Here is a 55,301-nt window from a genome sequence, read left to right as displayed (position 1 = left end):
GGTGTGGGTGTTCACCGTTGGACTCGTGCCGGCGGCGTTGCTGCTCGCCGCTGGACGCTCACGCCAGGTCGCACTGGCCTCGGTCGCCGGGTTCGTCGTCGGCGCTGGGCTCATGGCGGTGCTCGGACCCGTCGCAGGTGTCGCGGGTGGAACCACGGGGTTCTTGGTGGGGAGTGCGGTAAATCTCGTTGCGGTGGTGGGGGTCGGGGTGCGGCGGCGCTGACCGCGACGCGCACGGGCGGCGTGTGCGCGGTGTGACGTTTGGCGCCCCGGAAAGAGAGTCGTTCTCGACCAGGTACCCGAGAATGCGCTGATCAGGATGCAGGAGCCTGACGTTTGAATAGGACCACCGAAAACGACTGGCCAGTGAGCAGGCGTCGCCTTACCCGCCTGGGAACTGAACATCAGCGCGAACCAGCGACCATGTGGCCAAGACGTACGAACCGCGGAGGAGCTAGAGGGCGACAAAGCACTTCATCATCTCGTGCTGAATGACGCGACCGTTCGTCGACTCAACCGAACGAAGGAGACGACCCTGAGGTGATATGGCCCCGAAAGGGAACTCATGGCGCATCAGTGTCGGCGTGGATGTCAGTCCGCTTGTACATCCGTCGAACGTGTTCCAAAACATCGTCGCTGCTGGTATGCGACATCGCGCCGCGAAGCAGCGTTGTCCAGCGGCTCGGTTTGACATCGTAGGGACGACGGGCTTTCGAGATGAAGGAACGTGCGCCTGTGACGATGACGCCGTGGCGTGCTCGCGAAATGACTACGAGGAGGATCCGCAGTTCCTCGGCCAGGTCGGCGGGTCGCTGCGCGAGGAAGCTTGGCATGTTTCCTTCGTCGAATCCAGGCACGAAGACCCAGTCGAATTGTTGGCCTTTCCCCAAATGTGCGTTCAGCAGATGGATCCCAGGAGAGATAGCGTCCGTGGCATCCTCGAGGGCTCGTAGCCGCGCAAGTGCGGCTCCGAGGGACCCGGATTCCGCGACAAGTTCGTCGACCTGCGTTAGCACCTCGGTGATGTCTGCGATTGTCTCTGAGTCAGCGATGTTGACACTTTCGAGCAAGTGTGTGCGCAGTTGCTCCATGCTCGCGTTAGCTCCGATGCGAGCAACAGCATCGTGGATTCGTTTGACCACAGCCGGATCGTCAATCGCGAGGTCCCACCTGGTCACTGGCGTGTCCGACGACGCAAAGGCCGCATCGACGGGTTTCCGCCGCCAGCCCGACCTGCAGATCACGCCGATTGTGGTCTCAGGCGCAAGACGCTGAATTTCTGCGGAAGCCGACCGGACAAACTCGGCTTCATCGGACCCGGTGCCGAACATGAACCCGGCCGCAACGCCACCTTCGAACCAGTGTTCGGGATCTACAGGTACGAGAGTTCTACCGCCGACCTCGGACGCCACAGCACCGAGGAGTCCGAGCACGTTTGGGGAAGAGCGATAGGAGGTTCCGAGGGTTAGCGGTTCGCCGCTGATCCGACGGAGCAACCGCTCGTTTTCGACGGGCCGCGCACCTGCCCAGCTGTAGATGCCCTGCAGTGGGTCTCCGACAATCGTGCGGTTGCAGTCAGCGGAACGGAGCACCAGGTCGAGTTGCTGTGGCGAAAGGTCTTGGAACTCGTCAACCATCACCGTTTGGAAGTGTGTTCGATACATACGCGCGACCTGCGGCACCCGGAGCAGTCGTTGAGCGTGACGCAGCAGGTCGTCGTAGAACAGCTGGCCCGATCGTTGCCGATGCTCTTCCACGAGCAAGCTTCGCTCATCGCCTCCGTCTCGAAGTCGTTCGAGGACTTCGGCGTCGCTGTACGGCCCGCGTTTTGCTTCGCCGAGCTCCCCATTGATCCGAGCCCGGACGTCGTTCGCCTCACGCTCGGTAAGCCCCTCGAGGTAGACGTCAACAACATCGTCCTGGGTCCGGTCGTTCGGAGGGTCGAAGTCGATCGGGATGCCGAGCGTGCGTCCATGGCAGCGGATGATCTCTGCACTATGTCCATGGAAGTTGTGCACAACGACGAAGCGTCGCTTTCGCTCGACTCCGAGGATTTCGATAAGTCGCCCGTTGAGATTCGCCTTGGCTTTGTTTGAGAACGTCAGCGCGAGAATTTGACGTCCCGCCTCGAGATCTGCGACATTTCGATGCGCACGGTGGGCGAGTAACTCGGTCTTCCCGCAGCCTGGCGGTGCGATCACGAGTAGATTGCGTCTGTCGCATCGAACTGCCCGTTCGAAGGCCTCGTTCCGCTTTATCATTCGACGGCTCGTCTTGCAAGCTCTGCGAGTAGCGCGTTCACGCTGTCCATCCGCGAGACCTCATCCCGATTCAGACGCTTGGCCACGGCCAAAGCAGCAGGAACCTTTCGATTGATTCGAGGTTGTCCACCACTCGTCCGGCAGTACTTCGCGATGCTGCTCGGTGTCAACGCCGCATCGTCGGCAACCCCGCACGCGGCTAGAAGCGTCTGCACATCCCGGGCCACTCCCGCGTCAATGAGCCGAGCGGTCATCGCCTCCGCGCCGAGGGCCCGGCAATACTCATCTTCGAGGTCGGCCTTCGAGACGAACACCGTGCGCTCAAGGACGTCGCGCGGACGACCGCCGACCGCACCGACCCATTTCCCCTTTTCAGCGTCATCGACCAGGCCCAGGACATCGATCCCGAAGCCCGATGGGCCGAGCAGCTTGTGAACGACCGGGAAGTTCTCAGCACCTCCCAGCTCGAACACCGTCGCCCCGATGCGATCCAGTGAGATCCCGAGGGCACGAGCTGCAGCTTCGACAATTAGGCGGTCCGCGACCCCCTCGACCGCGATGACGAACCGCGCTGTGAGTGCTTCGAGCATCCGAGGCGACCACCAGTGCGCTTGGACGCGTTCTTCGATCCTCGTTCGAGTCGGATCGAGGTAGTGCGACTCCCCGTTCGGATCGACGGCGATGACTTCCGTCGGGTCGAACTTTTGGACGATGTAGGGCGAATGGGTGACGATGACCTTCTGGTTTCGGTCCGAGGCAAGCAAGTCCGCTACCGTCCGCTGGCTAGATGGATGGAGGTGGATTTCCGGTTCGTCAATCGCGATAACGTTCGCTGCGCCCTCGGCCAAGTCGAACAGTGTCATGGCTATAAGTTGGCGGATACCGTCGGATTGCTCGGATATCGGGGAAAATCCGGATTCCGAACGGGTGAACAGTGACACTCCGTCGAGTACCGAGTCGGTTGGGTCCGCGACAGTGCGTACAGCGAGGTCCTCCGACGCAATGGTTCGCGGCATTGCATCAGACAGCCTCTCAGCCACCCCGGAGAGCAGCTCACCCAAGGGAACGCTCGTCGCCAGCATCGAATTGAACGAACTGAGAATCTCTCCAAGCGCCGACTTCTCGTCGCCGAGCTCGGGCTCGAGTGCGCGCAGCAACGTCTTTACCGCCCCCGCAGGGCTCTCCAACTGAGCTGCGGAGGCCTGACGGGCGGCTGGCAGATATCGCCATCCGATCGCGGCTAGCTGCTCCCGCGTGATGGGCCGCACCTCGCCACGTCCGGGGCTCCACCTCGTGATCAGAATCGATTCGGGGTCGTCGGGGTCCACCCGGACTTCGAGTCTGACCTCGAGCGCTTCCGCTTTGCTCGTGGCGTCGATGTCAATTTCTCGATAGAAGACCGCGCGCTCTGCCTCGCTAAATGCTACGAAATGAGCGCTGACAATCATCGGTTGCTCCGCATCCGCGAGGTCCTGCACCGATAGCGACTGGTACAACTGGGCAGCCGCACCGAGCGCCAGATTTAGTGCACGCAGAATGGATGTCTTCCCGACGTCGTTGGCTCCGACAACGACAAGATGGTTCCCAACAGGAACGTCGAGGTCGGCGACGCGCGAGTAGTTCTTGATGGTGATGCGCGACAGGCGCACGGTGCTCCTCGATCTCGGATAGGGGGACCGAGTCGTTGCTGACGGTCCTTCACTTCCTGCGTATGGTCGCATGCTCTCGAGCACTGGACGTGAAGGACACGACCGTTATCTCGCGCAAAGGAGGGTCTCGTGTTGGGAAGCTCTGCCGCGCCAGCGCCCCTCCCGCCTGAGGGACCTGACCCCGCAGCGCTGGCAGCGGCGCCGCCGAGCGCGAGCGCCGGCGCCACGAACAGCCATGCGGGGACGATGTCCGCTCGCGATGTAATCAGGTGATCTGCGCTACCCGTAAGGTCTAGCTGTGGAGCCGGTCATGAGTGCGAGTCAGGTAAACGACGTTCTTGGCTCGCTCGGCGGTGCGACGAGCGGTCTACTGGCGTGTGTCGCGGCCGCGGTCGGGGTCCTGGGCTTGGTTCGGGCAGTGCTTTCGGTTCGCAGCACTAAGTCGGAGCTTCAAGAGCTAGATGCGCGACTCAGGCAGGTTCGGAACTCGGAAACCATCGCCATGACCAAGCGGCGGGCGATCGAGATACCGGAGCTTCTAGAGCGCCCCGAGGGTGAGCCAGGAGGCAGTGTCCCCCAAAGCAGCTCGAAGCTCGAATCGGTTGGTCCCGAACCTACGGATCTTTCACTCGCAGCACTCTGGCCGGTCACGCAGGAGCGGATCGACACCTACCACAGCATTGTCACCAAGCAGGCCAGGAGGAGCTTCGTCTCCACCCAGGTCACTGCTGGGGCAGGGTTCGCAATCGTCCTGGGCCTTGGGGTTCTTGCTGCGACCGCCCCATCGTTCGCGGCCTCCGTGACCACGGCATCAGTAGGCGTGATTGGCGGGGCGCTTAGCACGTACCTGGGAGCTACATTCATGAAAGCCTCGGCCCAGGCCAACGCTCAGTTGCGAAGATTCTTCGCGCAGCCGATGGAGAACACGCGTCTTCTTGGCATCGAGCGCCTCATCGAGACGCTGCCCCCTGCTGAACGGTCCAAAGCGATTTTGAAAGTGATCGATAAAATGAACTTCACGATCGACGAACAGACCAGCGCGCAAGCAGACAGATGATGAGCCCCCGCCTGGTCCGTTGCGAACGCAGACCTACACGACTCAGACAGGCTCACCGCCGGAACGAGCTGTTCCAGCTCGACCGCACGGAACCTGTTCAGCACGCGACGGGTTCTCGGTATGCGGGATTCGGACGACGTGGGATCAGCGCGAAGGCGGCGGCCCCGTCGTGTCCCCCACCCGCAACTCCGACGTGAACGACGCCGGCTGTGGCTCCGCCCCCTCGAGCATGGCCAGGGCGGCACGTGCGGCGGCCTGGCCCTTCTGCACGAAGGGCTGCACCAGGGTGGTCAGGTGCCGGATCGGGGTGCGGTGGAGCAGGCTGTCGTCGACCGTGATGCCGTCGAAGCCGACGACGCTGACGTCCTCGGGGACACGGAGTCCGGCATCGAGGGCGGCCGAGATCACCCCGACGGCGATCAGGTCGCTCTGCGCGATGACGGCGGTGGGGCGGGGGCCGTCCGGAGCGAAGAGCTCCGTGCCGGCGAGACGCCCCTCCTCCACCGAGCTGCCGGCGGTCTCGATCGCGACGGCGTCCGGGTAGACCTGGCGCACACCACGCAGGCGTTCCAGCGTGGTGAAGGCGATGCCCTCGGCCTGCCGGGCTACGTCGATCGGTCCACGGCGGCGCGCGGCATCGAGGGGCAGGGTGACGACGGTGACGTCCCGGTGGCCGAGCCCCTGCAGGTACTCCGCAGCACGGCGTGAGGCATCGCGGTTGTCGAGCTGGACGGGGACGGCACCCTCGATCTCGTCCGCCTCGATCGCGACGACGGGGATCTGCCGACGCCGCAGCACCGCGACGGCCGGGTCGATCCGGACGTTGCACCCGACGAGCACGACGGCGTCCATCGGGGCGTCGACCAACGGGCCGGCACCCTGCTCGTCGTCGAGCGGACTCCGGACGAGCAACAGCGAGGCACCGGCAGCGCCGGCGACCTCGGCGATGCCGTCGAGCGTCAGGACGTTGACCGGATCACGGAACGCGTCACTCAGACGCTCGTCCATCACGACGCCGATGACACCGGAACGACCGCGGCGCAGGGATCGAGCGCGGGGATCGGGGCCGCCGTAACCGAGGTCGGCGGCAGCGGCGAGCACGCGGGCCTTGGCGTCCTCGGACACCGGGCCGAGACCACTGAAGGCGAGCGAGGCCGTCGACGGCGCGACCCCGGCAGCACGGGCGACCGCTGCCAGCGTCGGGCGCGACGAACGGGTGACGCCGCCGCGGGAAGGCGACGCGCCGGGTCCTGTTGCCGGTTCGTCCATCGCCCGTTAGCGTAGCCGGAACGAGCAGTCGAATCGATTCGACAGCCGCAAGACCAGCACCGACACGCACCAGAACGCGCAGCACCGAGCGCGCCGCAGCACGATGGGAACCACCATGACGACGCCGTCCACCCGCACCGTCCCGACCACCAAGGCCTGGATCATCGCGGTGTTCGTGGTGTTCACCCTGTCCGGGCTCGACATCGCGACGTGGCTGGGCCGGATCCCGAGCGTCCGCGACTCCCTCGGGGCGAGCACGTTCGAGATGGGCCTGCTCGTGCTCGGCATGGCCGTCGGCTCGATCGGCGGTCTGACCTTCGCCGGGCACATCGTCGCGAAGCTCGGTGCCCGTCGGGGCGTGCAGGTGGCTGCGGCGTGCCTGGCGGTCGGGATGATCTTCGCGGGGGTCGCGGTCACGCTCGGGTGGGGCTTCGCCGCCATCTGGATCGCGCTCATCGCGTTCGGCTTCGGCAACGGCCTGTGCGACGTGTCGATGAACGTCTCCGGCGCCGCCGCCGAGAAGGCCGGCGGGCGCACGATCATGCCGCTGTTCCACGCCGCGTTCAGCCTCGGCACGCTCGCCGGTGCAGGCCTCGGTGCGCTGGCCGAGCGGTTCGCGATCCCGGTGTCGTGGCACTTCATCGTGCTCGTGGTCATCACGAGCGCCGCCATGCTCGTCGCGGTCACGAAGTTCCAGGACGAGCACCGCTTCGAGCAGCCGGTGTCGACCGACACCAGCCCGGTCGCGACCCCGCTCACCCGCTGGCAGGTCTGGGCACAGCCCTCCACGCTGCTCATCGGCGTGATCGTGCTCGGCATGGCGCTGGCCGAGGGGTCCGCGAACGACTGGCTGCCCCTCGCGATGATCGACGGCCACGGGCTCGACAACGCCGGCGGTGCCGCCGTGCTGACGGTGTTCCTCGCGGCGATGACCGCCGGCCGCGTCGCCGGCAGCCCGCTGATCGACAAGTTCGGTCGCGTGCCGATCCTGCGCATCAGCGCCGCCGTCGCGGTGGTCGGCCTCGGCATGCTCATCTTCATCGACAACGTGCCGCTCGCGATCGTGGGCGTCGTGCTCTGGGGCCTCGGCGCCAGCCTCGGCTTCCCGATGGGCATGTCCGCTGCGGCCGACGACCCCCGCACCGCGGCCGCCAAGGTCAGCGCCGTCGCGACGATCGGCTACGTGGCGTTCCTGGCCGGACCGCCCCTGATCGGGTTCCTCGGCGAGGAGATCGGCCTGCTCGGTGCGCTGCTGATCGTCTTCGTGTTCATCATCGCGGCCGGACTCGCGTCGGGTGCCGCTCGTGAGACCGGCGCCGCCGCCCGCCCGACCCGCCGTTCAGGCGACGTGGACGGCGGAGGCGAGCCGCGCCTCCAGGCCGACAGCGCAGCCAGCGCTGCCAGCGCAGCCAGCGCTGCCAGCGCCCGCGACAGCAGCGACGACGTCGACGGTGGCGGTGCCCGCACCGACGTGCCGTCGGCCCGGAGCCACGACGCCGGTTAGGCTTCCGGGGTGCGTCTCGTCATCGCCCGGTGCTCCGTCGACTACGCGGGCCGGCTCTCAGCCCACCTGCCGCTCGCGACCCGCCTGCTCATGCTCAAGGCGGACGGCTCCCTGCTCGTGCACTCCGACGGCGGCAGCTACAAGCCGCTGAACTGGATGAGCCCGCCCTGCTCGATCGAGATCACCGAGCCGGACGAGGAGCAGTCGGTCGCCGGCATCACGCAGGTGTGGACGGTGACGCAGAAGAAGACGCAGGACAAGCTCATCGTCTCCCTGTACGAGGTGGTGTCCGACGAGACCCACGACCTGGGCGTCGACCCGGGCCTGGTGAAGGACGGGGTCGAGGCGCACCTGCAGCAGCTCCTGGCCGAGCAGATCGAGCTCCTCGGTGACGGCCACACCCTGGTCCGCCGCGAGTACATGACGGCGATCGGGCCGGTCGACATCCTGGCCCGCGACGACGCAGGGGCGAGCGTCGCGGTCGAGATGAAGCGCAACGCCAACATCGACGCGGTCGAGCAGCTCACCCGGTACCTCGAGCTCATGAACCGCGATCCGCACCTGCGCCCGGTGCAGGGCGTGCTGGCGGCGCAGACGGTGGCACCGCAGGCACGCACCCTCGCCGAGGACCGCGGCATCCGCGTCCTCGTGCTCGACTACGACGCGATGCGCGGCATCGAGGGCGGCCACACCCGCCTGTTCTGACCCGCGTCGGGCCGTCCGGCCTGGAGGCACGGCGCACCCCCGCCCCGCCGCCGACGGATCCCGGATGGTCGCCGCCACGGCCCGGCTAGGGTGGACAGGACATGACCAGCCCGTTCTCCGCCATCCTGTTCGACCTCGACGGCACCATCAGCGACTCCGCGCCGGGCATCCTCGAGAGCCTGACGCACACCTTCCGCACCGTCGGCGTCCCGGTGCCGGACCACGACACCCTGATGTCGTTCGTGGGCCCGCCGATCATGGACACGTTCCGGAGCGCGATGGGCATGGACGACGAACTGGCCGACCGCACCCTCGCCGTCTACCGCGAGCACTACTTCTCGCACGGGGCGCTCGACTCCGAGATGTTCCCGGACATCGACGTCGTGCTGCGCACCCTGCACCAGGCGGGGCTGCCGATCTCGACGGCGACGAGCAAGCCAGAGACGCCGGCGACCTACATCCTCGAGCACTACGGGCTCACCGGGGACATCGACATCATCACGGGCGCGAGCGACGACGAGGTGCGGTCGAGCAAGGCCGACGTCGTCGAAGAGGCACTGCGACGCCTCGAGGCCCACGGCTTCGACACCAGCCGCCCGGTGCTGATCGGCGACCGGAAGCACGACGTCGAGGGCGCCACCGTGCACGGCGTCCCGGTCGTCTTCGCCGAGTGGGGCTACGGCTCCCCCGACGAGGCCGAGGGCACCATCGCCCGCGCCGCCACCCCGCTCGACCTGCTGCCGATCCTGCTGCCGTCCGCGACGCCGTCCGCGACGCCGTCCGCATGAGCGGCGACGTCGCACGCCGGGGCCTCCGCGGTGCCGCCTGGCTGCTGCCGGCGGCAATCGTCCTCATCGCACTGAACTTCCGCGGTCCGATCGTCGCGACCGCCCCGGTCATCGGGGACGTCCGCGCCGACCTCGGCCTGACCGCGACGATCGCCGGGCTGCTGACGACGATCCCGGTGCTGTGCTTCGCCCTCGCGACGCCGTTCGCCAGCTGGGTCATCGCGAAGGCGGACCCCGAGCGCGCGGTCTCGCTGTCGCTCGTCATCGTGCTCGCCGGCACCGTCGTGCGCTCGATGCCCTCGTCGGCGGCGCTGCTGATCGGCACCGCGGTCATCGGCATCGGCATCACGATCGGCAACGTGGTGATCCCGGTGGTCATCCGGCGGGACACCTCGCCGGAGCGCGTCGGACTGGTCACCGGCGTGTACACGTCGGCGCTCAACGTCGGGTCGATGATCACGTCGCTCGGCACCGCTCCCCTGGCCGCCCTGTGGGGGTGGCCGGTCGCCATCGCGATCTGGGCGGTCTTCGCACTCATCGCCGCCGCGGCCTGGACCTACGCGGTCGGTGCTCGCGCCGCATGGCGACGCCCGCTGCCCTCCGAGCGGGACGAACCACTGCCCGTCACGGGCCCGATCGACCAGGTGCTCGACACCGGGGCGATCCGGACCGCCCGTGCCGCTGAGGCCGCACGGGTCGCCGCCGCCGAGCCCATCCGACCGGCACGACGGCTCATCACCTGGGGCCTGACGCTCGCGTTCGGTGGCCAGGCGTTCTCGTACTACGCCCTCACCGCGTGGATCCCGACGCTGCTGCACGACGAGATCGGGTTCTCGAAGGCGTCGTCGGGCGCGAGCTCGTCGGTGTTCCAGATCCTGGCCGTCGTCGGGGCGCTCGGTGTCCCGCTGCTCGCGACCCGGTGGCGTCCGGCGGCGATCATCGCCCTGGTCGGCACGCTGTGGCTGGCGATGCCGCTCGGGCTGCTGTTCGCCCCGCAGCTCTGGTTGCTGTGGTCGGTGCTCGGCGGCGCAGCCCAGGGCGGTGGCATCACCGTGATCTTCATCGTCATCGTGCGGATCGTCTCGAGCGACGCCGACGCCCGACGGATGTCCGCGTTCGTGCAGGGCGGCGGGTACCTGCTCGGGTCGGCCGGGCCGCTCGTCGCCGGTGCCCTGCACGGTGCGACGGGGAACTGGACGGCGCCGCTGCTCGTCGTGCTCGTCGCGGTGCTCACCCTCGGTGTCGTCGGGACGTTCGCCGCGCGACGGGTGTCCTGACCGAGGACGTCGGCACGTGCGCCGCTTCGTGAGCAGGAACGGTCGGGTGCCCGGGGCCGACCCGACACCTTCTGCTCACCAAGCACGGCCTGCTCACCAAGCACGGCGCCGGGTCAGCTCGTGGCGAGCACCTCGCGCAGGGACATCGGCGGACGCCCGGTGATGCGCTCGACGTCGCCGGACACGTGCGCGAGCGCCCCCTCGGCGATGGCCGTGTAGGTGCTCACCCAGGCGTCGGCCTGCCACGGCTCCGGGTTCCACTGCGCACGTGATGCGTACGCCTCGTCGAGGGTCTCCGGGTGGTAGCTGACCGTCCGGCCGCGGACCTCGGACACGATCGCCGCCGCCTGGGCCAGGGTGATCGCCTCGGGGCCGGTCAGCTCGTACGTCTGGTCGCGGTGCGCGTCCGGGTCGTGCAGCACCGCGGTCGCGACGCGGGCGACGTCGGCACGGGCCACCGCGGCCATGGCGCCGTCGCCGGCCGGGCCGCGGATCACGCCGTCCTCACCGACCAGGTCCTCGACGAAGTCCAGGTAGAAGCTGTCGCGCAGGGACGTGAAGGCCATCCCGCTCTCGCGGATCGCCTGCTCCGTCGCCCAGTGGTCGCGTCCGAGCGTGAAGGTCGCGTCGGGAGCCGCGCCGAGGAACGACGTGTAGACGACGTGCCGCACGCCTGCGTCGGCGGCCGCGGCGACGAACGCCCGGTGCTGGTCGAGGCGGTCCTGGGCCTCTGCCGCCGAGACCATGAGCAGCACCTCGACGCCCTCGAGCGCCACTCGGCTCGCGTCGGCGTCGGCGAAGGTCGCGACGGCGACCTCCGTGCCGGGCAGCTCCGGCGCACGCGAGGCATCGCGCACGAGCATCCGGAACGGCACGGCGTCCGCGGCGAGCGCCGCGCTCACGGCGCCCCCGATGTTGCCGGTCGCTCCGGTGATGGCGATGGTCATGGTCGCTCCTCGTGTCGGTGTCGGTGTCGGTTTCGGTGTCGGTTTCGCGTCGCGTCGCGTCGCGTCGGTGGTCACGTCCACACCGTCCTGGAGGCCCGGATCACCGTGGGCGCGACCCTCGCGGCGTTCACGCCGTCCACCTCCACCGCCCACGCGCGCGCAGCGTCGTGGTCGCGGCCGTGCCGCATGTGCCGGCCGACCAGGCGGTCGAGCCGCACGTCGTCGGCGACGGCGCAGAACCAGGTCTCGGTGAAGAGCGTCGGCAGCGCCGACCACGGTGCGGTGTCGTCGAGCAGGTAGTTGCCCTCGGACACCACGAGTCGGGCGGCGCGGGGCACCGCGATGCTGCCGGCGACGGGTTCGTCCACGCAACGGTCGAAGTCCGGCGCCCACACCACGTCCTCGTCGGCGGCGACGAGTCGGCGGACGAGCGCGACGTAGCCGTCGGCGTCGAAGGTGTCCGCCGCGCCCTTGCGGTCGTGCCGGCCGAGGGCGTCGAGCGCCGCGTTCGACAGGTGGAAGCCGTCCATCGGGACCTGCACCGCCGTGCCTGCACCGAGGCGTTCGTCGACTGCGGTGACGATACGGCGGGCGAGCGTGGACTTGCCGGCGCCCGGTGCTCCGGCGATCCCGAGCACCGTGCGCTCGCTCGAACGGGCCAGTTCGACGGCGCGCTCGACGGCCTGGTCGACGGTCGTGCCGGAGTCGCTCACGGCTTCATCCTCGCAGAGCGCACCGACGCCGGGCCGCGGTGGTTCACTTGCCGCATGGTCGATGCGACGAGGGCGTTCAGCGGGTTCTCGGTGCGCGACGTGCCCGAGGCGAAGGCGTTCTACGAGGACGTCCTGGGGGTCGAGGTCACCGAGGACCACGGCATGCTCTTCCTGCAGCTCGGCGGCGGACACCAGGTGCTCGTCTACCCGAAGGACCCGGGTCACGAACCGGCGGCCTTCACGGTGCTGAACTTCCCGGTGCCGGACATCGACGCCGCGGTCGACGAGCTCACCGCGAAGGGTGTCGTGTTCCTGCAGTACGAGGGGATGACCGACGACCGGGGTGTGAACCGGAAGGGCGGCCCGCTCATCGCCTGGTTCACCGACCCGTCGGGCAACGTCCTCAGCGTCATCGAGGAGTGAACATGTTGTATTCCGAAAGCTCGCTTCGGCGCTGCTGATCGTCCTACCGTCCTCTCACCGACGAGAGGACGGCCATGACGAAGGTGCTGGGACGGCATTGGACCCGCGAGGGGCTCCTCGCCGAGCGCGAACGAGTCCGCGCAGAGTGGAACCTGGACGAGCGGGAGTTCGCGCCGACCGAGCAGTGGCGCGACCTGTTCACCGACGAGTACCTCGCACAGGACTGGCTGGACAGCATCTCGTTCCTGCTCGGTGAGCGATGACCGAGCAGGCCGCGTCGGCAGCGCAGCAACCGGCTCACGTCCCGCCGCAGTTCGCCGTCCTGACCGCTGGGTGATGCGGTCAGCGGGAGAGGGCACCCGCCCAGCCGAGGGCGATCGGCACGAGCAGGCCGTGGCGGTGGTGCGGGAGCTCGGCGACGGGGATCCACCGCGACTCGTCGGTCGAGCCGTCGAGCTCGTGCCGCAGGGCTCCCCCGGTGATGGTCGCCCGGAACACGACCTGCACGGCCTTCATCGGGCGACCGTTGGCGTGGATGCGGCGCTCTGCGGGGACGATGTGGTGTCGGACCCCGAGCAGGGCACCGGCCTGGGACTCGTACCCGGTCTCCTCGCGGATCTCGCGCACGACGGCCTGCTCGACGGTCTCGTCGAACTCGACCCCGCCGCCCGGCAGTGTCCACGTGCCCGCGTCGGGGTGACGCAGCTTCGCCAGGAGCACGCGGTCACCGTCCGTGATCACGCCGTAGGCGGCGAGCCGGGTGTCGTAGTCCGTGTACTCCATGGGCCGACCATGCCAGGTGGGTGCACCGACGTCTGCCAGCCGCGCCGGGCCTCCAGGCCGTGGACCGGGGTGGGGCGGAGGCTCCACCAGCCCGCCACCGGTCACGACCCCCCGCGTCCCGCACGCCGAGCGGTCACAGACCGTCGGCCCCGCCGCCCGCAAACGACGGAACGTGACCACGCGACGCTGCACGCGCGGGGAGTCGTGACCGCTCGCCGCTCGGGGCCCCGGGCCCGCATGCTGCCGACCGGCCCGACGTGCGCGCCCGACCCGGATCAGGCGTCGACGCGCGCCGCCGCCCAGCCCACGCGCATCCGGGCGACCGCCCGGTCGAAGGCGCTGAGCGGTTCCCCGTCGTCCCGGATGACGGACTGCAGCTGGAGCCCCTCGTACAGGGCCATGAGCTGCTCGGCGGCGTGCCGGGGCGAGGCGCCGCGGGGCTCCCGGCCGGCGACGACGTCACGGACCAGGGCGAGCGTGACGTCCTCGAACGCCCGTGTGTACTGGGTGCGGAACCATCCGGCGGCGGGGTGGTCGGGGTTCGAGGCGGCGCTGAGCACGGCGACCCGGAGGCGCACGAGGGCTGGGTCCTCGACACCCGCGGCGAGCCGGGCACGCAGGTAGGCGACCGTGCCGTCCCGCTCCGCGATCGGCCAGAGCTGGCGCCGGCTGCCGTTGTTCCACTTGTCCATGACCGCGACGACCAGGAGTTCCCACATCGGGTACGCCCGGCGGAACTCGTCTGTCGTGACCCCGGCACGCTCGGCGACCTCGTCGGGCCCGACACGGTGGAAGTCCCCGGCTCGGTAGGCACTGATCGCCCCGGCGACGATGCGTGCGCGGAGGTCGACATCGGTCGTGGGCATGCTGACGATTGTGCGGGGCCGGTCAGCGGCCCGCGACCGCCAGTTCAGGGGGCGCGGCCACCGTCGCCGGCTCCCGGTCAGCCGCGGTCGAACGTCAGCGTCTCGTCGTCGGGGGCCCGGACCTCGCCGGTGCGGGCGAAGTCGGCCCAGATCGCCCGGAAGGCCCGGCCGCGGCGTTCGACCTCGGGCCAGTCGTGTTCGGGGACGAACCGGGTGCCGGCCCAGGCCTCGCGGCCTCCCAACAGCAGCGGCAGGTCGCTCATGTGCACGGCTCCGGTCGGGGCGCTCGTGACACCGCGGTGCAGTCGGTACGAGGTCGCCCGACCGCCAGCGCACCGGTGCCGCTCGGTGAACCGTCGGGCGTCGCGCCCGTAGATGACGTCGGACAGCGGACGCACGACCCACCACCGCAGGGCCGACCGCAGCACCCGCGACCGGGTGACCCGACGCAGGCCGGGCACGAGCGGCACGTACATGCCGGCCTCGTCCGAACCGGACCCGATCAGGACGTCGACGTCGGGCGCGACCCGGCTCCACGCGGCGTCGAGGTCGCGCTCGGCGGGCAGCGGCGCGAACCCGTACTGGGTGCCGAACGGCATGCCGGCGGCGAGTCCGTACGGCGCGGCGGCCCGGGTGCCGAGCGCCTGACGGTCGAGCAGGTCTTCGAGCGGGGTGTCGGCGTGCACGGTGCCGACCGCCCGGACCATCGCGCGGTTCATCCGTGCCCGACGGCGGGACAGCCCGAGCGGAGCGCTCTGGATGATCGCGCGGCGGAAGAGCCCTCCGGCGCCGGCGCTGATCATCAGGTGCGCGGCCGCGTCCCCGCCGGCCGACTGCCCGAAGACGGTGACGAGGTCGGGGTCGCCGCCGAACGAAGCGATGTTCGCGCGCACCCAGCGGAGCGACTCGACCAAGTCGAGGAGCCCGAGGTTGGCCGGGATCGTCTCGCCGTCACCGAGGAACCCGAGCACGCCGAGCCGGAACGTGACCGACACCACGATCACGCGCTGCTCGGTCACCAGGTCGCGGGCGTCGTAGATCGGCAGATCGCCGCCGCCGATGACGTACGAGCCACCGTGGATCCAGACCATCACCGGCAGCTGCTCCCCCGGACGTGCGTCCGCCGGCAGTGTGATCGAGAGCCGCTGGCAGTGCTCGTCGACGACGACGTCCCCGACGTCGCCGAGCAGCTGGTCGACGAACTGCGCGTGCGGCTGGGGTGCCACGGGCGAGGGCGTCGAGGCGTGCAGCTCGCCCTCGAACGGTGGCATCGGCTGCGGCGGGGCGAACCGTTCGGCCTGCGCGTATGGGATCCCGAGCACCCGCACCACGTCGCCGTCGACCGTCCCGACGATGCGGCCGGCGGGGGTGTCGAACGGGGCGGGCGTGGCGTCGAGCATGGGGTTCACGGTATCGGTGCGGCGACGACACGAGCGGACGTGACGGAGGCCGCCCCGATGCGATCGGGACGGCCTCGCTCCGGCTCGGGGAGCCGGGTGCACGTGGTGCTCGGCGTCAGTTCGAACGACCGTTGACGTCGCGTCGGTCGTCGTCGTTCCAGTCGGGCTTGCGCACGCCGGACTTCGCGATGCCGCGGCTGACGACGTAGGCGGCCGTCACGATCGCGACGTACAGCCAGGCCTGGTCGGCGCCGAAGCCGGTGTGGCCCTCGTCTGCGTTGTCCACGACGGCCGACGCGACGAGGATCGCGATGGACACGACCAGCCAGGCGTAGAACTCCGTGGTCTTCAGCGCGGACTTGGTCTCGTTCCACGTGGCACGCACGACCGAGTCGTTCCGTGCGGGACGTCCTGCAGTGTTCGACATGGTCACTCCTTCTGATCTCCGCCACCGGGCTTCGGTGGCGCCGTGTGCAGAGATTTGTCTCGCTCGGCTGATTACTCGCCCAGTTTGGGTTCTCAGGAAGGGGGTGGAACATGGCGTTTGTCCACAGAACGCCAGGACCGGACGGGGCGACGATGCACGACGAGGACCACCCGCAGCGCGGATTCGATGTGTTCGAGCGGCAGCCGCGCACCACGGAGGGTGCCGCCGCCATCGCCAGCCTGCAGGCGCTCAGCGACAGCGTCCACGAGGCCGACGAGCAGGCGCTCCGCACCCTGGGGATGTTGCCCGTCGATGCGCTCGCGCTGCGGCACCTCGTGCTCGCGGACCGGGACGGACGGCTGGTGAACCCGACGCAGCTCGCGCGGGTGTTGCGGCTCTCCACCGCCGGGATCACGAAGCTCATCGACCGCCTGGTGCGTGACGGGCGGGCGGAGCGGCGGGCGAACCCCGAGGACCGCCGTGGCGTCATCATCACGGCGACCGGCTCCGCCGAGCAGGACCTCGCACGTGCCTACGGGCACATCCACGCTCCGCTGATCGAGACCATCGACGCGCTGAGCGTGGACGAGGCGACGGCGGTCCGCCGGTTCGCCTCCCGCCTCGCCGAGGCGCTCCGGCAGGAGCTGCCCTCCCCCGGCACCCCCTGACGCCGGCCCGGCGCGGTGGGTCGGTGGCAGCGACGGACTGGAGGCCCGTGGCGGCATCGCCACGGGCCTCCAGTCTTCTTTTTGTCGCGTTGCGCGACGGGCGCTACCGCACCCGCTTGATGGGGATGACGACGAGTGCGCCGATGATGGCGATCGCGCCGGCGGCCCAGCACATGAGCGTGTAGTTGTCGGCGGCGTCCCCGGACCCGATCTTCAGGAAGAACAGGGCGACGGCCGGGGCGAGCGACTGCGGCAGGGCGTTGGCGATGTTGATGACGCCGAGGTCCTTGCCGGGACGGTCCGCGTTCGGCAGGACGTCGACGACGAGTGCGGTGTCGATCGCGGAGTAGATGCCGTACGCGAAGCCCATGATGACCTCGGCGACGTAGAAGCCGTTGACCGTGTCGGCGTGCGCCAGCACGATGAGTCCGACCGCGAACATCGCCGTGGAACCACCGACGAACACCTTGCGGCGACCGAGCTTGTCCGAGGCCCAGCCGGACAGCGCCGCACTGACCAGCAGCGCGATCGTGTAGAGCAGCACACCGAAGGCGACGGCGGCCGTCGCCTCCTTCGCGCTCTCGATGCCGAGGTGCTGCTCCATGTAGAGCAGGCGGTACGTCGTGAACATGAAGGTCGCGAAGATGATGAGGAAGCGCGACCACCACGCGAACGCGAAGTCCGGGTTCTTGACCGGGTTCGTCCAGAACGACGCGATGAGGTTCAGGAACGTGAACTTCTTGAGCTTGTAGGTCGGCAGGTCGTCCCGCGCGACGACGGCGTACACGGCGACCAGGATGATCGCCAGGATGCCGGGCGCGATGAACAGCACGGGCAGGTTCGCGACGAAGAAGACCGACAGGTAGGTGCCGGCGAGCACGGCGATGTTCTGCGCGAGCGCGATGATGCTCGAGGACCGGCCGCGCTGCAGCTGCGGCACGTTGTCGGCGAAGCTCGCGAGCAGGGTGGCGAGCGTGGCGTTCGCGGCGAGCTGGGCGAGCAGCCAGGCCAGCGTCAGGTTGAGGACGTCCGGCGAGTAGGCGATCCACGCGAGGGCGATCGCGAAGACCACGACACCGCTGAGCAGCCAGGGCCGACGACGGCCCCAGCGCGTTCGGGTGCGGTCGGACAGGGCACCCGCGAGGGGGTTCATGATGAGCGCACCGAACGCGCCGATCGGCAGCACCGAGCCGATGACGTTCGCGGCGTCGTCGCCGACCAGGGCCTGCGCCTTGAGCTGCATGCTCACGTAGACGGGCGCCATGAGCGCGACGAAGAGGCCGAACTGCCCGAGGAACAGGGCGATCTGGTAGCCGATGCCCACCTTGACCGTGCTGACGGGCTGGGTGATGCCCTCTTCCGGGTTGAGCAGTGCCGGGCTGCCGGGTTCGGGTGTGCTCATGACGCCTCCTTGAGTCGATGAAAACCTTGCCTGACAAGGTTTTTCCGACGCGAGCATACATCGACACGTGTTGTCCGCAACACCGGGGTCGTCACATGGGGCAGCAAAAACTACACACCGGGTGGTTTTTGGGGTAGCGTCGTCATCGATCTCGCCGCGGAGCATCGCTCCTCGACGGGCCGCGACACCCAGACAGGATCGAAGGAGCCTCTGCAATGCCCACCACTTCTGTGCAGCTGTACTCGCTGCGCGACGCCATCGCCGAAGACCTCGACAAGGCCATCGCCCGTGTCGCCGAGATCGGGTACGAGAACGTCGAACCCTACGCGTTCGTCGAGCGCGCCACTGACCTCGAGCGTGCGTTCGCGGCCACCGGCCTCAAGGCTCCGTCCGGCCACGTCGCCGTGATCGACGCCGAGGACACCGCGCCGATCTGGGACGCCGCCGAGCGCCTCGGCATCCGCACCGTCATCGACCCGTTCATCCCGACCGACCGCTGGCAGACCGCCGACGACGTCGCGAAGATCGCCGAGCGCGTCAACGAGCTGACCGCCGAGGCCGCCGGCCGTGGCCTGCAGTTCGGCTACCACAACCACCAGTGGGAGTTCACGAACAAGGTCGACGGCCGCACCGTCTACGACCTGTTCGTGTCGCAGCTGTCGCCGGAGACCGTCCTCGAGGTCGACACCTTCTGGGCGACCGTCGGTGGCGCCGACGCCCCCGCCGTGCTCAAGGGCCTGGGCGACCGCGTCGTCGCCATCCACGTCAAGGACGGCAAGGTCGACGGAGACATCCGCACCGCGCTGCCCTCGTCCGAGAGCGCCCTCATCGTGCCCGAGGCACTGCAGCGCGCCTTCGAGAACCAGACGCCGGCCGGTCAGGGCGACGTCGACGTGACCGCGATCCTCGCCGCCGCACCGCAGGCCATCCGCGTGGTCGAGTTCGACGCGTACAAGGGCGACGTCTTCGAGGGCATCACCGAGTCCCTCACCTGGCTCAAGGACAACGACAAGTGAGCCGTGTCGGGATCGGCATCATCGGTGCCGGCAACATCTCCACCCAGTACCTCGAGAACCTGACCGAGTTCGCCGACGTCGAGGTCCGCTTCGTCGCCGACGTGCTGCTCGAGCGTGCCGCTGAGCAGGCGGCTGCGTACGGCGTCGCCTCGTCGGGATCGGTCGAGGAACTCCTCGCCCGCGACGACATCTCGATCGTGATCAACCTGACGATCCCGGCCGCGCACGCCGAGGTCGACCAGCAGATCATCGACGCCGGCAAGCACGTCTGGAGCGAGAAGCCGATCGCGACCGACCACGCGTCGGCCGCCGCGGTGCTCGAGTCGGCGAAGGCCAAGGGCCTGCGCGTCGCGACCGCTCCGGACACCGTGCTCGGCGCGGGCATCCAGACGGCGCTCCGGGCCATCGCCCGCGGTGACATCGGCGAGCCGCTCTCCGCGACGACGCTGTTCCACGTCCCCGGACCCGAGGCGTGGCACCCGAACCCGGACTTCCTGTTCGCCACCGGTGCCGGCCCCCTGTTCGACATGGGCCCGTACTACGTGACGACCCTGGTGCACGCGTTCGGCACCGCCTCGCGCGTGCAGGCCGTCTCGTCGAAGTCGCTCGACCGTCGCACGATCGCGTCCGGCCCCCGCGCCGGCGAGACGTTCCCGGTCGAGGTCCCGACGCACCACGCGGCCCTGATCGAGTTCGCCGGCGGGCAGTCCGCCCAGTCGACGTTCTCGTTCCAGCACGCCCTGCCCCGCATGGGCTTCGTCGAGATCAACGGCACGCTCGGCACGATCTCGCTGCCGGACCCGAACACGTTCGAGGGCTCGTCGCAGCTCTGGCGCTACGGCCAGGAAAAGCCCGAGACGCTCGAGGCGGTCGGCTCCACCTGGGGCCGTGGCACCGGTGTCGTCGAGCTCGCCCGCGCCATCGCCGAGGACCGCCCCGAGCGTGCCTCCGGCGCCGTCGCGCTGCACGTGCTCGACGTGCTGCTCGGCATCCGTGACGCGGCCGAGTCGGGCTCCGCCGTCGACATCACGTCGACCGTGGACGCGATCCCGCCGCTCCCCGAGGACTTCGACCCCGCGGCAGCCGTGCTGACCGCGGGCGCGAACGCCTAGGAGCGCCCAGGAGCGCCGCGCGCACCACTTCGTGAGCAGCAATGGTCGGGTCCCCAACGGGGACCCGACCATTGCTGCTCACCAGGGTGTGTGATCGCTCGACCCTGCGCTCCGTGGACCGGACCGCGCGGTTCGGCCAACGGATCCGCGCTCGGCGGCCATCTGGAGCGGCCCGGAGTCGGGGGCTTCTTCACTCGGGTGATGAGAACCATGGGTGTGGAGGAGGAGCTGCTCCTCATCGACCGGTCGACGGGCGTGCCCGTGCCGGTCGCCGACGGTGTGCTGGCCGGTGCGAGGGCGACGCGGGTGCGCGACCCCGGCGGCGTCGTGGGCGAGATGCAGCGCGAGATGATCGAGGTCACCACCCGCCCGCACACCTCGCTCGCCGCGCTCGGCGGGCAGGTGCTCGACAACCGGGCACTCGTCGAACAGGTCGCGAACGGCTTCGGTGCGCACGCCGCCCCGCTCGCGACGTCGCCGACTCCGGTGACCCCGCACGTGAGCGACGGCGCCCGGTACCACCGGATGATGCAGCGCTACGGGTCCATCCCCCGGCAGGGGCTGACCTGCGGCCTGCACGTCCACGTCGCGATCGACTCCCCCGCCGAGGGTGTCGCGGTGCTCGACCGGATCCGGACGTGGACGCCGGTCCTCATCGCCCTGAGCGCGAACTCCCCCTTCCACGCCGGGGTGGACACCGGTCATGCGAGTTTTCGGACGATCGCCTGGAGTCAGTGGCAGTCGGCCGGCCCGATGGAACGGTTCGGGTCGGAGGAGCGCTACCGCGCCGTCACCGAGGGCATGCTCCGGACCGGCGCCCTGCTCGACGAGGGGATGCTCTACCTCGACGCGCGCCTGTCCCACGCACACCCGACCGTCGAGGTCCGCGTCGCCGACGTCCCCCTCGACCCCGGCGTCACCGTGACGATCGCAGGACTCGTCCGAGCGATGGTCGACACCGCTGCCGAGGAGTGGCGTTCGGGGTCGCTCGAGCGCGACACCCCCGCCTGCACCGTCCGGCTCGCGAACTGGCGCGCTGCGCTCGAGGGCCTGGACGGTGAACTGGTCGACCCGTTGACGGGCCGCGCCGCACCCGCACGCGAGGTCGTCACGCTCCTGCTCGCCCACGTGCTGCCGGCGCTCGTCGCGAACGGCGACGACCAGCTCGTCGAACGCGGCCTGGCCGACCTGTTCGCGCGTGGCACCGGCGCGTCGAGGCAACGTGCGGCCTACGCGGCGACCGGTGACCTCGGGCAGGTCGCACTCGCTGCCGCGATGTCTAACGTGCACGCACGGACCGGCCGCGCCGCGCCCGGTCTGTGGCCCGGTGCGGACACCGGTTCCGTCATCGGGGGCCACCCGGCGAGCTCGGGCCTCAGCGGTGCGGTCGGCTGATGGGCTCCAGGTGGCAACCGTGCCCCCGGATCGCTCGTCGACACCGGGGCGTCATCGCACTCGTGAACTCGATCTCGAACGCCTCGGCCCAGCCGGTGCTCGACGATTCGACGTCGAGCAGGAACTCGACCGGGGTCCACTCCGGGTCGTCGCAGCCAGCCGGTCGGACGGGCAGGACCCGGGTCGAGAAGCCGACCACCCAGGCACGACGGAGGACCCCCGGCAGGCTCCGGGCCAGGACCTCGCGGGGCAACACGACCCGTATCCACATCTTGCTGCCCTCCGCCCGTTCCTTCGGACACTCTGCGCACCCGATGGACAGAATCAACGCGACCGCACATCACGGTCAGATCAGCCTCGCGCTTTCCGAACGATCCGATGGGAGCACCCCGTGACCGACCTCGAGAACCCGCCCGTCCTGGGCGAACACCCGGCGGACGTCGGCCCGGGGCGTCCGGTGAAGCTCGGCGCGCGGTTCGTGCACTGGCACACCACCACCGACCACAAGACGATCGGCAACCTGTACCTGGTGACGTCGTTCGGGTACTTCTGCCTTGCCGGGGTGATGGCGGTGGTGATGCGGACGGAGCTCTTCACCCCGGGACTCGACGTGCTCGAGACCCGCGAGGAGTACAACCAGCTGCTCACGATGCACGGCACCGTCATGCTGCTGCTGTTCGCGACCCCGCTGTTCTCCGGGTTCGCCAACGCGATCATGCCGCTGCAGATCGGTGCCCCCGACGTCGCGTTCCCCCGGCTCAACGCGTTCTCGTACTGGCTCTACGCGATGGGCAGCCTGGTGACGATGGGCGGGTTCCTGACACCGGGCGGAGCGGCCGCGTTCGGGTGGACGGCCTACGCACCGCTGTCGGACACCACCTTCGAACCGGGCATCGGCGGGCACCTCTGGGTCGCCGGCCTGAGCATGACCGGCTTCAGCACGATCCTCGGCGCCGTGAACTTCATCACGACCGTCATCACCATGCGCGCCCCTGGGATGACGATGTTCCGGATGCCGATCTTCACGTGGAACGTGCTGATCACGTCGATCCTCGTGCTGATGGCGTTCCCGGTGCTGGCGGTGGCGCTGTTCGGCCTGCTGCTCGACCGGGTCTTCGACGCGCAGGTCTTCAACCCGGCCAACGGTGGCCCCCTGCTGTGGCAGCACCTGTTCTGGTTCTTCGGCCACCCCGAGGTCTACGTGATCGCCCTGCCGTTCTTCGGCATCGTGTCCGAGGTGTTCCCGGCCTTCAGCCGGAAGCCGATCTTCGGCTACAAGACGCTCGTGTACGCCACGATCTCGATCGCGGCGCTGTCCGTCTCGGTGTGGGCGCACCACATGTTCGCGACGGGTGGGGTCCTGCTGCCGTGGTTCTCACTCATGACGATGCTGATCGCCGTACCCACGGGCGTGAAGATCTTCAACTGGGTCGGCACGATGTGGCGGGGCTCGGTGACCTTCGAGACGCCGATCCTGTGGGCGATCGGCTTCCTCGTGACCTTCACGTTCGGCGGGCTGACCGGCGTGATCCTGGCGTCGCCGCCACTCGACTTCCACGTCCACGACACCTACTTCGTCGTGGCGCACTTCCACTACGTGGTCTTCGGAACCGTCGTCTTCGCGATGTTCTCGGGCTTCTACTTCTGGTGGCCGAAGTTCACCGGCAAGATGCTCGGCGAACGGCTCGGCAAGGTGCACTTCTGGATGCTGTTCATCGGGTTCCACATGACGTTCCTGATCCAGCACTGGCTCGGCGTCATCGCGATGCCCCGCCGGTACGCGAGCTACCTGCCCGAGGACGACATCACCTGGCTGCACCAGGTCTCCACGGTCGGAGCGGTCCTGACGGCGGCGTCGATGATCCCGTTCTTCCTGAACATCGTGCAGACGATGCGGAAGGGCCGCAAGGTGCTCGTCAACGACCCGTGGGGCTACGGCCGGTCGCTCGAGTGGGCGACCAGCTGCCCGCCGCCCCGGCACAACTTCACGTCGGTGCCACGGATTCGGTCGGAGTCGCCGGCGTTCGACCTGAACCACCCCGAGGCAGGGGTCCCGGTCGGGGTGGGTCCGGCGATGGACCGCCCGGATGCGGCCACCCACGACCAGGCGACGGGCAAGACCCGGCACCCGAAGGAGACCGACCAGAAGTTCTGACGCGCCGCGGAGCCCCCGCGCGTCAGACCAGCGCGGTGAAGGACGCGTCGCGCACGAGCAGCGTCGCAGCGTCGCCCACCACGGCCTGGTCGGGGTCGCTCGACAGCCCGAGGGACCAGCTGCCCCCACCCGGACGCTCCGGCAGCGTGAACTCCACCGTGGTGTCCGACGCGTTCAGCAGCACGGCCACGGTGTCGTCGCCCTGGTGCAGCACGAGCGTCACGGCCCGGTTGCCGCCGTCCGCCCAGTCGCCGTCCTCGAACCCGGCGGCGTCGGCACGGAGCACGGTCACCGTCGACTCCGAGTCACCCGGTGCGGTGCGGAACCACTCCGGACGCAGCGCCTGGTGCTGCCGACGGAACGCGATGGCCGCCGTGGTGAAGGCGAGCAGGTCCTGGTCGGCGGCGGCCCAGTCGAACCACGAGATCTCGTCGTCCTGGCAGTACGCGTTGTTGTTGCCGCCCTGGGACCGGGCGAGTTCGTCGCCACCCAGGATCATCGGGACGCCGGCGGAGAGCAGCAGGGTGCCGAGGAAGTTGCGGCGCTGCCGGTCACGGTAGTCGTTCACCGCGCCGTCGTCGGTCGGGCCCTCGATGCCGCCGTTGAACGAGGTGTTGTCGCTCTCGCCGTCGTTGTTGTCCTCGCCGTTCGCCTCGTTGTGCTTGTCGGCGTACATCGTCAGGTCGGCCAGGGTGAAACCGTCGTGGGCGGTCACGAAGTCGATCGAGCACAGCGGGGAGCGCCGCGAGCCCTCGTAGACGTCGGGGCTGCCCAGGACCCGCTGCACGGCGTCGCCGAGCGCGCCCTCGTCGCCGCGCCAGAAGGCACGCAGGTCGTCGCGGTACTTGCCGTTCCACTCGGACCAGTCGGCCGGGAACCCCCCGACCTGGTAGCCGGCGGTGTCCCACGGCTCGGCGATCATCTTGACCTCGCGCAGCACGGGGTCCTGGTGGATGATGTCGAGGAACGCGGAGTGCTTCTCGGCCTCACCGTCCTGGCGGGTGAGCGTCGTGGCCAGGTCGAAGCGGAAGCCGTCGACGTGCATCTCCTCGACCCAGTAGCGGAGCGAGTCCATGATGAGTCCGAGGGCCGCCGGGTGCCCGACGTTCAGGCTGTTGCCGGTGCCCGTGGTGTCGAAGTAGTTCGCCTCGTCACCCTCGACCAGCCGGTAGTACGACTGGTTGTCGATCCCCTTGAACGACAGCGTCGGGCCCATGTGGTTGCCCTCGGCGGTGTGGTTGTAGACGACGTCCATGATGACCTCGAGCCCCGCGGCGTGCAGGGCCTTCACCATCGCCTTGAACTCGGCGACCTGCTGCCCGGCGGTGCCGGAGGACGAGTACTCGTCGTGCGGCGCGAAGAAGCCGATGCTGTTGTAGCCCCAGTAGTTGCGGAGGCCCTTGTCCAGGAGCGTCGAGTCCTGCACGAACTGGTGCGTCGGCAGCAGCTCCACCGCGGTGACGCCGAGGTCGGTGAGGTGCTTGATCGCCGCCGGGTGGGCCATGCCGGCGTAGGTGCCGCGGATCTCCTCGGGGACGTCCGGGTGCTGCTTCGTGAAGCCCTTGACGTGCACCTCGTACACGACGGTGTCGGCGAGCGGCGTCCGCAGCAGGGTGTCACCGTCCCAGTCGAAGGACCGGTCGGCGACGACCGACTTGGGCATCGCGCTGGCGGAGTCGGTGTCGTCGAGGCGCTCGGGGTCGTCCATGTCGTGGCCGAACAGGGCCTGGCCCCACTCGTAGGTGCCGTCGACGGCGGTGGCGTAGGGGTCGAGCAGGAGCTTCGCGCCGTTGTGGCGCAGGCCGTTCGCCGGGTCCCACGCACCGTGCACGCGGAAGCCGTAGCGGGTGCCGACGGTCACGCCGGGAACGACGTCGTGGAAGGTGTAGCCGGTGCGGTTGCGGAGCTCGGTGCGGTGCTCGGAGCCGTCGTCGTCGAAGGTGCAGAACTCGACCCGCTCTGCGGTGCTCGAGAACAGGGCGACGTTGGCGCCCCCGTCGACGAGCGTGACGCCGAGCGGGGTGCGCGTGGAGATGGTCATGGTGCCGTTCTACCGGCCGGTGGCTGTGCCGGAGGCAGCGTCACGTACCCCGTGGCCGCTCAGCGCACCGGCGGGACGAGCTGCTCGAGCAGCCGCAGCACCCGCTCGCCGTCGACGGCGCCCGGGTCGAGCAGCCACTGGACCTGCAGCCCGTCGGATGCCGCGATGCTCAGGCTCGCCAGGTCGACCGGGTCCAGGTCGGCGCGGATCCGGCCACTCGCCTGGTCCGCCTCGATCAGTTCGGCGAGTTCGGCGCGCAGCCGGGCGAAGCGTTCGCGCATGAAGTCGCGTGTGGCCGGGTGGCCCTCCTGCACGGCGTCGGCCGCGAGGGTCGTGTACAGCTGCACCAGTCCCGGCACGGCCCGGTTGCGCGACGCGCTCTCGCGCATGTCGCCGATCGCCGACTTCATCCGGTCGGGCGCGCCCTGCTCGCGGACCTCGTGCTCCCGGTAGACGGCGAGCAGCAGTTCGTCGCGACTCGGGAAGTAGTGGCGGAGTGCCGCGTGCGTGATCCCGAGGGCCTCGGCCACCGAGCGGAGCGACGATGCGTCGACCCCCTGCTCCGCGACCATGCGGATCATCTCGTCCAGGATCTGCGTGCGCCGCTCGGCGCCCTTGCGGTACCCGCCGCGGCGCGGCTGGGCCGCGTCGGCGTCGTCCGCGGGGTGGGTCATGCACCCAACTTACCGCTGGAAGGTTTTCTCGCCACCGTCGGTCTGGAGGCCCGTGGCGGGCGCACCACGGGCCTCCAGTCCGTACCCGGGTCGCGTCGCACCCGCCGGGTCGCGTCGGCCGGGCGCGCTCGCGTCAGTCCTGGTCGTCGACCGTGTACTCGTCGACCGGCGCGGGCGTGCCCGCGGCGAGCGCGTCGACGATCTTCGTGAGCGAGTCGGCGAGGACGGCGTTGTCCGCGTCGGGGAGTTGCTCGAGCACCTCGACGACGGCCGCGTGGAAGCGCGCGTACGAGGCGTCGATCTTCTCGGCGGCCTGGTCGGTCGGGGCGAGCACCTGCGCACGACGGTCGGTGGGGTGCGCCGTGCGGGACAGCAGACCCTTCTGCACGAGCCCGTCGACGATCTTGGTGACCGAGGCGTTCGAGACGGCGAGCATCACGGCGAGGTCCTTCGGGCCCATCGTCCGGCCGTCCCGGTGCGCCTGGAGCATGTACCGGACGGCGAGGAACTCGTTCTTCGACAGGCCGCTCTCGATGCGGGCGGACTCGATCTGCTGGTCCTCGGCGTGCTGCAGGCGCAACAGCGCGTCGACGGCGGTCTTCGCGACCCGGGACTCGGGTTCGCGGGCGTAGAGGTGGACGTGCTCTCGACGGACGACGGTCAACGGCATGGGGTCATGCGCTCCTTGCTAAACGGCAGGCGTGGTGAAGAAGTCCGCGTAGGACGGTTCGGAACGGCCGGCGAGCAGCGAGGGGTCCTGGATGCGACGCTCGACGTACGCGTCGATGATCGCCGGGTCGGTGAGACCGACGCGCGTGTGGCTGCCACCGATCCGTGCCGTCCGAGGCATCCCGGAGTACGTGCTGTGCATGTCGTGTCCCGCCCTTCTTGCTTGCCGTGTGTCCCCTGCGGACGCCTGAACTCTTTCACGAAGTGAACGGTCAGTTCAACGAACCATTCGCACTGTGTACGTTTTGCGCGCCGAAGGGTTCGGCGGCATCCGTCAGGGTGGTCAGGAGCTGCAGGAGCGCTGCCCGTCTCGTCTCGTCGAGCGGTGCGAACAGGGAGTCGAGCACCCCCTCGGCGATGCGGTGTCCCTCGTCGAGCATCCGCCGGCCGTCCTCGGTGACGGTGTGCTCGATCCGGCGGCCCCGACCGGCGGTCCGGGTGATGAGCCCGCGGTCGAGCATCCGGTTCGCGAGGGTGCCGAACGCCTGGTCGCTCTGGAACGTCGCGACGGCGAGGTCGTGCCCGGATGCGTGGGGCATCCGGTCGATCGCGCGCAGGGCGTCCCACTGCACGAGCGTCACGCCGAGGTCGCGCAGGGCGGCGTCCATCGTGCGGTGGTTGCGGTACTGCGCCCGCTTGACGGCGTGGCCCAGGGCTTCGAGGTCGGTCGGCATGGTGCTACGGTATCAACACTCGTACATAAGCATGTTGATACGGAGAACCCGTGACCGACACCCGCACCCGCACCGCGCTCGTCCTGCACGGCGGCGGCGGCCCCCGGACCGTCGCACCGATCGTCGCGCACCTCGCACCCGCCTTCCACGTCGTCGCCCCCACGCACCCCGGGTGGGACGGCACCCCGCGCCCGGACGGGATCGACTCCGTCCCGGCCCTGGCGACCGCGTACCTCGAGCAGCTCCTCGCCGCCGGGGAGCAGGACGTCGTGCTCGTGGGGTCCTCCATCGGCGGCTGGATCGCCCTCGAGATGGCCGTCCAGGCTGCTGCCGACGCCCGGTTCGCCGGGGTCGTCGGCACCGTCGTCGACATCGACGGCGTGGGTGCGGTCGTCGAGGGCGAACCGATCGCCGACTTCTTCGCCCTCGATGCCCGCGGACTGGCCGAGGTCGCCTGGCACGATCCCGCGCGGGGGTACCAGGACCCGGCGTCCGTCACCGAGGAGCAGCGGGCGGTGCAGCGGTCGAACGGGCAGACCATGGCGGTCGTCGCCGGCCGATCGATGAGCGACCCGACCCTGCTCGGTCGGCTCCGCGCCGTGCGGGTGCCGACGCTCGTGGTGTTCGGCGCGAGTGACCGGGTCGTGACCCCGGCGTACGGACGCGCGGTGGCGGTGGCCGTGCCGGGTGCGGTGTTCGCCGAGGTCCCGGCGGCTGGGCACCTGCCCCACCTCGAGGCCCCCGACGCGACGTGGGCGGTCATCGACCCGTTCCTGGCGCGCTGAGCAGGACGGACCACCACCGGCACGCGGCTCACGGCAGGCGCCTCAGACCATCGCCGCGGACATCACCGCGACCGCGACCCCCATCGCCAGGGTCTCGACCAGCGGCAGCGGACGTGATCGTCGCCGGACGCCGTCACGGAGCATGTGGACGGTGAGCACCAGGTACCCGAGGGTCAACCCGCCGAGCACCACCTGCCACGTCACCGCGACCACCCCGAGGTGCTGGTGCATCCCCGCGGCACCGGCGTCGTGCGCCATGCCGACACCCATCGCGCCCATCACGAGCAGGCCCAGGGCAGCGTGCAGTCGCCCGTACCGGCCGTGTGCGGAGGCCGCACCCGGCGACTGAGCCGACCCGCGCCTCCAGGCCGACGTGGACTGCAACCGGTGCACCCCGGCGACCATCACGGCGAGGAACGCCAGCACCAGGAACCACAGGACACCCGGCAGGACCCGGGGTCCGAACGCCCCGTCGACCATCGCCGCCACCATCGCGACCGCGGCGACCACGTCGACCGCACGGCCGGGGCGCCACGCCCCGACCGTGCAGCAGGCCCCGGCCGACGCCGGCACGATCGCCGCGAGCCCGAGCAGATCGGTCACGTCAGTGCCCGTCCACGTGTCCGTGGTCGTGCTGGTGCTCGGCTGCGTCGTGTGCGGCCTCGACGGCGCCGGAGACGTGGTGCGAGCAGTGCGACCCGGCCGACGCCCCGATCGACGCCGGCACGTTCAGGGCCGGGTTCCGCGGGAAGAACCCGTACGGCTTGAGCGTGAACTTGGCGTAGTCGACGGGCATGACGGGCCAGTCCTCGGGCCGGGGGAAGTGCGTGGGACCGAAGGTGTGCCACAGCACGATGTCCTCGCCGTCGAGCGGACGGTCCCCCTGCACGTACCGGGCGACGCCGTCCCCGCCGGGGTTCTGGTGCACGAAGTCACCGGCGGCGAAGCGCTCGGCCGGGTCGTACTGCGTCACGTACAGGTGCTTCCGCGCGAACTCGGCGCGTGCGGCCACCGACGACGAGTCGTCCGCGAGCAGCACCGGGGCGTCCTGCGGGTACAACACGTACCCGGTCGGGCGGTCGAGGTGATTGCGCTCCTCGGTGTTCGAGATGAACCACGTCCGGGCCTTCGACGCGTCGGCGAGACGGCCGGAGGTCGACTCGGACGACAGCCGGGTGACCGACTTCGTGAACGCGTTGCCGTGCTCGTTGCCCGGGCCGACGGGGACCCGGACGGCGTCGACCTCGTCCACCGCGTTCGACAGCCCGTCGACCATCATGTCGAGCCGCGCCGAGAACAGGTGCTGGTGGTACGGGGCGCCGAGGCCGGGCGCGACCTCGGAGGCGTACGGGTAGTCCGCACCGGACTCCGTCCGACCGGGGTACGACGAGGTGAAGAGGACGCCGGTGAGCTTCGCCTCGCACTCGATCGTGCCGTCGAGGTACAGGTACCAGTAGAACCCGTAGTCGTAGTTGCCGACGGTGGTGAAGAACGAGATCACCAGCCGACGGGAGCGCCGGACCTCCTGCGACCCGGTGTAGATGTCCCCGTGCTTCCACAGCGTGCCGAAGTCCTCCTCGTGCATGCAGATGCCGTTCCGGATGGTCTGCGGGTTGCCGAGCTCGTCGGCCAGGACGGCGTCGAAGTACTGGATCTCGCCGACGCAGTCGCAGCCGAGCTCGAGCGAGTTGGTGAAGCGTCCGAACAGGTACTCGCCGGTGTCGAAGTAGTTCTGCCAGAACCGCACCGGCGACGGGTCGCCGTAGGGCACGAGCATCTCGTCTATCGAGGCCCGGTAGACGATCGGCCGCAGCCGCGCACCGTCCTGCCACGACAGCTGCCGGAGCACGAGCCCCTCTCGGGCGTCGAACCCGACCTGGAACCGCCAGTTCGCCCACTCGACGAACTCGCCGTCGACCGAGAACGACGGCCCCTCGGGCTGCGTGATGACGATCGGCTTGAGGTCGAGCGGTTCGCCCTGCACCGCCGGGTCGTCGAAGTTGCCGGACGTGGCGGGTACGGGCATCTCCGCGACGTCCACGATGCGGGTCACGGCGCGGTTGGCGGCGTCGACGTACACGGACAGGCCGTCCACGGGGTGCGCCCAGACGTGGTCGGCGGGGTGGTCCTGGCGGAAGGCGAGCACGCGGAGGATCCGGCGCCCCGCTTCCTCGGGGTAGTCGTAGTACCCGGCAGACAGCGGGACGCACTTCACCTCGTCCGGCGTCAGGCCGCGCTTCGCCAGGGCGGCGACCCAGCGCTCGTCCGCGTTCGCGATCTCGCCGACGGCGTCGAACTCCTCGATGAGGACGGGCAGCTGTCCCCGGGACCCGTCGAGCACGTCGGTGGACAGGACGATCCGGTCGGTGATCGAGACGACGCCGTCGGTGGAGCGTCCGGTCGCCATGTCGAGGAGCATCACGCGGGCACGGCGGTCCGGCAGGGGACCGTCGCCGGCCTGCCAGGCCAGGACCTGCTGCTTGTGCGGCTCGTCGAGGCCGACGTAGACGAAGCGCGTGGTGTCGGTCCAGTCCGGCTGCGCCGTGACGACGTCGCGGACGGCGGTGAACTCGTCGGGGCTCAGGTTCGCGAGCGGGTGGGTGGTGGCGGTGACGGGATCGGTGAGGGTCATGCTGGTGGTTCCTTCGGTTCGGTCTGGAGGCGCGGGTCGGGTGGGTCGGTCAGCCGTCGCTGGCGAGACGGTCGAGCATCTGGTCGTAGCGGCGGCGGTCGCGCCGGCGCAGCACCACTGCCTGCAGCACGCCGACGGCGGGCACGACCACGACGAGGCCGGTGAGCACGGTGCTGACGACACCGAAGACGCTCGCTCCGGAACCGTCGACGTCGCCGACGAGCGTCGGGAAGTTCGCCCAGATCAGGACGGCCGAGGCGACGAGCCCGACGAACCCCAGGACCGGGGCGATGACGGTGTTCCAGATGCGTCGGTCAGCGCGGTTCCGGCGGAAGTAGACGATGACGGCGAGGCTCGTCGCGGCCATCAGGATCGCCACGCCCAGGGTGGCGACGCCGGCGAACCAGCTGAAGACCTGCAGGACCGGGTCGAGGCCGAGGGCGGCGAACAGGACCATGAGCACGGCGGCGGTGACGGTCTGCACGACGCTCGAGGTGTGCGGCGACTCGTGCTTGCGGTGCACGGTGCCGAGACGACCGGGCAGGAGCGAGGCGTTCGCCATCGAGTGCTGGTACCGGGTGATCACGTTGTGGAAGGACAGGACGCAGGCGAACATGCTCGTGAGCAGCAGCACGTTCATGACGGCCTCGCCCGCGGTGCCGATGTACCGCGCCGCCGTGGTGAGGATGAGCGCGCCCGGGTCCTTCGCGGCCTCGGCGAGCACGCCGTCCGGACCCCAGGCCATCACGAGTCCCCACGACGCCAGCGTGTAGAACACCCCGATGCCGATGACGGCGGTGTAGGTGGCCCGCGGGATCGTGCGCTCCGGGTCCTTCGCCTCGTCACGGAAGATCGCGGTGGCCTCGAACCCGATGAACGCCGCGATGGCGAACATGAGGCCGACGCCGGGTGAGCCGGACATGACGTGGGTCGGTTCGAACGGCGCGAGCGAGAGCCCGTCGGCACCGCCGCGGAACACGATCGCGGCCACCAGGACGAGCACGATCCCGGCCTCGCCGACGAGCAGGACGCCGAGGACCTTGCTCGACAGGTCGATGTGCCGGTAGCCGAGCACCCCGACGAGCGCCACGACGACCAGGGACCACACGTACCAGGGGATGTCCGGCCCACCGAGGCCCGTGACGGTCACTCCGAGCAGGTACCCGATGTAGCCGTGCACGCTGACCTGGATCGTCGTGTAGGTCAGCAGCGCCAGGGTGGCCGCCCCCGCACCGGCCGGACGACCGAGCCCGTGGCCCACGAACGTGAAGAAGGCGCCGGGTCGTGGCAGGTGTCGGGTCATCGCCGCCAGACCCACCGAGAACAGCAGCAGGATCACGGCGGACGCGGCGTAGAGCGACGGGAACCCGACGCCGTTGCCGAGCAGCATGCCGAGCGGGGCGGCACCGCCGACGACGGTGAGCGGGGCGGCGGCCGCGACGACCATGAACACGATCGCGGTGACGCCGAGCGAGCCGCGCATGGTCCGCTGCGGTGCGGGTACGGCTCCGAGTGACGCGGGGTCCTTCGTGATGCTGGACATCGTGGCCTTCCGGTTCGGGTGACTGGGTCGGGGTGGGACCACGGTCCCGCGCTGGGGTTGCGCCCCCGTTCCACGGGTGTGAAACCCGCACGCACCCGAATGGGACGGCCCGGGCGAGGCGTCTCATTTGCCCGAGACCACCGCGAAACACGACCGAGACACCGGGGCAACGCAGCCCCCGTACCGTTGCCGCATGACCGCGCTCGACCGTGCCATCGCCGACCCGCCCCGGGTGCCGGGCATCGGCACGCGCTCCCCCGTCGACGGGCTGTCCCGGCGGAGCGTCGGCCCGGTCGACGTGCTGGCGCAGTCGGTGTCCGCGGTCGCACCGTCGGCGGCGGCCACCACGATCCCGGTGCTCGTCGCGACCGTCGCCGGGCAGGGCGCGACGTGGTCCCTGCTCGCCGCGATGGCGCTGTCGTTCCTGGTCGGACGCACCGTGAACCAGTTCGTCCGACGCGTGGCGGGCACCGGCTCGCTCTACACCTACGTCTCGCTCGGCCTGGGGCCGGCGGCCGGTGTGGTCGCGGGCGCCGCACTGCTGCTCGGCTACGGGTTCATCGCGATGTTCTCGCTCAGCGGCGGCGGCTACTACCTCGACTACCTGCTGTCCCGGTTCGTCCCGACGGCCGGCACCGGCTCCCTGGTCACGGTCGTGGTCATCACCGCCATGGGCGCCGCGGTGTTCGCCGTCATCGCCCTCGGGGTCCGGTTGTCGACGCGCCTCACCCTGCTGGTCGAGACCCTGTCCGTCGCCGTCATCGTCGTGCTGATCGTCGCCCTGGTCGCACGGCTGCAGCCCGTCGACACGTCCGCCCTCGCACTCGGCCCGACCGCACCGGCGCCCTTCGCGGTGGGCACGGCGCTCGCGGTCACCGCCTTCGTCGGGTTCGAGAGCGCGTCGGTGCTCGGCGTGGAGGCCCGGCGTCCGTTCCAGGCGATCCCCCGTGCGATCTCGTGGACCGTCCTGGTCGCGGGCGTGCTCTACGTCGTGAGCGCTGCCGCCCAGCAGACCGGGTTCGCCGCGATCGGCGCCGACCTCGCCACGAGCGCGTCGCCGGTCAACGAGCTCGCCACGGCCTTCGGCATGCAGTGGGTCGGATGGGCGCTCGACCTCGGGATCGCCGCCTCGTTCGCCGCGTGCGCGATCGCCTCGACGACGGCGCTCGTCCGCGTGCTGTTCGCGATGGGCCGTGAAGGGGTGCTGCCGGCCGCGCTCGGGCGGGCGTCGCCACGGTTCCGGACGCCCTTCGTCGCGGGCGTGCTGGCGTGCTCGGTGCTGACCGCGCTGCCCGTCCTCGGGCTCCTCACCGGCATCCCGACCTGGTCCCTGATGGAGGCCGAACTGGTCGTCGCGGCACTCGGGTACCTGACGGCGTACGCGATGACGTGCTTCGCGGCTCCGGTGTTCCTGCGACGCATCGGCGAGCTGACGACCGGGGTGGCGACCACCGCGGTGACGACCGGCGTCCTGCTCACCGCCGTGCTGCTCACCTACGCCGGGGTCGAGGCCGCATCGCCCCGGTGGCCGGCCGTCGTCCTCGCCGTCGGGGCGGTCACCGCGGTCGTCGTCGCGTTCCTGCTGGCGACCCGTCGGCGACCCTGGCGACGGGGTCGGAGCCGGGCGGTGTACGACGTGCCGGTCGAGGCGGACCTGCTGGGCGCCTCCCGGTCGTCCCCCGGACCCGGCCACGGGACGGGGGTGCGGTGAGCGAACCCGGTCTCCGCGCGCGGCAGCCGAAGGCGATCCAGAACGCCCTCGCGGTGCTCGAGGCGGTCGCGCACGCCGGGCCCGGCGTCACCGCCCAGCAGATCTCGGATGCGCTCGGGATGCCGCGGGCGACCACCTACCGGCTCATCACGCTGCTCGTGGAGGACGAGTACCTGGTGCGGCTTCCGGACCTGCGTGGCTTCGCACTGGGGCACAAGGTCTCGGAGCTCGCCGGCGTCGCCCCGGCCGCGGCTCCGCCGGTCCCACCACTCCCCCGCGCCGTCCGGTCCGTGCTGTCCGACGTGCGCTCGGCGGTCCGCGCCGGGGTGCACCTGGCCCGGTACGACGCCGACGGGATCTGCGACGTCGACGTCGACCCGGACTTCCCGCTCCTCGACGCGACCGCCCTGCGATCGGCACCCGGGTCGAGCGCGATGGGGCGGCTGCACGCAGCCGGCGGCGCCTCGGCGTCGCAGGTCGGTGCCTTCGTGCGGGGTTTCGGGTGCCTGGCACTGCCCGTCCGCGGCGAGCGCGGTGAGCTCGTGGCGGGGCTGACGTTGTCCGCGCCCGCGGCCCGGGTGGAGTCCCCTGGCCAGGCCCTGGTGCACCTGCGGACGGCGGTCGCGCGGCTCGAGCCCCTGCTCGGCTGAGTTCTCGGCGTCCTCCGAGCGAACTTTTGGCACTCGCCAGGGTCGAGTGCTAAAACGGTGGCAGTTGAGTCGAGGGGACTCAACGAGAACCACGAAGGAGTTGATTTCGATGACGATGAACTTCGATCCGTTCCGCGAGCTCGACCGACTCGCGGGTTCACTCCTCGGCACCGCCGCCGGCCCGCGCTCGATGCCGATGGACCTGTACCGCACCGGGGACCACTACGTCCTCGACGTCGACCTGCCCGGCATCGACCCGGGCTCCGTCGACATCGATGTGGACGGTTCCGTCCTGACCATCCGCGCCGAGCGCACCCTGGGCGCGCCCGAGGGCTCGCAGTGGCTCACGCGTGAGCGCCAGCCCGGCACGTTCGTCCGGCAGCTGACGCTCGGCGACGGTCTGGACGCCGAGCGCATCACCGCCGGGTACGACAACGGCGTACTGAGCGTCACGATCCCCGTCAAGGAGTCCGCGAAGCCGCGCAAGATCGCCGTCACCGTCGGTGGCGCGTCCGAGCAGCTCGCGGTCGGTTCCGGCGCCGCCGAGTGAGGAGCTGAGCGATGACGTCCGTCCTGCTGAACGCGGTGGTCGCGGTCCTCGTCGTCACCGCGGCGCTCGCGCTGACGAGCCTGGACCGGCGCACCGCCGTGCTCCTCGGGGCCACCGGCAGCCTGACCGGCACGTTCCTGACCTGGGTCGCGGCGCCCCGGCTGTTCGAGCAGTCACTCCTGGCGCCCTGGGTCGCGGCGGTCCTCGGCACGGCCCTGCTGATCGCGGGGTGGAGTGCGGTCCGCGCCTACTCGGGCATCTTCGAGGCACCACGCGACGAAGAACCCGAGACGGGGGCGCTGATGATCGTGGGCGGGTCCGCCTCGTCGGTGGGGTGACCACCTGACGGACAGGAGGCCCGGTGCACGTCGTGCACCGGGCCTCCTGTCATCCGTCGGTCGCGTGGGCGACCGTCGGGACTACTCCTTGTTCAGCTTGTCCTGCACCAGGCCGGCCGTCTTCTCGACGACGTTCGGCAGCTCGGTGGTGCCGTAGAGCCGGACGTCGGGGTGCGTGGGCGGGGGCATCGGGACCGAGGTCGTCGGGCCGTCGTGGTACGAGTACTCGCCCTTGCCGTCGAACGAGGGGCCGCTCGCCCACGGGCCGTTCTTCGCCTCGGCACCGTCGGAGAAGTTGAGGTACTGGTAGTTGACCTCCTGGTTCTCCTTCGACTGCGGGAAGTTGCTCGGCACGGGGAAGCCCTCGACGCCCTTCTCGCGCAGCTCGGCGGCAGCGGTCGCCCACATGTTCTGGTGCATGGTGTCGCGGGCGATGAGGAAGGACAGCAGGTCCCGCACGCCGTGGTCGTCGGTCATGTGGTAGAGGCGGGCGGCCTGCACACGACCCTGCATCTCGGCGTTCTCGTTCGCCGTGAAGTCGGCGAGCAGGTTGCCGCTGGCGGTGATGTACGAGCCCTGCCAGGGGTTGCCGTTGCTGTCCACCGGGCGGGCACCCGCACCGGCGACGATCGCGTGCTGGACGTCGGTGCCGCCGACGATCGCGGCGACCGTCGGGTCGTCCTGCAGCGCGTCCTCGGTGATGCCGAGCGGGGACTTCTCGAGCAGCTGCGCGATCATCGTCGCGAGCATCTCGACGTGGCCCATCTCCTCGGCGCCGATGCCGAACACCATGTCGCGGTACTTGCCGGGGATGTGCATGTTCCACGCCTGGAACTGGTACTGCAGCGCGACGGAGATCTCTCCGTACTGGCCGCCGAGCACCTCCTGCAGCTTGCGGGCGTAGATCGCGTCGGGCTTGTCGGGCGTTGCCTTGAACTGGAGTTCCTGCTTGTGGAAGTACAAATCGTGCTCCTTCGTCTCGATCGAGCGATTGCACGGCCGATGGTTCGCTGGGGGCACTGAGCGGCCGTCCAAGGTGGCCGGATCACGCAGAGGATGTCCCGCATACGCCGTTCCCCGGACCCGGGTCCACCGTCGGCTTCACCCGGCAGGACGAGGCCCTTCGGTCGACCGCCCGATGCCGTCGGCCGTCCGGTTGCGCAGGCTGGGAGCATGCAGACCTCGACCAAGCACACGATCGCCACCCTGCTGCTCTGCGCGGCGATCGTGGTCGCCACCGTCATCGCACTCACGGCCATGACCCCGCCCGCGTGACGCCGGTACGGCATGGGAGGATCGCTCTCGTGACCGAACGGGGCAGGTTCCTCCGGCCGCTCGCCACCCGGTCGATCGTCATCGACGTGGCCTGGGCGGTCCTGGCGGCGTTCGTCTTCCTGCTGCCCATCGACCTCGAGCTCGAGCACGCCAGCCTCGCCGCGGTGCTGTCGGCCTCGGTGGCGATCGCCCTGCGTCGCATCTCCCCGTCCGCCGCGATGGCGATGGTCGTCGTCCTCGGGGTGATCCAGGTCGGCGGCGGCGAACGCCCGTCGCTGGTGGACCTCGCGATCTTCGTCGTGATCGGCACCGCCGCCGTCGTGGGCACCCGCACCGAGGTCGTCGTCTCCGGGGTGCTCGCGGTCGTCGCCGGGGCGGGTGCGACGGTCTACCTGGCGTCGACCGGCTTCCGGTTCCTCGTGCTCATCAACGGTCCGCGCGACCAGGCCTTCCTGGCGATGGCCGCCCCAGTGACCGCGCTGCTCGGGGTCTGGGCGGGCGGGGTCGCCGTCCGGGCCTTCCGCTCCCGCGACCGCGAGTCGGAGCGCCGTGCCGATGCCGAGGCCGCAGCATCACGTGCCGAGGCCGTCGCCACCGAGGCCGAGGCCACCGCCACCCGCGCCATCGACGTCGCCGAGTCCGAACGCATCCGCGCGGACATCGCCCGCGACGTGCACGACGTCGTCGGCCACTCGCTCGCCGTGATCATCGCGCAGGCCGACTCGGTGCCGTTCCTCGACGACGAGGCGCGCATCCGAGCGGTCAGTGCCACCATCGCGAGCACCGCCCGGAGCTCCCTGGTCGAGGTCCGCCAGGTCCTCGGGCACATCGACGGCTCCGCCGAGGCGACCGGCCCGGGCTCGCTCGAGGAGATCGTGCAGGGCATCCGCGACGCCGGGGTCGACGTCGACCGCACGGTGCGCGGGGTCCCGCTGGCCCTGCGCCCGGACACCGGCACCGCCGCCCGCCGCGTGCTGCAGGAGATGCTCACGAACGCCCTGCGCCACGGCGCCCCCGGCAACCCGGTCGTCGTGCGGGAGACCTGGCGGAACGCCGACCTGGTGCTCGAGGTCGAGAACGTCGCCGGTGACGGCACCACCGCCGGCTCGGGCCGCGGGATCGACGGCATGGACTCGCGCCTCGGCGCCCTCGGTGGGTCGTTCGACGCCGCCGTGCTGGACGACGTGTTCACGGCACGCGCCCGCATCCCGTTCGACGTCCAAGGGGGACCCGTCCGATGACCGAACCGATCAGGATCCTGCTCACCGACGACCAGGCGCTGTTCCGCGCCGGGCTCCGGGTGGTGCTCGACGCCCAGGACGACATGCGCGTGGTCGGTGAGGCCTCCGACGGGGCCGAAGCGCTCGCGCTCATCCCCGAGGTGCGCCCCGACGTGATGCTGCTCGACATGCGGATGGCCGGCATGGACGGCGTGGAGACCGTCCGGCAGCTCTACTCGGGCGCCGTCCCGGGCCCGCTACCCCGCGTCGTCGTGCTCACCACCTTCGGGCTCGATCCGGCGGCGGCGACCGCGATCCGGCTCGGCGCCAGCGGGTTCCTGCTCAAGGACACCACGCCGCCGTTCCTGTTCGCCGCGGTGCGGGCCGTGCACGAGGGCAGCTCGGTCATCGCACCGAACGACCTCGCGCAGCTGTTCGGCACCGACGTCGCTCGGGCCCCGGCACCGCAGCCGCCGGAGTTCGCGACCCTGACCGAGCGGGAGCGCGTCGTGTTCGGGTGGGCGTCCCGTGGGCTCTCGAACGCCGAGATCGCCACGAAGGAGTACGTCACCGAGTCGACGGTGAAGACCCAGATCTCGAGCATCCTCGGCAAGTTGTCACTGCGCGACCGGGTGCAGCTCGTCGTCTACGCCCACGACCACGGGCTGGCGGGCACCCGGGAGGCCTAGTCCGCGGCGATCCGGTCGAGCCACTCCGCGAGCATCGTCCGCTCGGCTGCCGACAGTCGATCGAGCCGGGGCGCTGCGGCACGGAGGGTGATCGCCGCGCTCGTCACGGCGTCACGCCCCGGGCCTTGACCACCCGGGGCCGCGTCGCCGTCCGTCGTCGGCCCGCTCGGCACGAGGATGCGCCCGAGCACCGCGTCGAGGACGTCATCGGCGAGTGACGGGTCCCGCTCGTCCGCCGGAGCGGCCAGGATCGCGAGCACCGCACCGGTGCCGGCCGCGTGCACGAGCTCGACCGCGCGGTGTTCCGGCACGGCCAGTCGTCCGGCCTCGGCCACCCGCCGGATGCGTTCTGCGAGCAGCGCGGTACCGGCGCGGGCGGCTGCCGACCGACGGCCGCGCTCCGGGTCGCTCAACAGCACGAACAGGTCGGGGTTCGCCAGCCCGAAGCCGATCGTCATCGACCACCCGGTGCGCAGGTCCTCGACGGGGTCGGTCGCCTCGTCACGAGCAGCCCGGACAGCGTCGGCCTTCATCGCCGAGAACGTCGCCATCGCGTGCTCGGCGACCGCTTCGAGCAGACCGTCCTTGTCGCCGAACAGCCGGTAGATGGTCGGTGCCTGGACGCCTGCTCCGTCCGCGACCGCCCGCGTGGTCACCGCCGCGGCACCGCGTTCGCGCAGCATGGTGCCGGCGACCTCGACGATGCGCGCACGCGTCTCGTCGCGCTGGCTTCCCTGCTCGATCACGGAACAACGATAACGGATGTGTGCTATCACTGTGTTACCCGCGCTATCAACGCGCTGTTTCCAACGATACGGAGAAGTCATGATCGTCATCACCGGGGCCACCGGAGCCCTCAACGGCGCGACCGCCGACCACCTGCTCGAGCACCTGGCGCCGTCCGACCTGGCGGTGGTGACCCGTGATCCAGCCCGTGCACAGCGGTTCGCGGACCGTGGCGTCCAGGTCCGCCGAGGCGACTACGCCGAGCCGGAGACCCTGCCCGCGGCCTTCGCGGGCGCCGACCAGCTCCTGCTCGTCTCGTCGAACGACCCGGCCGCCGACGCCGTCGCGCTGCACCGTGCCGCGGTCGACGCAGCCGTGGACGCCGGCGTCGGCCGGGTCCTGTACACGAGCCACCAGGGCGCCGCGCACGGTTCGCCCTTCGTGCCCGCCGCGCACCACGCCGCCACCGAGGACCTGCTCCGCGACTCCGGGCTGCCGTGGACGAGCCTGCGGAACGGCTTCTACGCGCACAGCGCCGTCTGGATGACGGGACCGTGGCAGGAGACCGGCACGGTGTCCGTCCCCGTCGACGGCCCGGTGTCGTGGACCGCCCGCGAGGACGCCGCCGAGGCAGCCGCCGCGATCCTGCTCTCCGATCAGCCGTTCGACGGGCCGGTGACGCTCACCGCTCCGGACGCGCCGACCTTCGCCGACCTGGCTCGGCAGGCGTCCGAGGTGTCCGGTCAGACGATCGGGTTCGAGGCCCTGGGCGAGGACGAGTGGCGTGCCCGTGCGCTGGCCGCGGGGCAGGACCCGCACATGGTCGCGTTCCTGCTCGGCATGTACCAGGCCGCCGAGCGGGGCCTGTTCGCCGGCACCGATCCGCTGCTCGGCGAGCTGCTCGGTCGCGCCCCACGGCCGGTGCGCGACCAGCTCAGCTGAGCGCCGCGACCTCGTCGAGGATCGCCTCGACCGCTGCGGGGTCGTGGGCGAACCGTCCGAGGAACAGCCCGCCGATCCGCCCCTGCCCCCGGGTGAGCAGGCCGGGTCCGGCACTGCCCCCGTAGAGGACGGTGCTGCCGCGCAGCTCGGGCCGGGTGGCGAGGTGCTGCTCGATCCCGGCGAGCACCGCCACGATGTGGTCGTCCGGTGCGGGTGCCGGTGCGCCGATCGCCCACACCGGTTCGTAGGCGACGGTCAGGGGACCGACGAGACCGTCCGCGACGGCGGTCGAGACGGCCCGGTCGAGCTGCGCGGTCACCGCCGCCACGGCCTCGGTCGGATCGGAGGCCCGGTCCGGCTCCCCGACGCAGACCAGCGGACGCAGGTGGTTCCGGAACGCCGCGTGCACCTTCCCCGCGATCGTCGCGTCGTCCTCGTGGAACAGGGAACGCCGTTCGGCGTGCCCGATCTCGACCAGGTCGACACCGATCTCCCGCAGTTCGGCGCCGGAGACCTCGCCGGTGAACGCGCCCGCGTCGGCCCACGACAGGTCCTGCGCGGCGAGCTGCACACCGGTGCCGGTGAGCAGCTCACGCACCGGGACGAGGGCCGGGAACGTCGGCGCCACGAAGAGCGACGCCGCACCCGAGCGCACCGCGGGGTGCCGCCGGGCGATGTCCGCGACCTCGGCCGACCACGACAGCGTCCGGGCGTGCGAGAAGTACGTCTTCAGCGACACCCCGACGGTGATCACGGGGCGACCGTCTCCACGACGAGGGCGAAGGACAGCGCGCCGGGGTCCGCGGTGCCGACGGCCTGGTCGGCGTGCGTCCGCGCCCGGCCCATCTTCGGCACGAGCGACTCCGTGGCGTCCGCTGCTTCGCGGGCGGCACGGACGGCGTCACCCCAGGCCTCGGCGAGCGCCGCCCCGGCGTCGAGGCGGGTGCGGAGCACCTCGTCGAACGGCACCAGCGCGTCCACCATCGTCTTGTCACCGACGGTGGCTCCGAACGCGAGCACGGCCTCGGTGGCCGCGCGGACCCCCTGCGCGACGGTGGCACCCGACGGACGCGAGTCGTCCCCGACCACGCGACCCAGTGCCTCCAGGGCGGCACCCCAGATCGCACCGGACGTGCCGCCGGCCTTGTCGGACCAGGCATCCGCAGCGATCAACAGGACGGTGCCGGCACCGGCACCGCGGGCGACCGCGTCGGCGGCTGCGACGTCGGCGGCGTGCGATCCGCGCTGCATCCCGATGCCGTGGTCACCGTCGCCGGCCACGGCGTCGATGCGGCCGAGTTCGTCGGCGTGCTCGTCGAGGACGGCGCGGACCGCCGCGAACCCGGCGGCGACCTGCTCGGCGACCGCACGGGACTCGTCGGTCGCCGGGCCGATGCCGACGCCCTCGGCGTCCGCCGCCACGGTGGACGGGTCGACCCGCTGTTCGGCGACCGCACCGCCCTTGCGGTAGGCGGGCGTGTCCGCGGGTGCTGCCCAGAGTTCCTCGAGCTCGTCGTCGAGCCAGAACAACGTCAGGGAGACCCCGGCCATGTCGAAGCTCGTGACGAGTTCGCCGACCTCGGGCTCCACGATGACGGCTCCGGCGTCCGCCAGTCGGCGCTGCACCGAGCGGTAGACGACGAAGAGCTCCTCGTACTTGACCGAGCCCAGGCCGTTCAGGATCGGGACCACTCGCTGGCCGTCGAGTGCCACGCCGTCGGGCAGTTCGTCGAGCAGCCGGGACACCAGCAGCTCGGCCAGCCCGTCCGCGGTGGGCACGTCCGTCTCGTCGATGCCACGCTCGCCGTGGATGCCCATGCCGACCGCCATCCGGCCCTCGGGCACCGTGAACAGGGGTTCCTCGGCGCCGGGCAGCGAGCACCCGGAGAACGCGACGCCGAAGCTCCGCGTCCGGTCGTTCGCCCGCTCGGCGACGGCGGTGACCGTGTCGAGGTCGTCCCCGCGCTCGGCGGCGGCGCCGGCGACCTTGAAGACGCAGAGGTCACCCGCGATGCCGCGGCGCTTCGCGCGGTCGTCGGCCGGGGCGCTCGTCACGTCGTCGGTGACGCGGACCGTCCGGACCGGGATGCCGTCGGCCTCGAGCGTGCGCGCCGCGGCGTCGAAGTTCAGGACGTCACCGGCGTAGTTGCCGTAGCTGAGCAGCACACCGCCCCCGTGCTCCGCGGCCTTCGCGACCCCGGTGACCTGCTGGGCGCTGGGGCTGGCGAACAGGTTGCCCATCGCGGCACCGGCGGCCAGTCCGTGTCCGACCAGTCCGCCGAACGCGGGGTAGTGCCCCGAGCCGCCACCGATCACGACCGCGACCGTGCCGTCGGGACTCGTGGTGGAGCGGGCGACCCCGCCGTGCACCCCGCGCACCCACCGCTCGTTCGCGGCGACGAAGCCGTCGGTCGCCTCGTCGGCGAAGTCCGCCGGGTCGTTGAACAGTCTGGTCATCGCTTGCTGCCCTTCGGGTCGGTGGTGCGGACGTGCGAGGTGTCGAGCAGTTCGTCGGCCTTGGCCCCGCGGAAGAACTTGGTGCAGAAGATCATCACCGCGGCGACGAACGCCAGGACGCCGAGCGAGACGATGCCGAACGCACCGCTGTCGGTCGGCACCACCTCGTTGATCGCGGTGCGCATGATCGGGGCGACGAACCCGCCGAGGTTGCCGAGCGAGTTGATCAGGCCGATGCCCGCGGCGGCTGCGGCACCGGTCAGGAACGCCGTCGGGTACGCCCAGGTGATCGGGCCGACGGCCAGGAAGCTCGCGACGGCCAGGGTGATGAACAGGATGCCGAGCACCGGCTGCCCGTTCGCACCCGCCCACGCCGACCCGAGGATCGACAGGCCGGTCGTGACGTAGAACAGGGTGCCCCAGCGACGACGGCGTCCGACGGAGTCCGCACGCGACCCGATCAGGTAGCAGGCGACGAGCCCGACGAGCCACGGGATCGCGGACACCAGACCGACCTGCCAGCCGACGTCCTGCCCGAGCAGCGAGGACACCTGCTGCGGCAGGTAGAACGTCGTGCCGTAGACGGCGACCTGCAGGCAGAAGTAGATGATCGTGAAGTACCAGACGCGCCCGCTCGCCATCGCGCGCCAGATGCCCTTCGGGCCGTCCTCGCTGCGGGCGGTGTCCTCGCGCTCCATGGCCGCGGTGAGCGACGCCTTCTCGCCCGGTTCGAGCCACTTCGCCTGCTGCGGACTGTTCGTCAGGAACACCAGGGCAGCGATGCCCGCCAGCACCGCGAGGATCCCCTCGCCGGCGAACATGACCTGCCAGCCGTGGAACGGGGTGACCTGGTCACCGATGCTGATCAGCCCACCGGACAGCGGGGCGCCGATCATCTGCGAGAACGGCTGCGCCAGGTAGAAGATCGCGAACATGCGCACGCGCACCTTGTTCGGGAACCACTCGGACAGGTACATGATCACGCCCGGGAACAACCCGGCCTCGGTCACACCCAGGATGAACCGCAGGATGATGAACATCGTGTCGTTCGTCGTGAAGGCGAACAGTGCGGCGACGATGCCCCACGTGACGGCGATCCGGGCGAGCCAGAAGCGCGCACCGAACCGCTTGAGCAGCAGGTTCGACGGGATCTCGAAGATCGCGTAGCCGATGAAGAAGATGCCGGCGCCCAGGGCGAAGGCGGCGTCGGAGATGCCACGGTCGACGCGGAGGGCCTCTTCGGCGAAGCCGACGTTCGTGCGGTCGAGGAACGCGACGAAGTACAGGATGACGAGCATCGGCATGAGGTGCTTCGTCGCCTTGCCGATGGCGGACTTGAGGCCGGGGTCGTTCGTCGACCCGAGCGCGGGGGCAGGGGGTAGTGACACGGGTTCGCTCCTTTGCGAGCACGGTGCGGTCGTTCTGGCGTCCGGCGGTCGGTTCGGTCGTCCGGACGGGAGGCACGGATCGCGTCGCCCGGTCGGCGCGCGTTCCGTGGGCGGCTGGCCCTAGTGCATGTACAGGCCGCCGTCGACGTTGAGCGTCTGGCCCGTGACGAACCCGGCGTCCTCGCTGATCAGGTACGCGATCGCGGCAGCGATGTCCCGCGGGGTGCCGATGCGCGGCAGGACGCCGTCGGCGGCCATCTCGGCCTTCCGCTCCTCGGACAGGGTGCCGCCCATGATGTCGGTGTCGATCGGACCGGGGGCGATCGCGTTGACGGTGACGCCGCGCGGGCCGAGCTCGCGCGCCAGGCCACGGGTCAGGCCGATCACGCCGGCCTTCGCCACCGTGTACGGGGTCTTGCTGAAGGTGCCGCCGCCGCGCTGGGCGGAGACCGACGACAGGTTCACGATGCGGCCGTAGCCGGACCGCACCATGGACTCCGCCGCCCGCAGGCTGGCGAAGTGCACGCCGTCGAGGTTGATCGACAGCACTCGGTGCCACTCCCCCTCGGGCAGGTCGAGGTAGGCGTGCGCCGAGGAGACCCCGGCCAGGTTCACGAGTGCGGTGATCGGCCGGAGTTCGGCCTCGATCGTGTCGAAGGCCGCACGGACGGCGGACTCGTCGGCGACGTTCGCACCGACACCGACGGCCCGCACGCCGTGCTGTTCGCGGATCTCGGCGGCGACCTGCTCGCTCGACGTCTGGTCGAGGTCGATGATCCCGACGTCCCACCCGGCCTCGGCCAGGTGGTGGGCGGTGGCGCGGCCGATGCCCCGCGGTGAGGCGGCCCCGGTGAGGACGACGGTGCGGTCCTGGGGCTGGCCGGCTGACTGGTTCTGCGTGCTCATGGCTCGTGCTCCGGGCTCAGTGGATCGGCGCCGGGCCGAGCTCGTCGAGGAGCTTCTGCATCGCGACGTACGCCTTGTTCCGGTAGGCGACGAGCGCGGGCGTGCGGTCGGCGGGGACCTCGAGGTACCCGGCGCCGGACTTCGTGCCGAGCTCACCGGCGTCGACGTGCTGCTGCAGTGACGGCGGGGTGGCGAAGCGCTCCGGCCAGCGGGTCTGCAGCGACTCGAAGCAGAACGCGTAGACGTCGAGCCCGGCCATGTCGGCGATCGCGAACGGGCCGAAGAACGGCAGGCGGAACCCGAACGTGGTCCGCACGATGGTGTCGATGTCGTCGGGGCTCGCGATGCCCTCGTCGGCGATCTTCGTGGCCTCCTCGAACAGCGCGTACTGCAGGCGGTTCAGGACGAACCCCGTCGAGTCCTTCACCCGCGCCGACTGCTTGCCGGTCGCGGCGACGACGGTCTCGCCGACCTCGATCGCGTGCTCGTTCGTGGTCGGGTGCGGGATGAGCTCGACGCCGGGGATGAACGGCGCCGGGTTCGAGAAGTGCACGCCGAGGAACCGCTCCGGGCCCACGACCGCCTCGGCCAGCGACTCGATCAGGATCGTCGAGGTGTTCGACCCGATCACGGCGTCGGGGCGGGCGGCCTCGCTGATGCGGCGCAGCGTGGCGTGCTTGATCTCGAGCTTCTCGGGCACGGCCTCCTCGATGAAGTCGGCGTCGGCGACGGCGGCCTCGATCGACTCGGCAGCGCTCAGGTGTGCGCGGACCCGTTCGACGGCGTCCTCGGGGAACAGCCCGTCGGCGACGAACTGTGCGGTCTCGCCGAGCAGTCGCTCCAGGTTCTGCTCGGCGATCTCGGCCGAGACGTCGGCGATCCGGACGGTGTGGCCGGCGAGGGCGAGGACCTGGGCGATCCCGCCGCCCATGTAGCCGGACCCGACGACGGCGATGTCGAGGGTGCTCATCGGATTGCTCCTTCGGTGCTGGTGGATGCAGTCGGGGTCGCCGTCGCGTCGAGCTTCGTCGTCGCGAGGACGGATCGGATGTACTGCTGGTTGGTGGCGCAGACGCCGAGGCTGTCCCCGCCGTACTGCTCGGTCATGACGATCCCGCGGAACCCGTCGGCGACGGCGTCGCGCAGGACCTGGCGGTAGTTGATAAGGCCCGTCTCCATCGTGCTCGGCGCACTCGTCGCCCAGCTGCCGTCGCCGGCCTCGTCACGCGTGTAGTTCTTCACGTGCAGGTAGTTGGTGTGCGGCATGGTCTTCGCGAACAGCTCCCGCCAGTCCTCGACGGGACGGTGCAGGCGGATGAGGTTCGCGACGTCCGCGTTCAGGCCGACGTTGTCGAGCCCGATCTCCTCGACCAGGCGGACCGCGCTGTCGGCGGTGCCGAGGTACGTGTCCTCGTACAGCTCGAGCGCCATCGGCAGCCCGACGCTCGCAGCGTGCTCGCCGAGCTCCCGCAGTCGCTTGACCGCAGCGGCCCAGACCTCCGGGTCGTCCGGGTCCTTCGGGCCCGGCGCCGTCCAGAACCACAGCGCCCGCTTCTGGGCGTCGGTGAACGGCTGGTGCAGCCCGGTCGAGAAGACCTGCATGCCCCACTCGGCCGCCGCGTCGATGGTGCGGTGGGCGTAGGCGAGGTTCTCCTCCTCGTGCCCGGGCTGGATGACGCTCTTGCGCTGCAGGTGCACCGACGGGATCCCGATACCGTGCGCCTTCGCGACGGCGAACAGCTCGTCGCGGCGCGAGGGTTCGAGGTCAGCGGGCCGGATGTGGCTGTCGGCGAGTTCGGCGAGTGAGAAGCCGACTGCCTCGATCTGCCCGAACACCTCGTCCCACACCTCGGCGGGGGCGTCGTGGAAGGCCGTCCCGTCACGGGTGACCTGCGCGAACCCGTGCAGGCAGGCGGCGATCGGCCAGGTCTCCGACGTCCAGGTGGTGGGGTCCCAATCCTGGTCGACCCAGTCCTGTGGAGTGGTCACGGAATGCTCCCTTGCATGTCGTGGTGGTTCAGCATTGAACCTCTTTCCTATAGGAAAGATACTCGCACGACGCCGGAACTCAACCCCTGTGCCTCAGCTCGTGTGGGACGCGTCCGCGCGCGAACGCAACCGGACGGCGTCGATGTGGAGCCGCATCGCAGCGACGGCCGACGTCGGGTCCGCAGCCAGCGCCTCCAGGATGGCCCGGTGTTCCTGGACCGCACGATCCGTGTCGTCCCCGCCACCCTCGACGATCTGCCGCATGCGGTGCACGCGCGTCGTGATGATCTCGGACATCTCCTCGAGGAACGGGTTCCGTGTCGCGTCGAAGATCAGCTGGTGGAACTGCCAGTCGCTGCGGAAGAAGCGGGCCATCAGTTCTTCCGGAGCGTGCGCAGCACCGACGGACGCGACCTCGGCGGCCACCGCAGCCTGCTCGTCGAGCGCTGCCGCGAGTCGCTCGCGCAGGCCGTCCACATCGCCGCGGGCCGCGAGCTCGACCGCGCCGCTCTCGACGATGAGCCGGGCGTCGAACAGGGCCTCGAGCTGGTCGCCGGCCAGGGGCGGGGAGACCCGGTACCCCTTGTTCGCTTCACGGGTGACGAGGCCGGTGCGTTCGAGTTGCACCAGGGCTTCTCGCACCGGGGTCGGCGATACCCCGAGGGAGCGGGCGAGGCCGTCGATCGACAGCCGCATGCCCGGTTCGACGTCGTGGCCCATCAGGACCTCGAGCACCCGGTCGTAGACGCGGTCACGCAGGCCGAGCTGCATGATGCGCTCCGTCCCGAAGCCGGGCATGGTCGTGGACATGGGTCGATCCTAGAGAATCCACGAAACGAGGATCCTGTGCGACCGGCTCCTACGGGCTGTCGTAAGTGAGCGAATTTCTCCTATTCTCGTGCGGGCACCCGCTGCGTCATCGACGACACCCGAAGAACGGAATCACCATGGCCCGACCCGAACGGACCGTGCGCAGAGCCTCGCGGCTCCTCCTCGCACTCACCGCGACCGCATTGGCGGCGGTGACGGTCCTCGCTGCCACCGCGCCAGCGGACGCCGCCTCCGCGCCCACGGAGACCACCACGGCGCCGACGGCACCACCAGTGACGTCCGCTCCGAACACCGCCGCGCCGACCGTCCAAGCAGAGCCGACCACGCCGCTGGACGAGGTGACGCCGGAACCGACCCTCACTCCGAGCCCCACCCCGACGACGGTCCCGACACCGACACCGGTTCCCCAGCCCAGGAAGTTCACGACGAAGCCCGCAACGGTCTCTGGAACGGTCAAGGTCGGCAAGACCCTCACCGCGACCTTCCCGAGCTGGTCGCCGGCCCCGACGACCAAGAAGTACCGCTGGCTGCGGGACGGCAACTCGATCCGCAACGCCACCGGTTCGCGGTACACGGCGACGGCCTCGGACCACGGCCACAAGCTCTCGGTCTCCATCACCGGTTCCCGCACCGGGTACACGACCGCGACGCGGACGCAGTTGATCGGTGTCGTCGTCCGCGGCGACGCTCCGAAGTTCACGGCTCGTCCGTCGGTCAGCGGAACGACGAGGAACGGTGGCGTACTGACGACGACGAAGGGCTCCTGGAACACTTCCGGCCTGACAGCACGGTACGAATGGCTCCGCAACGGCAAGGTCGTCGCAGGCATGACGTCGCGGACCTACCGTCTCGGGTACTACGACGTGGGGGCTACCATCGCGTCCCGGGTCACCGTGTCGAAGGCCGGCTACGCCAATGGTTCAGTCCGAAGCGTCGCCACCGCGAAGATCGCGAGAGCCACGGCATCGTTCTCGGGCAACGGCACCTTCAAGGTCGGCTCGACGATCAAGCCGGGCACGTACTACTCGACGACGCGACAGGACCAGTTCTGCTACTGGGCACGACTCAGCAGCGCACGGGGCACGCTGGACGACATCCGCGCGAACGACATCGGTTCGGGTCAGCGCATGATCCGGGTGTCGAGCACGGACAAGTACGTCGAGCTGGACGATTGCGGCACCTGGTACGCCGCGACCACCGCCGGCCCGAAGCTCTCGAAGATCACCGGAGACGGCGTCTACAAGGTGGGCCAGCAGGTGTCGAAGGGCACCTGGAAGACGACTGCTCCGAGCGGGTGCTACTGGGCGACCCTGTCCTCCGCATCAGGCAGTCTGGACGCGATCATCGCGAACGACTACCTCGACCGCCGAGGCAGCGCCGTCGTGACGATCACCAACGACGTGGTCGCCTTCTCGTCGAGTGGTTGCGGGACCTGGACCCGAGTCGGCTGACGCGGTCGGTCGGGGCACGGAGCTTCCGTCCGTGCCCCGACGCGGATCGGGTAGTTCCGCGCGGCTCCACGACGACCTCGAGAACTTGCTCGCCGTCAGCGGAGCGAACGGGGTCCGGTAGCCGATCCGTTACCGCGCGTTGAGTTCGAGGTAGTCAAGGGCCTGGCGCACCGTGTCTTCTAGCGGGCGGGTGCTGTCGATGACGAGTCGATCGTCCGTGCGGGGCTCGTACTCGTCGGCGACGCGCTGCACCTCGTCCCACGTCGGCAGGGTGAACCCAGGCAGGTCATTCGCACGCTGCTCCACCCGGCGACGGTGCTCGTTGACGTCCGCACACGCGACCTCGATCACGCGCAGCGAAACCCCAGCGGCTTCCGCTGTCGACGCCCATCCAGCGCGAGCGGGTTCCACACCACTCACCGCGTCGGCGATGACCACCTGTCCCCGCCGCAGATTCGGCACCGCGATGGCATGCATGACCGAGTAGGCGGCGATCCCGGACTGCTCGGGCGGAATTTGGTACTTCCACATCGCGCCCTCGATCGCATCAACGCGAAGGGTCAGCGAAGGTGTCAGCTCCGCGATCGCAGCAGACAGCGTCGACTTCCCTGCACCGGGAAGACCACAAACCTGAACCAGCATCGACAACTCCTTCGTTGGACGTGGCTCACTGTTTAGTGGTCGTGGATGCGCAGCACCAGCGAAGTGGATACCTTCGTCGGCTTCCGATGACGTGTCCGAAGGCGGATCGGCTACCGGACACTCGGCTGTGTGGAGCAGGGGCGCGAGGTGCCCTGTCTGCGACGGACCACCGTTCGGGACGAGGACGTGCCAGCGTCGACCTGTGGCAAAAGGTCCGGCGGCGCCGGCTCAGCCCCTCGCCATCACCGCGTACCTCACGGCAGAAGAAGAAGGCGATGGTGCCGACCACCAGCCCCGCGCTCAACTCGATGCCGAACCGCCCTGTTGAACGTCGAAGCAGCGCGGACAAGTGCAGGTCGAGCAGCGCGGCGGGAAGCTGGCGGTAGGGGGAGGCGGTATGCCATCACCTCACGGCGCGTACCTGCCCGAGTGCGGAGTAATGTTCATTTGCCGCTCTCCCCGGGAGCGTGCCTCGGGACAGAACGGACTACGCAATGCGGCGCATCGCCCGCTCAGCAGCCATCGGTGCTGTTGCACTTCTCACCGCAGGACTCTTCACCACCGTCGGCACGTCGGAGGCGAACGCTGCCACGGCGAGCGGGGGCGTCTTGCAGATCTTGTCCCCGTGGTACCAGACGAAGGGCGAACCCGAGTTCGCTGACGGGGACAGCGTCGTCCTGACCGACGCCGACACCACTCGAGGTATCAACGCTCGCACGACCGGCACGGGTCGCGGTTCGTTCACGCTGAGCCCTCCAGAAGGGAAGCCACTGACGACGGGGGTCTACTGGCTCGACGGCAACCACCCGCACAGCGAGAAGCAGCCGACGCTCGAGATCGACGGAACGTACATCTACGGCGAGTTCTCGATCCTCGACCTCGCGTCCGACCCGACGAACGGTCAGATCACCAGGTTCGACGCGGTCGTCCCGGGCATCGGCGAATTCCGGTTCGGCGAGGACGCTGCCGGCTCTGTGATCCTGGGCGCACGGAACGTCGTGTTCACGAAGACGTTCATCGGGTTGCCGAAGACAACCCAGGTCGAGACTGTGCACAACACCGGCACAGCACCGGTCATGATGGGGAAGCCGGCTGTCACGGGGGTGAACGCGAGGTCGTTCTCGGTCAGCAACAGCACCTGCGAAGCCACCCTCGCAGCCGACGCGACCTGCACGTTCAACATCAACTTCCGACCGAGGACCGCTGGTCCCGCCACCGCTGTGGTGAACGTGCCGGTCGGCGGAGCAACGCAGACGGTGGCGTTGACCGGTTCGGCGTTCCTCGGGAAGACGACGATCACCTCCTCCGGGAAGGACATGGTCAACAAGGGCAAGACGACGAAGGCGACCTCCGGCTCGACCGCGATGTCGATCTCGTACGCCGCACTGGACTGGTGGTTCAAGGCCGACGACCTCGACGGGAGCGGCGGCATCGTCAGCGTCCGCCTCGGCGGCCCGTTCGGCAAGGCCTTCCCCCTCGGCACGACGAAGACGACCGTCAGCGGGAAGTACTCGATCGTCACCACCGTGGACGGGTACGGATGCGACACCAACGGCACGATGAACGTAAAGCAGTTCAAGCTCGACCCGGTCTCCGGATTGCCGGAGACGGTCGACATGTCGTTCACGCAGTACTGCGTCGACAAGATCGCACAGCACGGCACGCTGCAGTGGCAAGCACGGTCCGACGTCACGGCACCGGCAGCCCCGACCGGGATCCGGGTCGGTTCAGCAACACCGACGAAGGTGAAGTGGACGTCGTCCACATCGAAGGACGCAACGTCAGTCGTCGCTCGTCTCGTGCAGGGCGACGGTGCTGGCGCGACCGTCCAGAGCGGTGTGCCGCTGGTGGTCACCGGCGCTTCCGCGGCGGTGCCGCGGCTCCCGACCGGCCAGCGGTACACCATCGCGGTGTTCGCCGTAGACGCAACGGGAAACGTCAGCAAGGCGGGAACGACGTCCTTCGGGACCGCGCCGATGACCGTGATGGCTCCAGGGCGTCCCACCATCACCGGGACGACGACCGGGCCCGGTTCCGTCACCGTGTCGTTCGACGCGCCAGCAAGTGATGGGGGCCTGCCCATCACGAGCTACATCCTCTCCGATTACCGAGACAGTGTGACTGGAACGTCGAGCCCTCTGACGCTCACAGGGTTGTCCGCCGGGAGCAACATGGTCTCAGTCACCCCGGTGAACGCAGCAGGCAAGGGCATGCGGTCGTACAGCAAGCAGGTCACCATCGGGTAGCAGTGCCGATGGCTCACTGAAACGGGGACTGCGGCCGTTCGATCCCGACTGCCGCGACGGCGAGGTGCGGCGATCTACGTGTTCGTCGCCGCCTTGAGGATGACGACGGCGACCGCGGTCAGCAAGAGGGCGCCGCCGAGGCCGGCGAGCGGGTACCAGACGCCGCTGGCGCGGTGGTGGCGGCGGATCCCGAACGCACCGCCGGTGATGACTGCCGCGAAGCCGCCAAAGAAGGTGAGCCCCATGCTGCTGTACCAGCCGGCATCCCCGCAGGAAACGGTGCGGGCGGCGCAAGTGCTGTACGAGATGAGGCTCTCGTTCAGGATGTAGCCGACGCAGCCGATCGCGGCGAGCAGCCCGACGACGATGACGACCCAGATGAGGACGAGGTTCCACAGCGCGCCGCGGTCGCCGAGCGGTGCGCGTTGGATGCGGGACGCCATCGGGCTCCTGTTCTGGTCCGTCTCTCGGATGTCATCAGAGTGCCATGCGGGCAGCGAGGATCGATGCCATCGCCGCTGGCCACAGCGCATCCAGCCGCGGCCCCCATGGTTCTGCCATCACCCCACTCTGGCGAAGCGCGGCGACCTCCGACAGGGAGACCCAACGCCAATCCATCACCTCGGTCGGATCCGCTCGCACCGCTGAACCACTCGGCTCCTGCACGACGAAGAGGTCCACGAGCGCCGTCTCCTCGGTGAAGCGGCCGACGCGGCGCAGAGCCTCGGGGTCGACGGTGACGTTGGTCTCCTCGAGCAGCTCTCGGCACGCAGCTGCAGGACCAGTCTCGCCTGCGAACGCGCTCCCACCGGGGAACTCCCACCCGAAGGCGAACTCCTTCGTCGGAGCCCTCTGCGTGAGCAGGACGGTTCCGTCGGCTCGGTAGACGCACACCGTGACCACCAGATGGAACGCCCCGCCCGGCCAACCCGCGTCACCGCGCCGGAACGTCCCACCCATCGGCGCCCCGGCCGCGTCAACAAGATCCCACCACTCGTCCACACCGCCAGCGTAGGACGAACCGGCACGCGGAACGTCAACATGCGGTGGCAGCGGATCGGCGGCCGCGACGTTGTCGAGGGTTTCCAGTGGTCGGAGCAGGACGGTAACGTGCCGCCATGCACTGGGGGGACACCGGACTCGACGACGAGCAGATCGCGTTCGTGCAGCAGACACTCCCCGATGCCGTCATCGTGGCCGATGAGTCGTGGGGGCTCCTCGACACGAGGGTCCTGCACGTCCGCACTGGCGTCGATGGCTTCACCGTGAAGGCCTCCGGCCCGACCAACACCCACTTCCCCCGCGAGCTCGAAGCACACCGCACCGCCACCGCCGCCCTCCGAGCCAGCGGGGACACGGGTGCCCTCATCGCCACGAACGAGGAGCACCGCGTCCTCGTGCTCGAACGCGTCCCCGGGCACCTCGCCCTCGGGACCCCGGACGAGCACGACACCGACGTCCACCGACAGGCCGGCGCACTGCTCCGACGGCTGCACGACCAGGACACCCGCCACGACCCGACGTTCCTGCAGCACGAGCAGGCGAAGGCACTGGCCGCCCTCGACGCACCGCACCGGATCCCCGACGAGGTGGTCGCCCGCGCACGAGCGGCACTGCGCGCACTCCCGACCGACCACGCGACGCAGTCCCTCGTCCCGACCCACGGCGACTTCCACCCGCGCAACTGGATCGTGGACGACGACGCCCACGACAGCCGCGACGACCGGCACCACAGGCTCCGCGTCATCGACTTCGGCCGCTTCGGCTGGCGCCCCGTGTCCTTCGACCTCACCCGCCTCGCGGTGCTCCACTGGCAGCATGATCCCGCCCTCGAAGCGGCGTTCTTCGACGGGTACGGGGACGATCCGCGCACTCCGGACGCGTGGCGCTGGCTGCAACTCCGCGAGGCAGTGGGGACGGCGACCTGGGCCTACGCGGTCGGCGACGAGGGCTTCGAGGCCCAGGGCCACGACATGCTCCGGGGCGCCCTCGCCGCGTTCTGACCCGTCAGGCCCGGACGCAGTTCACGGCACCCGCACGAACCGCGGCGCCCCTCGGTCCCGCAGCCGGAACCCCAGGTGCTGGTACAGCCCGATCGCCCCGGTGTTCCCGGCGGCTGCGTGCATCAGCGGGGTCTCGCCCCGCTCCCGGATCCCGTGCGCGACGGCGAGCACCAGCCGACGCCCGAACCCCTGCCCCCGGTACGCCTCGTCCGTGCACACCGCGCTGATCTCGGTCCACCCCGGCGGGTGCAGGCGCTCCCCCGCCATCGCGACGAGCCGTCCGTCCCGCCGGATGCCCAGGTAGGTGCCGAGCTCGATCGTCCGCGGCAGGAACGGCCCCGGCTTCGTCCGCTCCACCAGGGCGGTCATCTCCGGCACGTCGTCGGGCGTCA

The 55,301-nt window shown here is 70.1% G+C and carries 57 protein-coding genes (2 of these 57 cut by a window edge); 24 read left to right on the top strand and 33 right to left on the bottom strand.

What is annotated here, in order from left to right; genetic code table 11:
• Positions 1–223: the 3' portion of a lipopolysaccharide biosynthesis protein gene (locus DEJ20_RS00525; RefSeq protein WP_181431450.1), read on the top strand. The gene continues 950 nt to the left of window position 1, outside the view; only the last 223 of its 1,173 coding nucleotides appear in the window; its start codon lies beyond the left edge, outside the window; the stop codon is at positions 221–223.
• Between the two features lie 340 nt (positions 224–563).
• Here the strand turns inward: DEJ20_RS00525 and DEJ20_RS00520 are convergent, their stop codons facing one another.
• Entirely contained in the window at positions 564–2,261 is a 1,698-nt protein-coding gene (locus tag DEJ20_RS00520; RefSeq protein WP_111234435.1) for a UvrD-helicase domain-containing protein, read from the bottom strand.
• Entirely contained in the window at positions 2,258–3,910 is a 1,653-nt protein-coding gene (locus DEJ20_RS00515) for an ATP-dependent nuclease (RefSeq protein ID WP_111095563.1), read from the bottom strand. The genes DEJ20_RS00520 and DEJ20_RS00515 overlap by 4 nt, the downstream gene beginning before the upstream one ends.
• A 298-nt stretch (positions 3,911–4,208) precedes the next feature.
• Here DEJ20_RS00515 and DEJ20_RS00510 point away from each other — a divergent pair, with 298 nt between their 5' ends.
• Positions 4,209–4,967 carry a TRADD-N-associated membrane domain-containing protein gene (locus tag DEJ20_RS00510; protein WP_111234436.1) on the top strand — a complete coding sequence of 253 codons (759 nt, stop codon included), beginning with the start codon at positions 4,209–4,211 and terminating at the stop codon, positions 4,965–4,967.
• Positions 4,968–5,111: 144 nt separating this feature from the next.
• Here the strand turns inward: DEJ20_RS00510 and DEJ20_RS00505 are convergent, their stop codons facing one another.
• A complete protein-coding gene (locus DEJ20_RS00505) occupies positions 5,112–6,236 on the bottom strand; it encodes a substrate-binding domain-containing protein (protein ID WP_111234437.1) in 1,125 nt (374 codons plus the stop codon).
• Positions 6,237–6,351: 115 nt separating this feature from the next.
• Between DEJ20_RS00505 and DEJ20_RS00500 the strand changes: the two genes are divergently transcribed.
• The 4 genes from DEJ20_RS00500 (at position 6,352) to DEJ20_RS00485 (ending at position 10,510) form a co-directional block, all read left to right on the top strand.
• Complete coding sequence (locus tag DEJ20_RS00500) at positions 6,352–7,740, top strand: MFS transporter (protein WP_258377076.1); 1,389 nt, start codon at positions 6,352–6,354, stop codon at positions 7,738–7,740.
• Between the two features lie 9 nt (positions 7,741–7,749).
• Positions 7,750–8,445, top strand: a complete 696-nt coding sequence (nucS, locus tag DEJ20_RS00495; RefSeq protein ID WP_017887754.1) for an endonuclease NucS — start codon at positions 7,750–7,752, stop codon at positions 8,443–8,445.
• A 101-nt stretch (positions 8,446–8,546) separates the two neighbouring features.
• Positions 8,547–9,233 carry an HAD hydrolase-like protein gene (locus DEJ20_RS00490; RefSeq protein WP_111234438.1) on the top strand — a complete coding sequence of 229 codons (687 nt, stop codon included), beginning with the start codon at positions 8,547–8,549 and terminating at the stop codon, positions 9,231–9,233.
• Positions 9,230–10,510, top strand: a complete 1,281-nt coding sequence (locus DEJ20_RS00485) for an MFS transporter (RefSeq protein ID WP_111234439.1) — start codon at positions 9,230–9,232, stop codon at positions 10,508–10,510. Before DEJ20_RS00490 ends, DEJ20_RS00485 begins: the two co-directional genes overlap by 4 nt.
• Positions 10,511–10,623: 113 nt before the next feature.
• Here the strand turns inward: DEJ20_RS00485 and DEJ20_RS00480 are convergent, their stop codons facing one another.
• Together DEJ20_RS00480 and DEJ20_RS00475 are read right to left on the bottom strand one after the other, a co-directional pair.
• Positions 10,624–11,457 (bottom strand): SDR family oxidoreductase, encoded by an 834-nt coding sequence (locus DEJ20_RS00480; protein WP_111234440.1) that lies wholly within the window; start codon positions 11,455–11,457, stop codon positions 10,624–10,626.
• A 71-nt stretch (positions 11,458–11,528) separates the two neighbouring features.
• Positions 11,529–12,170 carry a nucleoside/nucleotide kinase family protein gene (locus tag DEJ20_RS00475; RefSeq protein ID WP_111234699.1) on the bottom strand — a complete coding sequence of 214 codons (642 nt, stop codon included), beginning with the start codon at positions 12,168–12,170 and terminating at the stop codon, positions 11,529–11,531.
• 54 nt (positions 12,171–12,224) lie between these two features.
• On the opposite strand from DEJ20_RS00475, the gene DEJ20_RS00470 reads away from it, so the two are divergent.
• Together DEJ20_RS00470 and DEJ20_RS00465 are read left to right on the top strand one after the other, a co-directional pair.
• Entirely contained in the window at positions 12,225–12,593 is a 369-nt protein-coding gene (locus DEJ20_RS00470; RefSeq protein WP_181431452.1) for a VOC family protein, read from the top strand.
• A gap of 74 nt (positions 12,594–12,667) precedes the next feature.
• On the top strand, positions 12,668–12,856 hold the full coding sequence (locus tag DEJ20_RS00465) for a hypothetical protein (protein ID WP_111022450.1): 189 nt from the start codon (positions 12,668–12,670) through the stop codon (positions 12,854–12,856).
• A 79-nt stretch (positions 12,857–12,935) separates the two neighbouring features.
• Here DEJ20_RS00465 and DEJ20_RS00460 read toward each other — a convergent pair whose 3' ends face one another.
• The 4 genes from DEJ20_RS00460 to DEJ20_RS00445 form a co-directional block, all read right to left on the bottom strand.
• A complete protein-coding gene (locus DEJ20_RS00460) occupies positions 12,936–13,376 on the bottom strand; it encodes an NUDIX hydrolase (protein WP_111234441.1) in 441 nt (146 codons plus the stop codon).
• 275 nt (positions 13,377–13,651) lie between these two features.
• Positions 13,652–14,242 (bottom strand): TetR/AcrR family transcriptional regulator, encoded by a 591-nt coding sequence (locus DEJ20_RS00455; RefSeq protein ID WP_111234442.1) that lies wholly within the window; start codon positions 14,240–14,242, stop codon positions 13,652–13,654.
• A gap of 77 nt (positions 14,243–14,319) precedes the next feature.
• Positions 14,320–15,642, bottom strand: coding sequence for a carboxylesterase family protein (locus tag DEJ20_RS00450; RefSeq protein ID WP_111234443.1), 1,323 nt, complete (start codon positions 15,640–15,642; stop codon positions 14,320–14,322).
• A 115-nt stretch (positions 15,643–15,757) separates the two neighbouring features.
• Positions 15,758–16,069 carry a hypothetical protein gene (locus DEJ20_RS00445; RefSeq protein ID WP_071404437.1) on the bottom strand — a complete coding sequence of 104 codons (312 nt, stop codon included), beginning with the start codon at positions 16,067–16,069 and terminating at the stop codon, positions 15,758–15,760.
• A gap of 152 nt (positions 16,070–16,221) precedes the next feature.
• On the opposite strand from DEJ20_RS00445, the gene DEJ20_RS00440 reads away from it, so the two are divergent.
• Entirely contained in the window at positions 16,222–16,737 is a 516-nt protein-coding gene (locus DEJ20_RS00440) for a MarR family winged helix-turn-helix transcriptional regulator (protein ID WP_181431453.1), read from the top strand.
• A gap of 103 nt (positions 16,738–16,840) precedes the next feature.
• Here DEJ20_RS00440 and DEJ20_RS00435 read toward each other — a convergent pair whose 3' ends face one another.
• A complete protein-coding gene (locus DEJ20_RS00435) occupies positions 16,841–18,139 on the bottom strand; it encodes an MFS transporter (RefSeq protein WP_051597042.1) in 1,299 nt (432 codons plus the stop codon).
• A gap of 215 nt (positions 18,140–18,354) precedes the next feature.
• Between DEJ20_RS00435 and DEJ20_RS00430 the strand changes: the two genes are divergently transcribed.
• The 3 genes from DEJ20_RS00430 (at position 18,355) to DEJ20_RS00420 (ending at position 21,662) form a co-directional block, all read left to right on the top strand.
• Positions 18,355–19,155 (top strand): sugar phosphate isomerase/epimerase family protein, encoded by an 801-nt coding sequence (locus DEJ20_RS00430; protein WP_171907779.1) that lies wholly within the window; start codon positions 18,355–18,357, stop codon positions 19,153–19,155.
• The gene (locus DEJ20_RS00425; protein ID WP_111234445.1) at positions 19,152–20,267 is read left to right on the top strand and encodes a Gfo/Idh/MocA family protein; all 1,116 of its coding nucleotides are present in this window, start codon (positions 19,152–19,154) and stop codon (positions 20,265–20,267) included. Before DEJ20_RS00430 ends, DEJ20_RS00425 begins: the two co-directional genes overlap by 4 nt.
• Before the next feature lie 201 nt (positions 20,268–20,468).
• The gene (locus DEJ20_RS00420) at positions 20,469–21,662 is read left to right on the top strand and encodes a carboxylate-amine ligase (RefSeq protein ID WP_220034962.1); all 1,194 of its coding nucleotides are present in this window, start codon (positions 20,469–20,471) and stop codon (positions 21,660–21,662) included.
• Here the strand turns inward: DEJ20_RS00420 and DEJ20_RS00415 are convergent.
• The gene (locus tag DEJ20_RS00415) at positions 21,643–21,933 is read right to left on the bottom strand and encodes a hypothetical protein (RefSeq protein WP_111234446.1); all 291 of its coding nucleotides are present in this window, start codon (positions 21,931–21,933) and stop codon (positions 21,643–21,645) included. The two genes, DEJ20_RS00420 and DEJ20_RS00415, sit on opposite strands and share 20 nt — an antisense overlap.
• A gap of 186 nt (positions 21,934–22,119) precedes the next feature.
• On the opposite strand from DEJ20_RS00415, the gene ctaD reads away from it, so the two are divergent.
• Positions 22,120–23,817 (top strand): aa3-type cytochrome oxidase subunit I, encoded by a 1,698-nt coding sequence (ctaD, locus tag DEJ20_RS00410; RefSeq protein ID WP_258377102.1) that lies wholly within the window; start codon positions 22,120–22,122, stop codon positions 23,815–23,817.
• Between the two features lie 22 nt (positions 23,818–23,839).
• Here the strand turns inward: ctaD and glgX are convergent, their stop codons facing one another.
• The 5 genes from glgX to DEJ20_RS00385 form a co-directional block, all read right to left on the bottom strand.
• Entirely contained in the window at positions 23,840–25,858 is a 2,019-nt protein-coding gene (glgX, locus tag DEJ20_RS00405) for a glycogen debranching protein GlgX (RefSeq protein WP_111234448.1), read from the bottom strand.
• A gap of 59 nt (positions 25,859–25,917) precedes the next feature.
• Positions 25,918–26,532: a TetR/AcrR family transcriptional regulator gene (locus tag DEJ20_RS00400; protein ID WP_111234449.1), complete on the bottom strand. Its 615-nt coding sequence runs from the start codon at positions 26,530–26,532 to the stop codon at positions 25,918–25,920.
• A gap of 133 nt (positions 26,533–26,665) precedes the next feature.
• Positions 26,666–27,202, bottom strand: coding sequence for a MarR family winged helix-turn-helix transcriptional regulator (locus tag DEJ20_RS00395; protein WP_111234450.1), 537 nt, complete (start codon positions 27,200–27,202; stop codon positions 26,666–26,668).
• Between the two features lie 18 nt (positions 27,203–27,220).
• Positions 27,221–27,403, bottom strand: coding sequence for a hypothetical protein (locus DEJ20_RS00390; protein WP_071404431.1), 183 nt, complete (start codon positions 27,401–27,403; stop codon positions 27,221–27,223).
• A 70-nt stretch (positions 27,404–27,473) separates the two neighbouring features.
• Positions 27,474–27,935: a MarR family winged helix-turn-helix transcriptional regulator gene (locus tag DEJ20_RS00385; protein ID WP_111234451.1), complete on the bottom strand. Its 462-nt coding sequence runs from the start codon at positions 27,933–27,935 to the stop codon at positions 27,474–27,476.
• 50 nt (positions 27,936–27,985) lie between these two features.
• Between DEJ20_RS00385 and DEJ20_RS00380 the strand changes: the two genes are divergently transcribed.
• Complete coding sequence (locus tag DEJ20_RS00380; RefSeq protein WP_111234452.1) at positions 27,986–28,720, top strand: alpha/beta fold hydrolase; 735 nt, start codon at positions 27,986–27,988, stop codon at positions 28,718–28,720.
• Positions 28,721–28,762: 42 nt separating this feature from the next.
• Here the strand turns inward: DEJ20_RS00380 and DEJ20_RS00375 are convergent, their stop codons facing one another.
• The 3 genes from DEJ20_RS00375 to DEJ20_RS00365 are packed head-to-tail and all read right to left on the bottom strand — an operon-like array spanning position 28,763 to position 32,895.
• Positions 28,763–29,323 carry a hypothetical protein gene (locus tag DEJ20_RS00375; RefSeq protein WP_111234453.1) on the bottom strand — a complete coding sequence of 187 codons (561 nt, stop codon included), beginning with the start codon at positions 29,321–29,323 and terminating at the stop codon, positions 28,763–28,765.
• Position 29,324: 1 nt separating this feature from the next.
• A complete protein-coding gene (locus DEJ20_RS00370; RefSeq protein WP_111234454.1) occupies positions 29,325–31,352 on the bottom strand; it encodes a primary-amine oxidase in 2,028 nt (675 codons plus the stop codon).
• Between the two features lie 49 nt (positions 31,353–31,401).
• Positions 31,402–32,895: an APC family permease gene (locus DEJ20_RS00365; RefSeq protein WP_111234455.1), complete on the bottom strand. Its 1,494-nt coding sequence runs from the start codon at positions 32,893–32,895 to the stop codon at positions 31,402–31,404.
• Between the two features lie 193 nt (positions 32,896–33,088).
• Here DEJ20_RS00365 and DEJ20_RS00360 point away from each other — a divergent pair, with 193 nt between their 5' ends.
• The 4 genes from DEJ20_RS00360 (at position 33,089) to DEJ20_RS00345 (ending at position 36,144) form a co-directional block, all read left to right on the top strand.
• Positions 33,089–34,606 (top strand): APC family permease, encoded by a 1,518-nt coding sequence (locus DEJ20_RS00360; protein WP_111234456.1) that lies wholly within the window; start codon positions 33,089–33,091, stop codon positions 34,604–34,606.
• On the top strand, positions 34,603–35,256 hold the full coding sequence (locus DEJ20_RS00355) for a helix-turn-helix domain-containing protein (protein WP_258377077.1): 654 nt from the start codon (positions 34,603–34,605) through the stop codon (positions 35,254–35,256). The genes DEJ20_RS00360 and DEJ20_RS00355 overlap by 4 nt, the downstream gene beginning before the upstream one ends.
• 109 nt (positions 35,257–35,365) lie before the next feature.
• On the top strand, positions 35,366–35,806 hold the full coding sequence (locus tag DEJ20_RS00350; RefSeq protein WP_111234457.1) for an Hsp20/alpha crystallin family protein: 441 nt from the start codon (positions 35,366–35,368) through the stop codon (positions 35,804–35,806).
• An 11-nt stretch (positions 35,807–35,817) separates the two neighbouring features.
• The gene (locus tag DEJ20_RS00345; protein ID WP_111234458.1) at positions 35,818–36,144 is read left to right on the top strand and encodes a hypothetical protein; all 327 of its coding nucleotides are present in this window, start codon (positions 35,818–35,820) and stop codon (positions 36,142–36,144) included.
• An 81-nt stretch (positions 36,145–36,225) separates the two neighbouring features.
• Here the strand turns inward: DEJ20_RS00345 and DEJ20_RS00340 are convergent, their stop codons facing one another.
• The gene (locus DEJ20_RS00340) at positions 36,226–37,107 is read right to left on the bottom strand and encodes a manganese catalase (RefSeq protein WP_071404423.1); all 882 of its coding nucleotides are present in this window, start codon (positions 37,105–37,107) and stop codon (positions 36,226–36,228) included.
• A 341-nt stretch (positions 37,108–37,448) separates the two neighbouring features.
• Here DEJ20_RS00340 and DEJ20_RS00335 point away from each other — a divergent pair, with 341 nt between their 5' ends.
• Complete coding sequence (locus tag DEJ20_RS00335; protein WP_258377078.1) at positions 37,449–38,660, top strand: sensor histidine kinase; 1,212 nt, start codon at positions 37,449–37,451, stop codon at positions 38,658–38,660.
• Entirely contained in the window at positions 38,657–39,328 is a 672-nt protein-coding gene (locus DEJ20_RS00330; protein WP_111234459.1) for a response regulator, read from the top strand. Before DEJ20_RS00335 ends, DEJ20_RS00330 begins: the two co-directional genes overlap by 4 nt.
• Here DEJ20_RS00330 and DEJ20_RS00325 read toward each other — a convergent pair.
• Positions 39,325–40,074 (bottom strand): TetR/AcrR family transcriptional regulator, encoded by a 750-nt coding sequence (locus DEJ20_RS00325; protein WP_258377079.1) that lies wholly within the window; start codon positions 40,072–40,074, stop codon positions 39,325–39,327. The genes DEJ20_RS00330 and DEJ20_RS00325 overlap by 4 nt on opposite strands.
• 79 nt (positions 40,075–40,153) lie before the next feature.
• Between DEJ20_RS00325 and DEJ20_RS00320 the strand changes: the two genes are divergently transcribed.
• The gene (locus DEJ20_RS00320) at positions 40,154–40,996 is read left to right on the top strand and encodes an NmrA family NAD(P)-binding protein (RefSeq protein ID WP_111234461.1); all 843 of its coding nucleotides are present in this window, start codon (positions 40,154–40,156) and stop codon (positions 40,994–40,996) included.
• Here the strand turns inward: DEJ20_RS00320 and DEJ20_RS00315 are convergent.
• From DEJ20_RS00315 to DEJ20_RS00280, 8 genes are all read right to left on the bottom strand, one after another.
• On the bottom strand, positions 40,989–41,750 hold the full coding sequence (locus tag DEJ20_RS00315; RefSeq protein WP_111234462.1) for a triose-phosphate isomerase family protein: 762 nt from the start codon (positions 41,748–41,750) through the stop codon (positions 40,989–40,991). The two genes, DEJ20_RS00320 and DEJ20_RS00315, sit on opposite strands and share 8 nt — an antisense overlap.
• Positions 41,747–43,453: a dihydroxyacetone kinase family protein gene (locus DEJ20_RS00310; protein ID WP_111234463.1), complete on the bottom strand. Its 1,707-nt coding sequence runs from the start codon at positions 43,451–43,453 to the stop codon at positions 41,747–41,749. Before DEJ20_RS00310 ends, DEJ20_RS00315 begins: the two co-directional genes overlap by 4 nt.
• Positions 43,450–44,841, bottom strand: a complete 1,392-nt coding sequence (locus DEJ20_RS00305; protein ID WP_111088818.1) for an MFS transporter — start codon at positions 44,839–44,841, stop codon at positions 43,450–43,452. Before DEJ20_RS00305 ends, DEJ20_RS00310 begins: the two co-directional genes overlap by 4 nt.
• Before the next feature lie 120 nt (positions 44,842–44,961).
• A complete protein-coding gene (locus DEJ20_RS00300) occupies positions 44,962–45,747 on the bottom strand; it encodes an SDR family NAD(P)-dependent oxidoreductase (protein WP_111234464.1) in 786 nt (261 codons plus the stop codon).
• A gap of 16 nt (positions 45,748–45,763) precedes the next feature.
• A complete protein-coding gene (locus DEJ20_RS00295) occupies positions 45,764–46,717 on the bottom strand; it encodes a 3-hydroxyacyl-CoA dehydrogenase family protein (protein ID WP_111234465.1) in 954 nt (317 codons plus the stop codon).
• Positions 46,714–47,736: a sugar phosphate isomerase/epimerase family protein gene (locus tag DEJ20_RS00290; protein ID WP_111234466.1), complete on the bottom strand. Its 1,023-nt coding sequence runs from the start codon at positions 47,734–47,736 to the stop codon at positions 46,714–46,716. Before DEJ20_RS00290 ends, DEJ20_RS00295 begins: the two co-directional genes overlap by 4 nt.
• Before the next feature lie 93 nt (positions 47,737–47,829).
• Positions 47,830–48,546 (bottom strand): GntR family transcriptional regulator, encoded by a 717-nt coding sequence (locus tag DEJ20_RS00285; RefSeq protein WP_111234467.1) that lies wholly within the window; start codon positions 48,544–48,546, stop codon positions 47,830–47,832.
• 106 nt (positions 48,547–48,652) lie between these two features.
• Entirely contained in the window at positions 48,653–49,396 is a 744-nt protein-coding gene (locus DEJ20_RS00280; RefSeq protein ID WP_146245352.1) for a hypothetical protein, read from the bottom strand.
• Between DEJ20_RS00280 and DEJ20_RS00275 the strand changes: the two genes are divergently transcribed.
• Positions 49,395–50,018 (top strand): Rv1352/Rv1906c domain-containing protein, encoded by a 624-nt coding sequence (locus DEJ20_RS00275; protein WP_146245353.1) that lies wholly within the window; start codon positions 49,395–49,397, stop codon positions 50,016–50,018. The genes DEJ20_RS00280 and DEJ20_RS00275 overlap by 2 nt on opposite strands.
• A 129-nt stretch (positions 50,019–50,147) precedes the next feature.
• Here DEJ20_RS00275 and DEJ20_RS00270 read toward each other — a convergent pair whose 3' ends face one another.
• Positions 50,148–50,660 (bottom strand): P-loop nucleotide/nucleoside kinase family protein, encoded by a 513-nt coding sequence (locus tag DEJ20_RS00270; protein ID WP_111234469.1) that lies wholly within the window; start codon positions 50,658–50,660, stop codon positions 50,148–50,150.
• Between the two features lie 608 nt (positions 50,661–51,268).
• On the opposite strand from DEJ20_RS00270, the gene DEJ20_RS00265 reads away from it, so the two are divergent.
• Complete coding sequence (locus DEJ20_RS00265) at positions 51,269–52,906, top strand: choice-of-anchor D domain-containing protein (protein ID WP_181431455.1); 1,638 nt, start codon at positions 51,269–51,271, stop codon at positions 52,904–52,906.
• A 74-nt stretch (positions 52,907–52,980) separates the two neighbouring features.
• On the opposite strand, the gene DEJ20_RS00260 is transcribed toward DEJ20_RS00265, so the two are convergent.
• A complete protein-coding gene (locus tag DEJ20_RS00260; protein ID WP_111234471.1) occupies positions 52,981–53,349 on the bottom strand; it encodes a hypothetical protein in 369 nt (122 codons plus the stop codon).
• A 34-nt stretch (positions 53,350–53,383) separates the two neighbouring features.
• Positions 53,384–53,908: an NUDIX domain-containing protein gene (locus tag DEJ20_RS00255; protein ID WP_111234472.1), complete on the bottom strand. Its 525-nt coding sequence runs from the start codon at positions 53,906–53,908 to the stop codon at positions 53,384–53,386.
• A gap of 116 nt (positions 53,909–54,024) precedes the next feature.
• On the opposite strand from DEJ20_RS00255, the gene DEJ20_RS00250 reads away from it, so the two are divergent.
• Positions 54,025–54,909, top strand: coding sequence for an aminoglycoside phosphotransferase family protein (locus DEJ20_RS00250; RefSeq protein ID WP_111234473.1), 885 nt, complete (start codon positions 54,025–54,027; stop codon positions 54,907–54,909).
• Between the two features lie 21 nt (positions 54,910–54,930).
• Here DEJ20_RS00250 and DEJ20_RS00245 read toward each other — a convergent pair whose 3' ends face one another.
• Positions 54,931–55,301: the end of a GNAT family N-acetyltransferase gene (locus DEJ20_RS00245; protein WP_258377080.1), read on the bottom strand. 547 nt of this gene lie beyond the right edge of the window; the window shows 371 of its 918 coding nt (coding positions 548–918); its start codon lies off the right edge, out of view — the gene reads right to left on this strand; the stop codon is at positions 54,931–54,933.

This window comes from Curtobacterium sp. MCSS17_005 (genome assembly GCF_003234225.2).
Taxonomy (GTDB): Bacteria; Actinomycetota; Actinomycetes; order Actinomycetales; family Microbacteriaceae; genus Curtobacterium; species Curtobacterium flaccumfaciens.
Note: the sequence above shows the minus strand (reverse complement) of the source record. Positions and strands in the feature narration are given on the sequence as shown.

Excerpts from the sequence above, each read along its gene's own strand:
- DEJ20_RS00520 (WP_111234435.1), bottom strand. The coding sequence starts at position 2,261 with ATGATAAAGCGGAACGAGGCCTTCGAACGGGCAGTTCGATGCGACAGA.
- DEJ20_RS00505 (WP_111234437.1), bottom strand. The coding sequence starts at position 6,236 with ATGGACGAACCGGCAACAGGACCCGGCGCGTCGCCTTCCCGCGGCGGC.
- DEJ20_RS00500 (WP_258377076.1), top strand. The coding sequence starts at position 6,352 with ATGACGACGCCGTCCACCCGCACCGTCCCGACCACCAAGGCCTGGATC.
- DEJ20_RS00490 (WP_111234438.1), top strand. The coding sequence starts at position 8,547 with ATGACCAGCCCGTTCTCCGCCATCCTGTTCGACCTCGACGGCACCATC.
- DEJ20_RS00485 (WP_111234439.1), top strand. The coding sequence starts at position 9,230 with ATGAGCGGCGACGTCGCACGCCGGGGCCTCCGCGGTGCCGCCTGGCTG.
- DEJ20_RS00480 (WP_111234440.1), bottom strand. The coding sequence starts at position 11,457 with ATGACCATCGCCATCACCGGAGCGACCGGCAACATCGGGGGCGCCGTG.
- DEJ20_RS00470 (WP_181431452.1), top strand. The coding sequence starts at position 12,225 with ATGGTCGATGCGACGAGGGCGTTCAGCGGGTTCTCGGTGCGCGACGTG.
- DEJ20_RS00465 (WP_111022450.1), top strand. The coding sequence starts at position 12,668 with ATGACGAAGGTGCTGGGACGGCATTGGACCCGCGAGGGGCTCCTCGCC.
- DEJ20_RS00460 (WP_111234441.1), bottom strand. The coding sequence starts at position 13,376 with ATGGAGTACACGGACTACGACACCCGGCTCGCCGCCTACGGCGTGATC.
- DEJ20_RS00455 (WP_111234442.1), bottom strand. The coding sequence starts at position 14,242 with ATGCCCACGACCGATGTCGACCTCCGCGCACGCATCGTCGCCGGGGCG.
- DEJ20_RS00450 (WP_111234443.1), bottom strand. The coding sequence starts at position 15,642 with ATGCTCGACGCCACGCCCGCCCCGTTCGACACCCCCGCCGGCCGCATC.
- DEJ20_RS00445 (WP_071404437.1), bottom strand. The coding sequence starts at position 16,069 with ATGTCGAACACTGCAGGACGTCCCGCACGGAACGACTCGGTCGTGCGT.
- DEJ20_RS00440 (WP_181431453.1), top strand. The coding sequence starts at position 16,222 with ATGCACGACGAGGACCACCCGCAGCGCGGATTCGATGTGTTCGAGCGG.
- DEJ20_RS00435 (WP_051597042.1), bottom strand. The coding sequence starts at position 18,139 with ATGAGCACACCCGAACCCGGCAGCCCGGCACTGCTCAACCCGGAAGAG.
- DEJ20_RS00430 (WP_171907779.1), top strand. The coding sequence starts at position 18,355 with ATGCCCACCACTTCTGTGCAGCTGTACTCGCTGCGCGACGCCATCGCC.
- DEJ20_RS00420 (WP_220034962.1), top strand. The coding sequence starts at position 20,469 with ATGAGAACCATGGGTGTGGAGGAGGAGCTGCTCCTCATCGACCGGTCG.
- DEJ20_RS00415 (WP_111234446.1), bottom strand. The coding sequence starts at position 21,933 with ATGTGGATACGGGTCGTGTTGCCCCGCGAGGTCCTGGCCCGGAGCCTG.
- glgX (WP_111234448.1), bottom strand. The coding sequence starts at position 25,858 with ATGACCATCTCCACGCGCACCCCGCTCGGCGTCACGCTCGTCGACGGG.
- DEJ20_RS00400 (WP_111234449.1), bottom strand. The coding sequence starts at position 26,532 with ATGACCCACCCCGCGGACGACGCCGACGCGGCCCAGCCGCGCCGCGGC.
- DEJ20_RS00395 (WP_111234450.1), bottom strand. The coding sequence starts at position 27,202 with ATGCCGTTGACCGTCGTCCGTCGAGAGCACGTCCACCTCTACGCCCGC.
- DEJ20_RS00390 (WP_071404431.1), bottom strand. The coding sequence starts at position 27,403 with ATGCACAGCACGTACTCCGGGATGCCTCGGACGGCACGGATCGGTGGC.
- DEJ20_RS00385 (WP_111234451.1), bottom strand. The coding sequence starts at position 27,935 with ATGCCGACCGACCTCGAAGCCCTGGGCCACGCCGTCAAGCGGGCGCAG.
- DEJ20_RS00370 (WP_111234454.1), bottom strand. The coding sequence starts at position 31,352 with ATGACCCTCACCGATCCCGTCACCGCCACCACCCACCCGCTCGCGAAC.
- DEJ20_RS00365 (WP_111234455.1), bottom strand. The coding sequence starts at position 32,895 with ATGTCCAGCATCACGAAGGACCCCGCGTCACTCGGAGCCGTACCCGCA.
- DEJ20_RS00360 (WP_111234456.1), top strand. The coding sequence starts at position 33,089 with ATGACCGCGCTCGACCGTGCCATCGCCGACCCGCCCCGGGTGCCGGGC.
- DEJ20_RS00350 (WP_111234457.1), top strand. The coding sequence starts at position 35,366 with ATGACGATGAACTTCGATCCGTTCCGCGAGCTCGACCGACTCGCGGGT.
- DEJ20_RS00345 (WP_111234458.1), top strand. The coding sequence starts at position 35,818 with ATGACGTCCGTCCTGCTGAACGCGGTGGTCGCGGTCCTCGTCGTCACC.
- DEJ20_RS00330 (WP_111234459.1), top strand. The coding sequence starts at position 38,657 with ATGACCGAACCGATCAGGATCCTGCTCACCGACGACCAGGCGCTGTTC.
- DEJ20_RS00320 (WP_111234461.1), top strand. The coding sequence starts at position 40,154 with ATGATCGTCATCACCGGGGCCACCGGAGCCCTCAACGGCGCGACCGCC.
- DEJ20_RS00310 (WP_111234463.1), bottom strand. The coding sequence starts at position 43,453 with ATGACCAGACTGTTCAACGACCCGGCGGACTTCGCCGACGAGGCGACC.
- DEJ20_RS00300 (WP_111234464.1), bottom strand. The coding sequence starts at position 45,747 with ATGAGCACGCAGAACCAGTCAGCCGGCCAGCCCCAGGACCGCACCGTC.
- DEJ20_RS00295 (WP_111234465.1), bottom strand. The coding sequence starts at position 46,717 with ATGAGCACCCTCGACATCGCCGTCGTCGGGTCCGGCTACATGGGCGGC.
- DEJ20_RS00285 (WP_111234467.1), bottom strand. The coding sequence starts at position 48,546 with ATGTCCACGACCATGCCCGGCTTCGGGACGGAGCGCATCATGCAGCTC.
- DEJ20_RS00275 (WP_146245353.1), top strand. The coding sequence starts at position 49,395 with ATGACGTCGCGGACCTACCGTCTCGGGTACTACGACGTGGGGGCTACC.
- DEJ20_RS00280 (WP_146245352.1), bottom strand. The coding sequence starts at position 49,396 with ATGCCTGCGACGACCTTGCCGTTGCGGAGCCATTCGTACCGTGCTGTC.
- DEJ20_RS00270 (WP_111234469.1), bottom strand. The coding sequence starts at position 50,660 with ATGCTGGTTCAGGTTTGTGGTCTTCCCGGTGCAGGGAAGTCGACGCTG.
- DEJ20_RS00260 (WP_111234471.1), bottom strand. The coding sequence starts at position 53,349 with ATGGCGTCCCGCATCCAACGCGCACCGCTCGGCGACCGCGGCGCGCTG.
- DEJ20_RS00250 (WP_111234473.1), top strand. The coding sequence starts at position 54,025 with ATGCACTGGGGGGACACCGGACTCGACGACGAGCAGATCGCGTTCGTG.